Origin of the sequence: Mycobacterium sp. 1245499.0 (assembly GCF_001673615.1) — a bacterium.
In the GTDB taxonomy this organism is placed as follows: domain Bacteria; phylum Actinomycetota; class Actinomycetes; order Mycobacteriales; family Mycobacteriaceae; genus Mycobacterium; species Mycobacterium europaeum_A.
In genome coordinates, this window is sequence record NZ_LZMG01000240.1 from 1 (window position 1) to 45,447 (window position 45,447).

The 45,447-nt window shown below is 68.2% G+C and carries 50 protein-coding genes, 1 tRNA gene and 1 other RNA gene; 29 read left to right on the plus strand and 23 right to left on the minus strand.

Features of this window, described 5'->3' with window-relative positions; translation table 11 throughout:
• The 4 genes from A5646_RS13375 to A5646_RS13390 form a co-directional block, all read right to left on the minus strand.
• A partial coding sequence (locus A5646_RS13375) for a DMT family transporter (RefSeq protein ID WP_197498097.1) occupies nucleotides 1-469 on the minus strand: 469 nt, incomplete at its 3' end.
• A 201-nt stretch (nucleotides 470-670) separates the two neighbouring features.
• Nucleotides 671-1,801, minus strand: coding sequence for a DUF4185 domain-containing protein (locus A5646_RS13380; protein WP_066878796.1), 1,131 nt, complete (start codon nucleotides 1,799-1,801; stop codon nucleotides 671-673).
• 8 nt (nucleotides 1,802-1,809) lie between these two features.
• Entirely contained in the window at nucleotides 1,810-2,844 is a 1,035-nt protein-coding gene (locus A5646_RS13385; RefSeq protein WP_066868333.1) for an aspartate-semialdehyde dehydrogenase, read from the minus strand.
• On the minus strand, nucleotides 2,845-4,110 hold the full coding sequence (locus A5646_RS13390) for an aspartate kinase (RefSeq protein ID WP_066868330.1): 1,266 nt from the start codon (nucleotides 4,108-4,110) through the stop codon (nucleotides 2,845-2,847).
• 291 nt (nucleotides 4,111-4,401) lie between these two features.
• Between A5646_RS13390 and leuA the strand changes: the two genes are divergently transcribed.
• Nucleotides 4,402-6,201, plus strand: coding sequence for a 2-isopropylmalate synthase (leuA, locus tag A5646_RS13395; RefSeq protein WP_066868329.1), 1,800 nt, complete (start codon nucleotides 4,402-4,404; stop codon nucleotides 6,199-6,201).
• 140 nt (nucleotides 6,202-6,341) lie between these two features.
• On the opposite strand, the gene A5646_RS29425 is transcribed toward leuA, so the two are convergent.
• The gene (locus A5646_RS29425) at nucleotides 6,342-6,497 is read right to left on the minus strand and encodes a DUF6131 family protein (RefSeq protein WP_165827896.1); all 156 of its coding nucleotides are present in this window, start codon (nucleotides 6,495-6,497) and stop codon (nucleotides 6,342-6,344) included.
• Nucleotides 6,498-6,616: 119 nt separating this feature from the next.
• Between A5646_RS29425 and A5646_RS13400 the strand changes: the two genes are divergently transcribed.
• Nucleotides 6,617-7,291 carry a response regulator transcription factor gene (locus A5646_RS13400; protein WP_066868327.1) on the plus strand — a complete coding sequence of 225 codons (675 nt, stop codon included), beginning with the start codon at nucleotides 6,617-6,619 and terminating at the stop codon, nucleotides 7,289-7,291.
• Between the two features lie 15 nt (nucleotides 7,292-7,306).
• On the opposite strand, the gene A5646_RS13405 is transcribed toward A5646_RS13400, so the two are convergent.
• Nucleotides 7,307-8,299, minus strand: coding sequence for a DEDDh family exonuclease (locus tag A5646_RS13405; protein WP_066868325.1), 993 nt, complete (start codon nucleotides 8,297-8,299; stop codon nucleotides 7,307-7,309).
• Between the two features lie 78 nt (nucleotides 8,300-8,377).
• Between A5646_RS13405 and A5646_RS13410 the strand changes: the two genes are divergently transcribed.
• Genes A5646_RS13410 through A5646_RS13420 form a run of 3 tightly spaced genes read left to right on the plus strand, consistent with a single transcriptional unit; the run spans nucleotide 8,378 to nucleotide 10,789 of the window.
• Nucleotides 8,378-9,655 (plus strand): Mur ligase family protein, encoded by a 1,278-nt coding sequence (locus A5646_RS13410; protein WP_066868323.1) that lies wholly within the window; start codon nucleotides 8,378-8,380, stop codon nucleotides 9,653-9,655.
• 4 nt (nucleotides 9,656-9,659) lie between these two features.
• Complete coding sequence (locus A5646_RS13415; RefSeq protein WP_156749053.1) at nucleotides 9,660-10,355, plus strand: type 1 glutamine amidotransferase; 696 nt, start codon at nucleotides 9,660-9,662, stop codon at nucleotides 10,353-10,355.
• Between the two features lie 11 nt (nucleotides 10,356-10,366).
• Nucleotides 10,367-10,789: a hypothetical protein gene (locus A5646_RS13420; protein WP_066868319.1), complete on the plus strand. Its 423-nt coding sequence runs from the start codon at nucleotides 10,367-10,369 to the stop codon at nucleotides 10,787-10,789.
• Between the two features lie 6 nt (nucleotides 10,790-10,795).
• Here A5646_RS13420 and recR read toward each other — a convergent pair whose 3' ends face one another.
• Both recR and A5646_RS13430 read right to left on the minus strand, forming a co-directional pair.
• The gene (recR, locus tag A5646_RS13425) at nucleotides 10,796-11,407 is read right to left on the minus strand and encodes a recombination mediator RecR (protein WP_008263246.1); all 612 of its coding nucleotides are present in this window, start codon (nucleotides 11,405-11,407) and stop codon (nucleotides 10,796-10,798) included.
• A 16-nt stretch (nucleotides 11,408-11,423) separates the two neighbouring features.
• The gene (locus A5646_RS13430; RefSeq protein WP_066868317.1) at nucleotides 11,424-11,768 is read right to left on the minus strand and encodes a YbaB/EbfC family nucleoid-associated protein; all 345 of its coding nucleotides are present in this window, start codon (nucleotides 11,766-11,768) and stop codon (nucleotides 11,424-11,426) included.
• Nucleotides 11,769-11,866: 98 nt separating this feature from the next.
• On the opposite strand from A5646_RS13430, the gene A5646_RS13435 reads away from it, so the two are divergent.
• Nucleotides 11,867-12,628, plus strand: coding sequence for an Rv3717 family N-acetylmuramoyl-L-alanine amidase (locus tag A5646_RS13435; RefSeq protein WP_197498099.1), 762 nt, complete (start codon nucleotides 11,867-11,869; stop codon nucleotides 12,626-12,628).
• 57 nt (nucleotides 12,629-12,685) lie between these two features.
• Here the strand turns inward: A5646_RS13435 and A5646_RS13440 are convergent, their stop codons facing one another.
• The gene (locus tag A5646_RS13440) at nucleotides 12,686-13,123 is read right to left on the minus strand and encodes an SRPBCC family protein (protein WP_066868313.1); all 438 of its coding nucleotides are present in this window, start codon (nucleotides 13,121-13,123) and stop codon (nucleotides 12,686-12,688) included.
• Nucleotides 13,124-13,205: 82 nt separating this feature from the next.
• Between A5646_RS13440 and A5646_RS13445 the strand changes: the two genes are divergently transcribed.
• The gene (locus A5646_RS13445; protein WP_066868374.1) at nucleotides 13,206-14,597 is read left to right on the plus strand and encodes an FAD-binding oxidoreductase; all 1,392 of its coding nucleotides are present in this window, start codon (nucleotides 13,206-13,208) and stop codon (nucleotides 14,595-14,597) included.
• Nucleotides 14,594-15,904, plus strand: a complete 1,311-nt coding sequence (locus A5646_RS13450) for a class I SAM-dependent methyltransferase (RefSeq protein ID WP_197505187.1) — start codon at nucleotides 14,594-14,596, stop codon at nucleotides 15,902-15,904. Before A5646_RS13445 ends, A5646_RS13450 begins: the two co-directional genes overlap by 4 nt.
• Nucleotides 15,905-15,918: 14 nt before the next feature.
• Here the strand turns inward: A5646_RS13450 and A5646_RS13455 are convergent, their stop codons facing one another.
• The 3 genes from A5646_RS13455 to ffs all read right to left on the minus strand — a co-directional run bounded on the left by A5646_RS13455 (nucleotide 15,919) and on the right by ffs (nucleotide 19,394).
• Nucleotides 15,919-17,793, minus strand: a complete 1,875-nt coding sequence (locus A5646_RS13455) for a DNA polymerase III subunits gamma/tau (RefSeq protein WP_066868309.1) — start codon at nucleotides 17,791-17,793, stop codon at nucleotides 15,919-15,921.
• 52 nt (nucleotides 17,794-17,845) lie between these two features.
• Nucleotides 17,846-19,138: an aminotransferase class I/II-fold pyridoxal phosphate-dependent enzyme gene (locus A5646_RS13460; RefSeq protein ID WP_156749051.1), complete on the minus strand. Its 1,293-nt coding sequence runs from the start codon at nucleotides 19,136-19,138 to the stop codon at nucleotides 17,846-17,848.
• Nucleotides 19,139-19,297: 159 nt separating this feature from the next.
• An RNA gene (ffs, locus tag A5646_RS13465) (signal recognition particle sRNA small type) lies at nucleotides 19,298-19,394 on the minus strand.
• A gap of 76 nt (nucleotides 19,395-19,470) precedes the next feature.
• On the opposite strand from ffs, the gene A5646_RS13470 reads away from it, so the two are divergent.
• Both A5646_RS13470 and A5646_RS13475 read left to right on the plus strand, forming a co-directional pair.
• Nucleotides 19,471-19,559 (plus strand) — tRNA-Ser (locus A5646_RS13470).
• A gap of 88 nt (nucleotides 19,560-19,647) precedes the next feature.
• Nucleotides 19,648-20,472 carry a hypothetical protein gene (locus A5646_RS13475; RefSeq protein WP_066868307.1) on the plus strand — a complete coding sequence of 275 codons (825 nt, stop codon included), beginning with the start codon at nucleotides 19,648-19,650 and terminating at the stop codon, nucleotides 20,470-20,472.
• Here A5646_RS13475 and A5646_RS13480 read toward each other — a convergent pair whose 3' ends face one another.
• Together A5646_RS13480 and A5646_RS13485 are read right to left on the minus strand one after the other, a co-directional pair.
• Nucleotides 20,473-21,219, minus strand: coding sequence for an enoyl-CoA hydratase/isomerase family protein (locus A5646_RS13480; protein ID WP_066868305.1), 747 nt, complete (start codon nucleotides 21,217-21,219; stop codon nucleotides 20,473-20,475).
• Between the two features lie 8 nt (nucleotides 21,220-21,227).
• Nucleotides 21,228-21,608 carry a hypothetical protein gene (locus tag A5646_RS13485; protein ID WP_066868304.1) on the minus strand — a complete coding sequence of 127 codons (381 nt, stop codon included), beginning with the start codon at nucleotides 21,606-21,608 and terminating at the stop codon, nucleotides 21,228-21,230.
• A gap of 175 nt (nucleotides 21,609-21,783) precedes the next feature.
• Between A5646_RS13485 and A5646_RS13490 the strand changes: the two genes are divergently transcribed.
• From A5646_RS13490 to A5646_RS13500, 3 genes are all read left to right on the plus strand, one after another.
• Nucleotides 21,784-22,242: a lipoprotein LpqH gene (locus tag A5646_RS13490; protein WP_197498105.1), complete on the plus strand. Its 459-nt coding sequence runs from the start codon at nucleotides 21,784-21,786 to the stop codon at nucleotides 22,240-22,242.
• Nucleotides 22,243-22,339: 97 nt separating this feature from the next.
• On the plus strand, nucleotides 22,340-24,073 hold the full coding sequence (locus A5646_RS13495) for a hypothetical protein (RefSeq protein ID WP_067022072.1): 1,734 nt from the start codon (nucleotides 22,340-22,342) through the stop codon (nucleotides 24,071-24,073).
• Nucleotides 24,070-25,455, plus strand: coding sequence for a CHAT domain-containing protein (locus A5646_RS13500; protein ID WP_066868298.1), 1,386 nt, complete (start codon nucleotides 24,070-24,072; stop codon nucleotides 25,453-25,455). Before A5646_RS13495 ends, A5646_RS13500 begins: the two co-directional genes overlap by 4 nt.
• 3 nt (nucleotides 25,456-25,458) lie before the next feature.
• On the opposite strand, the gene A5646_RS13505 is transcribed toward A5646_RS13500, so the two are convergent.
• Entirely contained in the window at nucleotides 25,459-25,797 is a 339-nt protein-coding gene (locus A5646_RS13505) for a hypothetical protein (RefSeq protein WP_066868296.1), read from the minus strand.
• Nucleotides 25,798-25,841: 44 nt separating this feature from the next.
• Here A5646_RS13505 and A5646_RS13510 point away from each other — a divergent pair, with 44 nt between their 5' ends.
• From A5646_RS13510 to A5646_RS13520, 3 genes are read left to right on the plus strand one after another with little or no spacing between them, the layout of a single operon-like run.
• Nucleotides 25,842-27,170 (plus strand): hypothetical protein, encoded by a 1,329-nt coding sequence (locus A5646_RS13510; protein WP_066868294.1) that lies wholly within the window; start codon nucleotides 25,842-25,844, stop codon nucleotides 27,168-27,170.
• On the plus strand, nucleotides 27,167-28,306 hold the full coding sequence (locus tag A5646_RS13515) for a hypothetical protein (RefSeq protein ID WP_066868292.1): 1,140 nt from the start codon (nucleotides 27,167-27,169) through the stop codon (nucleotides 28,304-28,306). Before A5646_RS13510 ends, A5646_RS13515 begins: the two co-directional genes overlap by 4 nt.
• A gap of 38 nt (nucleotides 28,307-28,344) precedes the next feature.
• On the plus strand, nucleotides 28,345-29,400 hold the full coding sequence (locus A5646_RS13520) for a dihydrodipicolinate reductase (protein WP_066868290.1): 1,056 nt from the start codon (nucleotides 28,345-28,347) through the stop codon (nucleotides 29,398-29,400).
• 52 nt (nucleotides 29,401-29,452) lie between these two features.
• Here A5646_RS13520 and A5646_RS13525 read toward each other — a convergent pair whose 3' ends face one another.
• Nucleotides 29,453-30,046 (minus strand): TetR/AcrR family transcriptional regulator, encoded by a 594-nt coding sequence (locus A5646_RS13525; protein WP_066868288.1) that lies wholly within the window; start codon nucleotides 30,044-30,046, stop codon nucleotides 29,453-29,455.
• A gap of 188 nt (nucleotides 30,047-30,234) precedes the next feature.
• Between A5646_RS13525 and A5646_RS13530 the strand changes: the two genes are divergently transcribed.
• Entirely contained in the window at nucleotides 30,235-31,254 is a 1,020-nt protein-coding gene (locus A5646_RS13530) for a phosphotransferase (protein WP_066868370.1), read from the plus strand.
• A gap of 15 nt (nucleotides 31,255-31,269) precedes the next feature.
• Here A5646_RS13530 and A5646_RS29430 read toward each other — a convergent pair whose 3' ends face one another.
• Nucleotides 31,270-31,434, minus strand: coding sequence for a hypothetical protein (locus tag A5646_RS29430; RefSeq protein WP_197498103.1), 165 nt, complete (start codon nucleotides 31,432-31,434; stop codon nucleotides 31,270-31,272).
• Nucleotides 31,435-31,495: 61 nt separating this feature from the next.
• Here A5646_RS29430 and A5646_RS13540 point away from each other — a divergent pair, with 61 nt between their 5' ends.
• Genes A5646_RS13540 through A5646_RS13550 form a run of 3 tightly spaced genes read left to right on the plus strand, consistent with a single transcriptional unit; the run spans nucleotide 31,496 to nucleotide 33,404 of the window.
• The gene (locus A5646_RS13540) at nucleotides 31,496-31,669 is read left to right on the plus strand and encodes a CsbD family protein (RefSeq protein WP_066868284.1); all 174 of its coding nucleotides are present in this window, start codon (nucleotides 31,496-31,498) and stop codon (nucleotides 31,667-31,669) included.
• A 26-nt stretch (nucleotides 31,670-31,695) separates the two neighbouring features.
• Nucleotides 31,696-32,391, plus strand: a complete 696-nt coding sequence (locus tag A5646_RS13545) for a cutinase family protein (RefSeq protein ID WP_066868368.1) — start codon at nucleotides 31,696-31,698, stop codon at nucleotides 32,389-32,391.
• Nucleotides 32,392-32,417: 26 nt separating this feature from the next.
• Nucleotides 32,418-33,404, plus strand: coding sequence for an SDR family NAD(P)-dependent oxidoreductase (locus A5646_RS13550; protein WP_066868282.1), 987 nt, complete (start codon nucleotides 32,418-32,420; stop codon nucleotides 33,402-33,404).
• A 12-nt stretch (nucleotides 33,405-33,416) separates the two neighbouring features.
• Here A5646_RS13550 and A5646_RS13555 read toward each other — a convergent pair whose 3' ends face one another.
• Entirely contained in the window at nucleotides 33,417-33,806 is a 390-nt protein-coding gene (locus tag A5646_RS13555; RefSeq protein WP_066868280.1) for a PPOX class F420-dependent oxidoreductase, read from the minus strand.
• A 143-nt stretch (nucleotides 33,807-33,949) separates the two neighbouring features.
• Nucleotides 33,950-34,654 carry an SDR family NAD(P)-dependent oxidoreductase gene (locus A5646_RS13560; protein ID WP_066868278.1) on the minus strand — a complete coding sequence of 235 codons (705 nt, stop codon included), beginning with the start codon at nucleotides 34,652-34,654 and terminating at the stop codon, nucleotides 33,950-33,952.
• 139 nt (nucleotides 34,655-34,793) lie between these two features.
• Here A5646_RS13560 and A5646_RS13565 point away from each other — a divergent pair, with 139 nt between their 5' ends.
• The 5 genes from A5646_RS13565 (at nucleotide 34,794) to A5646_RS13585 (ending at nucleotide 39,009) form a co-directional block, all read left to right on the plus strand.
• Nucleotides 34,794-35,759, plus strand: a complete 966-nt coding sequence (locus A5646_RS13565) for a TIGR03621 family F420-dependent LLM class oxidoreductase (protein WP_066868275.1) — start codon at nucleotides 34,794-34,796, stop codon at nucleotides 35,757-35,759.
• Between the two features lie 102 nt (nucleotides 35,760-35,861).
• On the plus strand, nucleotides 35,862-36,743 hold the full coding sequence (locus A5646_RS13570) for an enoyl-CoA hydratase/isomerase family protein (protein WP_066868273.1): 882 nt from the start codon (nucleotides 35,862-35,864) through the stop codon (nucleotides 36,741-36,743).
• A complete protein-coding gene (locus A5646_RS13575; RefSeq protein ID WP_066868271.1) occupies nucleotides 36,740-38,056 on the plus strand; it encodes an aromatic ring-hydroxylating dioxygenase subunit alpha in 1,317 nt (438 codons plus the stop codon). The genes A5646_RS13570 and A5646_RS13575 overlap by 4 nt, the downstream gene beginning before the upstream one ends.
• On the plus strand, nucleotides 38,053-38,379 hold the full coding sequence (locus A5646_RS13580; protein WP_066868269.1) for a hypothetical protein: 327 nt from the start codon (nucleotides 38,053-38,055) through the stop codon (nucleotides 38,377-38,379). The genes A5646_RS13575 and A5646_RS13580 overlap by 4 nt, the downstream gene beginning before the upstream one ends.
• A gap of 72 nt (nucleotides 38,380-38,451) precedes the next feature.
• Entirely contained in the window at nucleotides 38,452-39,009 is a 558-nt protein-coding gene (locus A5646_RS13585; RefSeq protein WP_066868267.1) for a TetR/AcrR family transcriptional regulator, read from the plus strand.
• A 26-nt stretch (nucleotides 39,010-39,035) separates the two neighbouring features.
• Here the strand turns inward: A5646_RS13585 and A5646_RS13590 are convergent, their stop codons facing one another.
• The 3 genes from A5646_RS13590 to A5646_RS13600 all read right to left on the minus strand — a co-directional run bounded on the left by A5646_RS13590 (nucleotide 39,036) and on the right by A5646_RS13600 (nucleotide 41,750).
• Nucleotides 39,036-40,238 carry a cytochrome P450 gene (locus tag A5646_RS13590; RefSeq protein ID WP_066868266.1) on the minus strand — a complete coding sequence of 401 codons (1,203 nt, stop codon included), beginning with the start codon at nucleotides 40,236-40,238 and terminating at the stop codon, nucleotides 39,036-39,038.
• A 10-nt stretch (nucleotides 40,239-40,248) separates the two neighbouring features.
• Nucleotides 40,249-41,082 (minus strand): mycofactocin-coupled SDR family oxidoreductase, encoded by an 834-nt coding sequence (locus A5646_RS13595; protein ID WP_066868264.1) that lies wholly within the window; start codon nucleotides 41,080-41,082, stop codon nucleotides 40,249-40,251.
• Between the two features lie 80 nt (nucleotides 41,083-41,162).
• A complete protein-coding gene (locus A5646_RS13600; protein WP_066868262.1) occupies nucleotides 41,163-41,750 on the minus strand; it encodes a TetR/AcrR family transcriptional regulator in 588 nt (195 codons plus the stop codon).
• Between the two features lie 97 nt (nucleotides 41,751-41,847).
• On the opposite strand from A5646_RS13600, the gene A5646_RS13605 reads away from it, so the two are divergent.
• From A5646_RS13605 to A5646_RS13620, 4 genes are all read left to right on the plus strand, one after another.
• Nucleotides 41,848-42,426, plus strand: a complete 579-nt coding sequence (locus A5646_RS13605) for a PaaI family thioesterase (protein WP_067022074.1) — start codon at nucleotides 41,848-41,850, stop codon at nucleotides 42,424-42,426.
• Between the two features lie 15 nt (nucleotides 42,427-42,441).
• Complete coding sequence (locus tag A5646_RS13610) at nucleotides 42,442-43,206, plus strand: SDR family oxidoreductase (protein ID WP_066868258.1); 765 nt, start codon at nucleotides 42,442-42,444, stop codon at nucleotides 43,204-43,206.
• The gene (locus A5646_RS13615; protein ID WP_066868256.1) at nucleotides 43,172-43,831 is read left to right on the plus strand and encodes a cysteine hydrolase family protein; all 660 of its coding nucleotides are present in this window, start codon (nucleotides 43,172-43,174) and stop codon (nucleotides 43,829-43,831) included. The genes A5646_RS13610 and A5646_RS13615 overlap by 35 nt, the downstream gene beginning before the upstream one ends.
• 104 nt (nucleotides 43,832-43,935) lie before the next feature.
• Nucleotides 43,936-44,766: a rhomboid-like protein gene (locus A5646_RS13620; protein ID WP_082984730.1), complete on the plus strand. Its 831-nt coding sequence runs from the start codon at nucleotides 43,936-43,938 to the stop codon at nucleotides 44,764-44,766.
• On the opposite strand, the gene A5646_RS13625 is transcribed toward A5646_RS13620, so the two are convergent.
• A partial coding sequence (locus A5646_RS13625) for a DUF2961 domain-containing protein (RefSeq protein ID WP_156765599.1) occupies nucleotides 44,707-45,447 on the minus strand: 741 nt, incomplete at its 5' end. The genes A5646_RS13620 and A5646_RS13625 overlap by 60 nt on opposite strands.

Here is a 45,447-nt window from a genome sequence, read left to right on the forward strand (position 1 = left end):
TCCGCGCGCCCAAGACACACAACGCCGACAGCGGGGCTATCACCATGACGACGACGGTCCAGCTTGTCAGCGATCCCCGCGATTGGCCCGCCTCCGGCTGACCGATCATGATGAACGCGACCAACGCGACTGCCAGCAGCGCCGCCCAGGCCCATTCCCAGCGGGTTATCCGGTGATGCGTCAGCCGCGCATAGATCGGCAAAGCGAACAGCAGTGCCGTCACCTGCAGCGCCGTCACCAGCATTACCGACCCAATGCCCAACGCCGCGGCCAGCAGGGCGTAATTGGCGACAGCCCCCGCGCTGCCCAACCACCACCGAGTGTCGCCCAACGATTTGCGGAACAGGGCGAGGTGGCCGACTGGTTCGTCGGTGATCTCTTGCGCGGAGCGCTGACGAATCACATTCCCAAACGCCGATGCCAGTGCCGCGCATAGGGCGAGCACCAGCGCGATACCGGCGTTTGACATAGCTGACTCCTTTGCAATGTTCGATCCGATGCACACCGCTGCGGATGTATACGAATGACGGGGTTTCCTACCTGACGACGCACTAACCCAACCCGAGGACGCCCGGCCAACCATCTGGCTTGTCGCGCTCCCGATGGGGTCATCGGGGAGTCGATCGCGACGGCGCCCGCAACTTGTGCGGCTGGGAGCCGTTAAAGGCTGCTATTCGGGCCGCAGCGGATTGACCGCGAACTGGATCACCCGGTACGGCGCGGCCACCCGGGCACGGGTGTCCCACTGACTGACAAAGATTCGGAGCTCGTCGAGCGTCGAGCCGGGTGAGATGTAGCCGCCGTAGGGCTGCGCCAGCCGATTGTCGTAGGGCGGCGGCAGGCTTTCCGCCGGGTCCGGCCACTCGTCGTGCTGCACCACCGTGGTGACCGGCGCGTCGCCGAGCGACGTCGGGTCGTCTGCCACCCGGACCTCCATGTTGCCGGTGACGGCGTTGAAATAGGACAGCACCGCCTTGCCGTCGATCTGCCGGATGCACATCTCACCCACCGCGTCAGGCCACAGCGGCGTCGGCGGCTTGCCCCAGCCCCCTTGCGGACCCGCCGCCCAACCCTGCCACCGGGACCGGTCGGTGAACGTCTGCGGTGTGGCCCGGTAGAGCACCACCGGGTCCCGGCGGGTGAAACTGTCGGCCACGATGTACACCCACCCACTGGGTGACTCCGGGGTGGGGATCGGGTCGTAGTAGCCGCTGATCTGCGTCTGCGAGCCACCCTGATACGAGGCGGGCCGCTTGGACCCGGGGATCGTCTGCCAGCCCGCGCGCGCCGGTTCGGCCGTCACCAGCCGGGAGGTCTGCGGTTCGAGGTTTTTGGTCGTCGTCACCATCAGGTAGTTGCGCCGGTTGATCTGCACCACCCCGGCGGGTAACTGCGAGGCCCCCGGCGGGGCGGGATCGGCCAGCAGCGGATTGCTGATGCCGGTGACCCCGGTGTAGCGCACCCCGCCGGGATCGTCGACGGAGGACGTGTCGACGCGCAACGCGACGGGCGCGTACCAACCGCCGAAGCCGACGCCCTGACCCGCGAAGCTGTCGCCGCACACTTGGAGCAATTCGGCTGGAAACTCGACGAACTCACACAGATCGGTCGCGCCGATGCCGTAATCCCCTGTCGGCGTGCCGGTTCCGGCGGTGGGGCCGATCCGCAGCACCTGACCGGGCGCCAACGGCTGCAGCACCGGCTCGGGCGCCGGAGCGGGCGGGTCGGCATGCGCTATCCAAAAGCATTGCGGCACAAGCAATGACGCCGCAAGAAGCGAGAACCGCGTCGCGGAACTCACCCGCGGATTCACAACTCGGCGGCGAGTAACTCGGCGATCTGGATGGTGTTCAGCGCCGCCCCCTTGCGCAGGTTGTCACCGGAGATGAACAGCGCCAGGCCGCGGCCGTCGGGCACCCCGGGATCGCGCCGGATCCGGCCGACCAGCGACTCGTCGACACCGGCGGCCGCCAACGGGGTCGGCACGTCGACCACCGTGACCCCGGGCGCGCCGTCGAGCAGTTCGCGGGCCCGCTCCGGCGACAGCGGTCGTTCGAATTCGGCGTTGATCGACAGCGAGTGCCCGGTGAACACCGGCACCCGCACGCAGGTGCCGCTGACCGCCAGCTCGGGGATGCCGAGGATCTTGCGGCTCTCGTGGCGCAGCTTCTGGTCCTCGTCGGTCTCACCGGAGCCGTCGTCCACCAGGGAGCCGGCCAACGGGATCACGTTGAAGGCGATCGGCGCGACGTAGGTTTCGGGCGCCGGAAACGCTACGGCGTTGCCGTCGTGCACCAGCTGCTCGGCGCCGTCGATGACCGCGCGTGCCTGGGTCGCCAGCTCCTCGACCCCGGCGATGCCGCTGCCCGATACCGCCTGATAGCTCGACACCACCAGGCGTTGCAGCCCCGCTTCCTCGTGCAGCACCTTGAGCACCGGCATCGCGGCCATGGTGGTGCAGTTCGGGTTGGCGATGATGCCCTTGGGTCGGTTGCCGGCATCGCGGGAGAAGTTCACCTCGGACACCACCAGGGGCACGTCCGGGTCCTTGCGCCAGGCCGACGAGTTGTCGATCACCGTTACCCCGGCCGCGGCGAACCGCGGCGCCTGCACCAGTGACATCGTCTTGCCGGCGGAGAACAACGCGATGTCCAGCCCGCTCGGGTCCGCCGTCGCGGCGTCTTCGACCTCGATCTCCTGGCCGCGGAATTCCAGCTTGCGGCCCTGCGAGCGCGCCGAGGCGAAGAACCGCACCGTCGTCGCGGGGAAGTCCCGCTCGTCGAGCAACCGGCGCATCACCTGGCCGACCTGGCCGGTGGCGCCAACAACTCCGATAGCAACCATTTATCTACCCGTCCCCGCATACACCGTCGCCGACTCCTCGCCGCCGAGCTCGAACGCCTCGTGCAACGCCACGACGGCCTTGTCTAGTTCGGTGTCGCGGCACAGCACCGAGATCCGGATCTCCGAGGTGGAGATCAGCTCGATGTTGACACCCACCTCGGCCAGGGCCTCACAGAAGGTGGCGGTGACGCCCGGGTGGCTGCGCATGCCCGCCCCGATCAGCGACACCTTGCCGACGTGGTCGTCGTAGAGCAGTTGGCTGAACCCGATCTCGTCCTTGAGCGCATCGAGTTTGGCCACCGCGGTGGGCCCGCTGTCCCGTGAGCAGGTGAAGGTGATGTCGGTCTTGCCGTCCTCGACCTTGGAGACGTTCTGCAACACCATGTCGATGTTCACGTCGGCATCGGCGAGCGCCCGGAAGACGCGGGCGGCATATCCGGGGATGTCGGGAATGCCGACGACGGTCACCTTGGCCTCGCTGCGGTCGTGCGCGACTCCGGTCAGGATGGGGTCTTCCATGGCTATGTCCTTGATCGATCCGACGACGGTGGTGCCCGGGTCTTCCGAATAAGAGGATCGGACGTGCACCGGAATGTTGTAGCGGCGCGCGTATTCGACGCAGCGCAGCATCAAGACCTTGGCGCCGCACGCCGCCATCTCGAGCATCTCCTCGAAGGTGACGGTGTCCAGCTTGCGGGCGTTGTGCACGATCCTGGGGTCGGCGCTGAAGATGCCGTCGACGTCGGTGTAGATCTCGCACACGTCGGCGCGCAGCGCCGCGGCCAGCGCCACCGCGGTGGTGTCCGACCCGCCGCGGCCCAGCGTGGTCACGTCCCGGGTGTCCTGGCTGACGCCCTGGAAACCGGCCACCAGCACGATGCGCCCCTCGTCGAGCGCGGCCTGCAGGCGTCCCGGCGTGACGTCGATGATCTTGGCGTTGCCGTGGGTGCCCGTGGTGATCACGCCCGCCTGCGAGCCGGTGAACGAGCGCGCCTGCGCGCCCAGCGATTCGATCGCCATCGCGACCAGGGCATTGGAGATGCGCTCACCGGCGGTCAGCAGCATGTCCAGTTCGCGCGGCGGCGGCGCCGGACACACCTGCTGGGCCAGGTCCATCAGGTCGTCGGTGGTGTCGCCCATGGCGGAGACGACGACGACCACGTCGTTGCCCTGTTTCTTGGTCGCGACGATGCGCTCGGCCACGCGGCGGATCCGATCGGCGTTCGCCACTGAGGATCCGCCGTACTTCTGCACGACGAGCGCCACGGTTTTCCCGCCTCTCCGGCCCTGGACATCGAAAATTCGCGTATAAGTCCACAACAGAATACGTGCCACCGCATGGTGATTTACGTCGCGATACCTGGTTCCCCGGCCCGCGCATTCGCTACCGTCTCGGCGGCATTTTTAACAAGGCGCCATAAGCGGTAAAGTGCAGGACGTGCAGCGGGTGCTCCTCCTCGGACGCCGCGACGGGGTCTGATCCAGACCGGCTTCCCGTCGCGGGTGTTCGCGATGCGCCGGTCTGAAGTTCCCTTCTGATACCCCGGAGCAATCACCGTGACTTCCAATCCCGACGCATTCAGTTCGACACGCACCATCGTCTCGCCCGCGGGCCCACCAGCGCCCGGGCAGCCCACCTGGAACCCGCAGCGCGGCTCGTCCATGCCGGTTAACCGGTACCGGCCCTTCGCCGAAGAGGTCGAGCCCATCCGGCTGCCCGACCGGACCTGGCCGGACCGGGTCATCGCTCATGCGCCGCTGTGGTGCGCGGTGGACCTGCGTGACGGCAATCAGGCGCTGATCGACCCGATGAGCCCGGCACGCAAGCGCCGCATGTTCGATCTGTTGGTTCGCATGGGCTACAAGGAAATCGAAGTCGGATTCCCGTCGGCCAGCCAGACCGACTACGACTTCGTCCGCGAAATCATCAGCGACGGCGCCATCCCCGACGACGTCACCATCCAGGTGCTGACCCAGTGCCGGCCGGAGCTGATCGAGCGCACCTTCGAGGCGTGCGACGGCGCGCCGCAGGCCATCGTGCACTTCTACAACTCGACGTCGATCCTGCAACGCCGCGTCGTGTTCCGCGCCGACCGCGCCGCGGTGCAGGCCATCGCGACTGAAGGCGCCCGCAAGTGCGTCGAGGAAGCCGCCAAATACCCCGGCACCCGGTGGCGGTTCGAGTACTCGCCGGAGTCCTACACCGGCACCGAGCTGGAATACGCGAAACAGGTATGCGACGCCGTCGGCGAGATCATCGCACCGACCCCGGACAACCCGATCATCTTCAACCTGCCCGCCACCGTCGAGATGGCCACGCCCAACGTCTACGCCGATTCGATCGAGTGGATGAGCCGCAACCTGGCCAACCGCGAATCGGTCATCCTGAGCCTGCACCCGCACAACGACCGCGGAACCGCCGTCGCCGCAGCCGAATTGGGCTATCAGGCCGGGGCCGACCGCATCGAGGGTTGCCTGTTCGGCAACGGCGAGCGCACCGGCAACGTGTGCCTGGTGACACTGGGGCTGAACCTGTTCTCCCGCGGCGTGGACCCGCAGATCGACTTCTCGAACATCGACGAGATCCGCCGCACCGTGGAGTACTGCAACCAGCTGCCGGTGCACGAACGGCACCCGTACGGCGGCGACCTGGTCTACACCGCGTTCTCCGGCAGCCACCAGGACGCGATCAACAAGGGCCTGGACCAGATGAAGGTCGACGCTGATGAGGCCGGCGCGGACGTCGAGGACATGCTCTGGCAGGTGCCGTACCTGCCGATCGACCCCAAGGACGTCGGGCGCACCTACGAGGCGGTGATCCGGGTCAACTCGCAGTCGGGCAAGGGCGGGGTGGCCTACATCATGAAGGCCGATCACGGCCTGGCCCTGCCGCGCCGGCTGCAGATCGAGTTCTCCCAGGTGGTGCAGAAGATCAGCGAGGGGGAAGGCGGCGAGGTCAGCCCCAAGGAGATGTGGGATGCCTTCTCCGAGGAGTATCTGGCCCCGGTCCTGCCGCTGGAGCGGATCAAGCAGCGCGTCGACGCGGCGGAGGACGACAGCGGGGTCACCCGCATCACCGCGACGGTCAAGATCAACGGGGTGGAGACCGAGATCAGCGGGCAGGGCAACGGCCCGCTGGCCGCGTTCGTGCACGCGCTCGGCGGTGTCGGCTTCGACGTGGCCGTCCTGGACTACTCCGAACACGCCATGAGCGCCGGTGACGACGCGCAGGCCGCGGCCTACGTGGAGGCGTCGGTCGGCGGTCAGACGGTGTGGGGCGTCGGCATCGCGCCGTCCATCACCTCGGCGTCGCTGCGCGCGGTCGTGTCGGCGGTCAACCGCGCCGCTCGCGGGTGATCAAACAGCGCTAAAGCGGGGGACTCGCCGCCACGGCGCCGTGGCGGCGAGTCCCCCGCTGATGGGCCCTGAACGCTAAACGGCGAGCAGCCACTCGAGAACTCGCGGCAGTGCGTCCCAGGCGATGCGCGGCGGCCGTCTCAGAAGTAATGCCGTCGGCCGCCGACCGCCCGGCCGGTGCTTCCCAGGACCGCCAGGATTGCTCCGATCACAACGAGGATGATCCCGAGGGTCCACAAGATGGACATCTTGAGCAGAAATCCCGCGATCAGCAGGACGATACCGAGAATGATCATGGTGCGCCTTCCCCTTGAAATGCCTGACTGCTTGGTTCGGCCGGTTGCCCGACGCTGAGCTCAGTCGACCACCCTTAAGGGGGGTACCAATACACCCTTAGGTAGGTAATCTCGTCGGCATGCCACCCGAGTCGCGATCCCGAACGCCGATCACCATCGCGCTCGTCGACGACTACGACGTTGTCGTCAAGGGCGTAGCCAACATGTTGGACCCGTACCGAGACCGCGTCGTCATCGCAGAACTCGACTCCACCATGCCCGTCGATGACGCGGTCGATATCGTGCTGTACGACTCATTCGCCCAACCCGAATCCGATCACGAAGAGATCGGAATTCTGGTTGCCAACCCGCGAGCGCGCCGAGTCGTCGTATATACGTGGAACTTTCACCCCGATCTCATCGCCAGCGCACGGCAGCGCGGCGCGCGAGGCTATCTCTCCAAGACTCTTCCGGCGCGCGAGCTGGTTGCCGCTTTAGAGGCCGTGCATTCCGGTGAAGTGGTCATCAGTCCGGTGGCCGGCCGGGCGCGCAGCGCGCCCGGGCTGGACTGGCCGGGTCGCGGTGAAGGACTCAGCGATCGCGAAGCGGAGATCCTTGCGCTGATCACCCAGGGCAAGAGCAACGCGGACGTGGCGCGGTTGACCTACCTGAGTCCTAACACCGTGAAGTCCTACATTCGGACGATCTATCGCAAGCTCGGCCTCGGCAGTCGCACCCAGGCAGTGTTGTGGGGCGTCGAGCACGGATTCGCTCCCGACCATCACCGCATCGAACACTGGCACGGCGGCCCCTGACGGGCAAAGCAGCTGTCAGAACAGCGCGAGCTGCTGATCCAGCGCCCGGACGTCGGTGAATTCGTCCATGCTGGTGCCGCCGATCACCGCGCCGATGCCGGCTATGAACTCCGCGTCGGAGAGCACCGGCACCCCCAGCTGCCGCGCGAGGTAGCCCTTGCCCTGCTCGGGGGCGGGGTCGTTACAGACCACCAGCGAGGTCTCCCGGTCGACCGCGTCGCTGTAGGCCAGCCCGGCATGCAGGATCCGTTCCACGAGTTCCTCGTGGGTGCGGCCGACCTCGGCGGCCAGCGCCACACGCATGCCCTGCACCAGCGGTCGGCCGCCGACGTAGGGACCCGGGTTCAGATACGGGCAGGGCATCCGGGAGGCCAGCACCTTCAGCGGGCGCAGCTCGTCGTGGGTGACGCGGCCGTTCGGCCAGCGGCGCCGGGTCACCGGGTGGATCGGCAACCAGATGTCGCCCTCGCGGGCGAGCTTGAGCGCCGAAGCCAGCACGCCGGTCAGCACCATCGCGTCGTCGAAGGCGTCGTGCGGCCGCTCCTGGGTGACGCCCCAGTGCGCCGCGAGCGTCTCCAGCCGCAAGTTGTCGATGCCGAGGTCCAGCCGCCGGGCCAGCTCCACAGTGCACATGACGCTGTCGACGGGCAGTTCGGTCTCGGCCAGTTCGGCTTCGGCAGCGAGAAACGCGTAATCGAACGCCACGTTGTGGGCGACCAGGGTGCGCCCACGCAGCACCTCGGCCACGTCGCCGACGATGTCGGCGAATTGCGGCTGGTCTTCCAGCATGGCGGCGGTCAGGCCGTGCACATGGGTGGGGCCCGGGTCCACGCCGGGGTTGAGCAGGCTCACCACCGAGTGCTCGACGTTGCCGTCGGCGTCCAGACCGAGCGCGGCCACGCTGATGATCCGCGCCTGGCCCGGCCGGAAGCCCGAGGTCTCGACGTCAACGACGGCCCAGCCCGCGTCCGGCTCGCTGGCCGGCCGACCCCAGGGCACCCCGCTCATGCACTGAGGATGGCACGGCCGACCGACATCACCCGGTCGAAAGACGCCGTGTCGGGGTGGCACATTTAAACTTCCGGGGTGGTTACCACCCGTGCCCGTCTGGCCCTCGCCGCCGGGGCGAGCGCGCGCTGGGCGTCGCGGGTGACCGGCCGCGGCGCCGGGGCGATGATCGGCGGCCTGATCGCGATGACGCTGGACCGCTCGGTGCTCCGGCAACTCGCCGCGGGACGGCGCACCGTCATCGTCACCGGCACCAACGGCAAATCCACCACCACCCGCATGACGTCGGCCGCGCTGGCGACGCTCGGTTCGGTGGCCACCAACGCCGAGGGCGCCAACATGGACGCCGGCCTGATCGCCGCGCTCGCCGCCAACCGGGGTGCGCCGCTGGCGGCCCTGGAAGTCGACGAAATGCACGTCCCGCACGTGTCCGACGCCGTCGACCCCGGCGTCGTCGTGCTGCTCAACCTGTCGCGCGACCAGCTGGACCGGGTCGGCGAGATCAACGTCATCGAACGGACCCTGCGCGCGGGCCTGGCCCGGCACCCGGGGGCGGTCGTCGTGGCCAACTGCGACGACGTGTTGATGACCTCGGCCGCCTACGACAGCCCGAACGTGGTGTGGGTGGCCGCGGGTGGGTCGTGGTCGAACGACTCGGTCAGCTGCCCGCGCAGCGGCGAGGTCATCGTCCGCGACCGGGGCCACTGGTATTCCACGGGCGCGGACTTCAAACGCCCTAGCCCGCAGTGGTGGTTCGACGACGAGAGCCTCTACGGGCCGGACGGCCTCTCGCTGCCGATGCGGCTGGCGTTGCCCGGCGCGGTCAACCGGGGCAACGCCGCCCAGGCCGTCGCGGCCGCCGTGGCGTTGGGCGCCGATCCCGGCAAGGCGGTGGCGGCCGTCTCGACCGTCGACGAGGTCGCCGGGCGCTATCGGACGGTCCGGGTCGGCGCGCACGAGGTGCGCATCCTCCTGGCGAAGAACCCGGCCGGCTGGCAGGAGGCGCTGTCGATGGTGGACAAGCACGCGGCCGGGGTGGTCATCTCGGTCAACGGCCAGGTGCCCGACGGGGAGGACCTGTCGTGGCTCTGGGACGTGCGGTTCGAGCTTCTCGCCGGTGAGCCTCGTGCACGAGGTGAATCCGGCGAGCTTCAGCAGCGCGAGGAGACCGCGGTGGTGGCCGCCGGGGAGCGCGGCACCGACCTGGCGGTGCGGCTCGGCTATGCGGGCGTCGAGCACACCCTGGTGCACGACACCGTCGCCGCGATCGCGTCGTGCCCGCCCGGACGGGTGGAGGTCGTCGCCAACTACACGGCGTTCCTGCAGCTGCAACGGGCATTGGCGCGCCATGGCTGACTCGGTGGTACGGATCGGGCTGGTGCTGCCCGACGTGATGGGCACCTACGGCGACGGCGGCAACGCGCTGGTGCTGCGGCAACGGCTCCGGCTGCGCGGCATCGCCGCCGAGATCGTCGAGATCACGCTGGCCGACCCGGTTCCCGAGTCGCTGGATCTCTACACGCTGGGCGGCGCGGAGGACTACGCGCAGCGCCTGGCCACCCGGCACCTGATCAAATACCCGGGCCTGCAGCGCGCCGCGGACCGGGGCGCTCCGGTGCTGGCGATCTGCGCGGCCGTTCAGGTGCTCGGGCACTGGTATGAAACGTCGGCCGGGGAACGCGTCGACGGCGTGGGCATGCTGGACGCGACGACGTCGCCGCAACAGGTGCGCACCATCGGCGAGCTGGCGACCAAGCCGCTGCTGGCGGGCCTGACCGAGCGCCTCACCGGATTCGAGAACCACCGCGGCGGCACCGTGCTGGGGCCGGCGGCGTCGCCGCTGGGCGCGGTGGTCAAGGGCGCGGGCAACCGGTCCGGTGACGGCTTCGACGGCGCAGTGCAGGGCAGCGTGATCGCGACCTACATGCACGGCCCATGCCTGGCCCGCAACCCGCAGCTGGCCGACCTGCTGCTCGGCACGGTGGTCGGCGAGCTGGCGCCGCTGCCGATGCCGGAGGTCGACTTGCTGCGCCGCGAGCGGCTGGCGGCCCGCTAGGACGAAACGAGATGACGAAGATCAGCCACAGACTTGCCGCCGGCGCCGCGTTGACCGCCGCGTTTCTCGCGTCGTCGGCACCGGCGCACGCCAACCCCGAAGTGCTGAACGGCCGGTACAACGTGCTCTACACGGACAACGACAAACCGACCGCCTGGCTTTTCGTCCCGTGCGGATCGGACTGCACCCGGGCGACCTCCCAAGATGGCGGGACGTTGGTCACCAGCTGGGAGTTCCACCTCGCCAACGGGCGATGGACGCACAGCGGCACGGCCCAGGCGCAGTGCCCGAACGGCGTAATCGCTCCGGTGACCGTCGACTACAGCTTCGATGCCGTGTCGCTCGCCGGCGAAGGCCAGCAGACGACGACGGACGCGTGTGGCGGAGAGCCTGGGCGGACCGTCACCCGGTCGTTCCAGCTGAGCAAGGCGTGAGGCTCGTCAGACCATCGCCCGGCGGCCGGCCAGCGCACGGCCGAGCGTCAACTCGTCGGCGAATTCCAGGTCCCCGCCCATCGGCAGCCCCGACGCGATCCGGGTCACGGTCAGGCCGGGGATGTCGCGCAGCATCCGCACCAGGTAGGTGGCCGTCGCCTCGCCCTCGGTGTTCGGGTCGGTGGCGATGATCACCTCGGTGATGTCGACGTCGTCGACCCGCTCGCCGATCCGGCTCAACAGCTCGCGGATCCGCAGCTGATCGGGCCCCACCCCGGACAGCGGATCGAGCGCACCGCCCAAAACGTGGTAGCGGCCGCGGAACTCGCGGGTGCGCTCGACGGCCTGGACGTCCTTGGGCTCTTCGACCACGCACACCTGCGAGCCGTCCCGGCGGGGATCCGCGCAGATCCGGCACCGCTCGTTGTCGGAGACGTTGCCGCACACCGCACAGAACCGCACGCCGTCGCGAACCTTGGCCAGCACCGCGGTCAGCCGGTCGATGTCCGGCGGTTCCACCGACAACAGGTGGAACGCGATGCGCTGGGCGCTCTTGGGCCCGATGCCCGGCAGCTTGCCGAGCTCGTCGATCAAATCCTGGACGGGTCCTTCGAACATGACGGTGGCGGAGAGCCTAGAGCCCCTGCGCCGGCGCGGGCGGCTGCCCCGGCGGGGGACCGAAGCCGCCGGCCAGCGACCCCAACCGCTCCTGGGCCATCCGGGTGACCTGCTTGGACGCGTCCCCCATCGCGCCGACGATCAAATCCTGCAGGGTCTCGATGTCCGATGGGTCGACGACGGACGGGTCGATTTTCACCGCGATCACCTCGCCGCTGCCCTTGACGACGACCTGCACCAAACCCCCGCCGGCCTGACCATGCACCTCGGCGTTCGCCAGTTGTTGCTGGGCTTCCATGAGCTTTTGCTGCATCTGCTGCGCCTGGGCGAGCAGCGCCGACATGTCGCCTCCGGGTTGCATGACAATCCCCTCGCATCTTGGTCTCGAGTTGGTTTCGCTCGTGAGTCTCCGGCGATTCGAAACCCCCAGCGTAGACCGCTCGGCGTTAGCTTTGCGCCGTGGACCTACGACTGAGCAGACGTGTCGGGATCAAATTGGCGGTCGGTGTGCTCGTCGCCGCTTCGACGGCGATCATGCCGACCGCGGGGGCGGTCCCGTCCAACATCGCCGGCATGGTGGTTTTCATCGACCCGGGCCATAACGGCTCCAACGACGGCTCCATCAACCGTCAGGTGCCCACCGGCCGTGGCGGCACGAAGGACTGTCAGACCAGCGGAACCGCGACCAACACCGGCTACATGGAGCACAGCTTCACCTGGGACACCGCGCTGCGGGTGCGCGCCGAACTGAGCGCCCTCGGCGTGCGGACCGCGCTGTCCCGCGCCAACGACACCGGCCTGGGGCCGTGCGTCGACGAACGCGCGAACGCGGCCAACGCGCTGCATCCCAACGCGGTCCTGTCCATTCACGCCGACGGCGGTCCGCCGTCCGGGCGGGGATTCCACGTCAACTACTCGGCGCCGCCGCTCAACCAGGTGCAGGCGGGCCCGTCGGTGCAGTACGCGCGGATCATGCGCGACCAGATGCAGGGCTCGGGGATCCCGCCGGCCAATTACATCGGCCAGAACGGTCTTTACGGCCGCTCGGATCTGACCGGCCTGAACCTGGCGCAGTACCCGTCGATCCTCGTCGAGTGCGGCAACATGAAGAACCCCGCAGACTCGGCGCTGATGGAATCCGCCGAGGGCCGGCAGAAGTACGCCGACGCACTGGTCCGCGGCGTCGCGGGGTTTTTGGCCTCGCAGGGCCAGGCGCGCTGAGCTTGATTGCGGGGCTCCTCAACCGGCCGTTCCGGCCGCCATCGTCGCCCCGCTAGGTCAGCTCTCCAGTTCCTTCTTCAGGTTGGCCAGCACCTCGCCCTGAATCCTCTTCAGCCCCAACGGCGCAAAGGTCTTTTCGAAGAAGCCCTTCACGCCGCCAGCGCCGGTCCAGGTGGTCTTCACGGTGACGCTGGAGCCGGGCCCGGCGGGGGCCACCGTCCAGTTGATGATCATGGACGAGTTCGCGTCCTTTTCGATGACGGTGTGCCCGGCCACGTCGACGTCGGCCTGCACGTCGCGCACGCGTGACTTGGTGGCCTGCAGCTTCCACTTGGCGATCGTGCCCGCGCCCTGACCGCCCTGCACCACCTGGTAGTCGCTGTACTGCGGCGACAGAATCTTCGGGCGGACGTTCTGGTAGTCCGCGACGGCGGCAAGGGTTGCCGCGGGCTCCGCGTTGATCAAGATGGTGCTCTCTGCGCTCACCTGTCCCAAGGCGACCCCTCCTCATGCTGATTTCCCCGGTACCGCCCGCTCGCGACGGGTGCACGGGCTGTTGTCGAAGACTAGGGTATATCTGGTGCCTGTCCTTGGATCTGCACTCTCGGCCCACAAGTCCGGCGTCGACCGGATGATGGCAAGTTATCGATCCATCCCGGCAACGTCTGCCGTCCGGCTGGCCAAGCCGACGTCAAATCTGTTCCGCGCCCGCACCAAACGCGATGCGCCCGGCCTGGACACGTCGGGACTGACCGGGGTTTTGAGCGTGGATCCCGAAACCCGCACCGCCGACGTGGCCGGCATGTGCACGTACGCGGACCTGGTCGCCGCCACGCTGCCGTACGGCCTTGCGCCACTGGTCGTCCCCCAGCTCAAGACCATCACCCTCGGCGGCGCGGTGAGCGGACTGGGCATCGAGTCGTCGTCGTTTCGTAACGGCCTCCCGCATGAATCCGTGCTGGAGATGGACATCCTCACCGGCGCTGGCGATTTGCTCACCGCGTCGCGCACCCAGCACGCCGACCTCTTCCGTGCCTTCCCGAATTCCTATGGGACGCTTGGTTATTCGACACGGCTTCGGATCGAGCTGGAACCGGTCGCGCCGTTCGTGGCGCTGCGTCACGTCCGATTCCGCTCGCTGCCGGATCTGGTCGCGGCGATGGAACGCATCATCGACACCGGCGGGCAGGGCGGGACGCCGGTGGACTACCTCGACGGCGTGGTCTTCAGCGCCGACGAAAGCTACCTGTGTGTGGGCCGGCGGACCACCACTCCCGGCCCGGTCAGCGACTATACCGGCCGCGACATCTACTACCAGTCCATCCGGCACGACTCCGCGGGCGTCGAAGCCACCAAGGATGACCGGCTGACCATCAACGACTACTTCTGGCGCTGGGACACCGATTGGTTCTGGTGCTCGCGCGCGTTCGGCGTCCAGGACCCGCGGCTGCGCCGCTGGTGGCCGCGCCGCTACCGGCGCAGCAGCTTCTACTGGAAGCTCATCGCGCTGGATCAGCGGTTCGGCATCGCCGACCGGATCGAGAAGCGCAACGGCCGACCACCGCGCGAACGGGTGGTGCAAGACGTCGAGGTGCCGGTCGAACGGACCTGCGAGTTTTTGGAGTGGTTCCTCGATACCGTCCCCATCACGCCAATCTGGTTGTGCCCCTTGCGTCTGCGCGACCACCAGGGCTGGCCGCTGTACCCGATGCGGCCGGATCACACGTACGTCAATGTCGGCTTTTGGTCCTCGGTGCCGGCCGGCGCCACCGAGGGCGCCACCAATCGGATGATCGAAGCGAAGGTGGGCGAGCTCGGCGGCCACAAGTCGCTGTACTCCGAGTCCTTCTACTCCCGTGAGGACTTCGACGAGTTGTACGGCGGCGAGGCCTACAACACCGTCAAGAAAACCTATGACCCCGATTCTCGTTTACTCGACCTCTACGCAAAGGCGGTGCAACGGCGATGACGACGACAAAAGAACCGCACCGCTCGTCGACGGGCAAACTCAGCATGGCCGAGATCCTGGAGGTCTTCGCCGCGACCGGCCGACATCCGCTGAAGTTCACCGCCTACGACGGCAGTACCGCCGGAAGCGAGGACGCCGAACTGGGCCTGGACCTTCGGACCCCCCGCGGCGCCACCTACCTGGCCACCGCGCCCGGCGAGCTCGGCCTGGCCCGCGCCTATGTGGCGGGCGACCTGCAGGCATACGGCGTGCATCCGGGTGATCCTTACCAACTGCTCAAGACGCTGACCGATCGGGTCGAATTCAAGCGGCCACCGGCACGGGTGCTGGCCAATGTCGTCCGTTCGATGGGCTTCGAGCGGTTGCTGCCGGTGTCACCGCCACCCCAGGAAACCCGGCCGCGGTGGCGCCGGGTCACCGAAGGGTTGATGCACAGCAAGACCCGCGACGCCGAGGCCATCCACCACCACTACGACGTCTCCAACACCTTCTACGAACTGGTGCTGGGCCCATCGATGACCTATACCTGCGCGGTGTATCCCGACGCCGAGGCGACGCTGGAAGACGCCCAGCAGAACAAGTACCGGCTGATCTTCGAGAAGTTGCGGCTGCAGCCGGGCGACCGGCTGCTCGACGTCGGCTGCGGTTGGGGCGGGATGGTGCGCTACGCCGCGCGCCGCGGCGTGCGGGCCATCGGCGCCACCCTGTCGGCCGAGCAGGCGAAGTGGGCGCAGCGGGCGATCGCCGACGAAGGCCTCACCGAGCTGGCCGAGGTGCGGCACACCGACTACCGCGACGTCGGCGAGACCCGGTTCGACGCCGTGTCCTCGATCGGGCTGACCGAGCACATCGGCGTCAAGAACTACCCCGCCTACTTCGGCTTCCTGAAGTCGAAGCTGCGCACCGGCGGGCTGCTGCTCAACCACTGCATCACCCGCCACGACAACACCTCGACCTCGTTCGCCGGCGGGTTCACCGATCGCTACGTCTTCCCGGACGGGGAGCTGACCGGCTCGGGCCGCATCACCAGCGACATCCAGGATGCGGGCTTCGAGGTGTTGCACGCGGAGAACTTCCGCCATCACTACGCGATGACGCTGCGCGACTGGTGCCGCAATCTGGTCGAGCACTGGGACGCGGCCGTCGCCGAGGTCGGCTTGCCGACCGCCAAGGTGTGGGGTCTGTACATGGCGGCATCGCGGGTGGCGTTCGAACAGAACAACCTTCAGCTGCATCACGTGCTGGCCGCCAAGGTCGACCCGCGCGGCGACGACGACCTGCCGCTGCGGCCGTGGTGGACGCCCTGACCCGCCCGCCTCGGCTAGCCGTTGTCGATGCGGCGGGCGCCCAACTCGTTCTGTAGCAATTCCAGCGCGACCTCTTCGGGGTCGCGGCGCGGCGCCGACGGCTCGTCGCGGACCGCTTCGGCGAGCATGTGTTCCTCTTCTTCGTCGCGCCGCGCGGAATCCGGGTCGGGTGCGGGCTCCGGCGCGCTGGGCACGGCCGGGCCGCTTCCGCCGCCGGCGGGCGGGGCCGTCGGCGCGGCGGCCGGCGCGCCCGCCTCACACCGCACCCGCCAGTTGACGCCGAGCGCGTCTTTGAGCGCTTCGGCGATGACGTCGGCGTTGCGCTGTTCGCAGAGCCTCTTGGCCAGCGGCGCCGACTCATGGCTCAGCACCAGCGTGTTGCCCTCGAGGGCCCGGACGGTCGCACCGGCCAGCATCACCTCGGTGGTGCGGCTGCGCTGACGGACCTTTTCGCGCACCGTCGGCCACATGCTGCGCACCGCGGCGGTGTTGAGTTCGCCTGGCGCAGAGGCTGATTCGGCCGCCGGCGGCGGGGCCGCGGCCGGTTCGGGCGCGGGCGCCGGGGGCGGCTCGGGGGTCGGTTCGGCGACCGGGACCGGCTTGGCCTCGGGTTTCGGCTCGGGCTTGGCGGCGCCCGCCGCGGACCGCCGGGTGAACCGGGCGGGTGCCTCCGGTTCGGCCGCCGCCGGCGCGCTGCGCGGCGCAGCGGCGGTGGCCTCGGAGCCGGGAATGGACATGTCCAGCCGGGTCTCGATGCGCTCGACGCGTTGCAGCAGGGCGGATTCGGTGTCACTGGCCGAGGGCAGCAGCAGTCGCGCGCACACGACCTCGAGCAGCAGGCGCGGCGCGGTGGCTCCGCGCATCTCCCCCAGCCCGGCCTGCACCACCTCGGCGTAGCGGGTCAGCGTTGCCGGCCCGATCCGGGTGGCCTGCTCACGCATGCGCTCCAGCACATCCTCCGGCGCGTCCACCACGCCGCGGCTCGCCGCGTCCGGGACGGCCTGCAGCAGGATCAGGTCGCGGAACCGCTCCAGCAGATCGGTGGCGAAACGCCGTGGGTCGTGGCCGGCATCGATCACCGACTCCACCGCACCGAACAGCGCCGCGGCGTCGGCGGCGGCGAGCGCGTCCACGGCGTCGTCGATCAGGGCCATGTCGGTGGCGCCGAGGAGGCCCAGCGCCCGCTGATAGGTCACGTGGGCGCCTTCGGCGCCGGCCACCAGCTGATCCAGCACCGAAAGGGTGTCGCGGGGCGAGCCGCCGCCGGCGCGGATCACCAGCGGGTAGACGGCGTCGTCGACGGCGACGCCCTCCTGTTCGCAGATCCGAGCGATCAACGCGCGCATGGTCTTCGGCGGCAGCAGCCGGAACGGGTAGTGATGGGTGCGCGACCGGATGGTCGGCAGCACCTTCTCCGGTTCGGTGGTGGCGAAGATGAAGATCAGGTGCTCGGGGGGCTCCTCGACGATCTTGAGCAGCGCGTTGAATCCCGCCGTGGTCACCATGTGCGCCTCGTCGACGATGAACACGCGGTAGCGCGACTGGGCCGGCGCGTAGAACGCGCGGTCGCGCAGCTCGCGGGTGTCGTCCACACCGCCGTGGCTGGCGGCGTCGAGTTCGACCACGTCGATGCTGCCGGGGGCGTTGGGCGCCAGCGCCTGGCAGGAATCGCAGACCCCGCAGGGGGTGGCCGTCGGCCCCTGCGCGCAGTTCAGCGAGCGGGCCAGAATGCGCGCCGAGGAGGTCTTCCCGCAGCCGCGTGGCCCGGAGAACAGATACGCGTGGTTGATCCGGCCGGCTTCCAGGGCGATCGACAGCGGTTCGGTGACGTGCTCCTGACCCACCACTTCGGCGAAGGTTGCCGGTCGGTATTTGCGGTAGAGGGCCACGGTCAGCAGGTTACCGGCGTCCGCCGACGACGATGCGGCCCGGCGGGGTCGGCTAGTTCACACTCGAGGCGGACGACGCCAGCAGCGACTCCGACGCCGCGAGCAAGGCGCAGGTGGCCAGGCCGTCGACGGCCTCGCGCAGGTCCGGCAGCGACGGGAAGGTCGGCGCGATCCGAATGTTGGTGTCCTTCGGATCTTTCCGATAGGGGAACGACGCACCGGCCTCGGTCACCGCGATACCGGCGTCCTTGGCCAGCGCGACGGTCCGCTTGGCCGTGCCGGGCAGCACGTCGAGGCTGATGAAGTAGCCGCCCTTCGGGTCGGTCCAGGACGCGATTTTGGAGTCGCTGAGCCGCTGATCCAGGATCTCGGCGGCCAGGGCGAACTTGGGCGCCAGGATCTGCTGGTGCCGCAGCATGTGCAGGCGCACGCCGTCGGCGTCGCGGAAGAAGCGCAGGTGCCGCAGCTGGTTGACCTTGTCGGGTCCGATCGATTTCTTCGACGCGTACTGCAGGTACCACGCGATGTTGCCCAGCGATCCGCCCAAGAAGCTCACGCCGGCGCCGGCGAAGGTGATCTTGGAGGTGGATGCGAACACGTACGGGCGATGGGGGTTGCCGGCGGCGGCCGCCAGCCCGAGCACGTCGACCTGCCGGATGAAGTCGTGCGTCAGAGTGTGCACCGCATAGGCGTTGTCCCAGAACAGCCGGAAGTCCGGCGCCGCCGTCCGCATCTGGACCAGCCGCAGGACGGTGTCCCAGGAGTAGGTGACCCCGGTCGGGTTGCCGAACACCGGCACCGTCCACATGCCCTTGATGGCCGGGTCGGCGGCGACCAGCTCTTCGATCAGGTCGACGTCGGGCCCGTCGGACAGCACCGGGACGGGGATCATCTCGATGCCCATCGTCTCGGTGATGGCGAAGTGCCGGTCGTAGCCGGGGACGGGGCACAGGAACTTGACGGTCGGTTCGTCCTTCCAGGGCCGCTGCGAGTCCACGCCGCCGTACAGCATCGAGAAGGCGACGAGGTCGTGCATCAGTTCCAGGCTGGAGTTGTTGCCCGCGATCAGGTTCTGCACCGGGATGCCGAGCAGCTCGCCGAAGATGGCCCGCAGTTCGGGCAGGCCGTGCAGGCCGCCGTAGTTGCGGGTGTCGGTCCCCTCGCTGTCGCGGTAGTCGTCGCCGGGCAGGCTCAGCAGCTGGTTGGACAGGTCCAGCTGGGCGGGGGCCGGTTTCCCGCGGGTCAGGTCCAGAGAAAGCTTCTTGGCCTGCAGGGCCGCGTAATCCTGCTGGTGGCGGGCGTTTGCGGCCGCGAGCTCGGCCGGGGTGAGGGACTCCAGCGACACCGTGAACCCTTTCGCTGTCGGCATTGGTGGCGGCCGCAAGCGCGGCGCCGGGGGTACCTCCCGCTTGCGGGGGACCGGGCGCGGCGGGTCGTCACTGATGATGCACAGCGGCGATCGCAAGCGCGGCAGCCCCGCGCGCAGCGGGTCGGCACCCATTTGACCTAGGGGACCCCGCGCACCCGACAGAGCCCATTGACCCTTGCTGCCTTCCGGCCCTGGGGGAGTTCACAGGATAGACGCCGCGCGGGGTCCAGCGATGAGTCTAATACCTGCCCCGGGGTGGACGACGAGCAACTGGCGGCGGCCGTTGGGCCCTCGGTTACCATGGCCACGGAGGATTCGCCTAGTGGCCTATGGCGCTCGCCTGGAACGCGGGTTGGGTTAACAGCCCTCGCGGGTTCAAATCCCGCATCCTCCGCCATTTGTCCGCCTAGCGGACAGGTACGAATTGATATGGATTCGGGTCGGCCGCCTTAGGCTGGCGTGAATTCACCAGCACGAGGAGGGGTATGGGGCGCAAGATCGCCGTGCCATGGCACCTGGTGTTCGCCCTCGCTGCCGGCGCCCTCTACTTCTTCTTCGTGTTGCCCCGCTGGCCGGAGCTGATGGGCGACACCTCACGCACGCTGGGGATGGCGCTGCGCATTGTGACGGGCGCCCTCATTGCGCTCGCGGCGCTGCCGGTGGTGTTTACCCAGCTGCGCACCCGCAAGCCCGAGCTGGGGACGCCGCAGCTGGCCTTGTCCATCAGGATCTGGTCGATCGTGGCCCACGTGCTGGCCGGTGTGCTGATCATCGGGACGGCGATCAGCGAGATCTGGCTGAGCCTGGACGCCGCCGGGCGGTGGCTGTTCGGCATCTACGGCGCCGCCGCCGCGATCGCGTTGCTCGGCTTTTTCGCCTTCTACCTCTCCTTCGTCGCCGAGCTGCCCCCGCCGCCGCCCAAACCGATCAAGGCGAAGAAGCCCAAGAAGCGTCGCGTGCGGCGCAAGAAGGGCGAGGAGGCCGACACCGAGACGGCCGCCGACGAGGCCGAGGCGGACGAAGCCGACGAGGCGGACGAGGAGGAGACCGCCGCCGGGGAAGTCGAAGAGACCGCGGACGCCGACCAGGCTGAGCCGGCCGCGGAACCCGCCGTGGCCACCGAGCCCAAGCCGGAGCCGGCAACCGAGGCAACACCGATCGAGGACGCCGAAGCGGCCGAGGGCGACGAGCCCGACGAGTCGCGGGCCAAGTTGCGTAACCGGCGCCCGACCGGCAAGGGGTCGCACCGAATGCGGCGCAGGCGCACGCCGACCGGTGTCGCCCTGGACGAAACCGTCGACGAGAACTAGTCAGCGGCGCCGCAGCCGCTCCACATAGGCGGCGATCCGTCCCAGCGTCTCGTCCGTGCCCCACATCCGGCGGACCTCGTCATCCACACCGCGGGCCTCCTGGATCCGCGCCGTCGTCGGGGCATGCAACTGGGTCTTGGTCTGCCGGTAGGCGTCGGGCGGGATGCTGCCCAGGTCCGACGCCTCCGCCAGCGCCGCCTCGAGGAGCTCGTCGTCGACGACGCGGTGGGCCAGTCCGCGGGCCACCGCCTCCGCGCCCCGATAGTTGCGGCCGCCCAGCAGCACCTCGTCGGCGTGCACCCCGCACGCGTAACGCATGACCTCCAGCGCGGCGACGGGGAACGGGACCCCGACGCGCACCTCGGCCGCGCCGATCTGCGCCTGCGGGCTGATCAGGCGGCGGTCGCAGGCGCACGCGAGGACGCAGCCGCCCGCGATGGCGGCGCCGTTGATCGCGGCGACGGTGGGTCCCGGATAGCCGAACATCGCCTCGAAGGCCGCGGACAGCGCGGGGACCAGCCGATCGGTGTAGCCGGCGCCGCCCTGCACCACTCGGTTGAGGTCGACGCCGGCGCTGAAGGCGCGGCCGGCACCGGTGACGACCAGCGCACCGGCGTCCGAACGCGCCAGCTCGTTCACCGCCGAAGCCAGCTCTTCGAGCAGCTCGACATCCTGGGCGTTGACCGGACCCGACGACAGGGTCAGCACCTGCACGGATCCCACGGTGTCGATGTCGATCACGATCATCCCTTCGTTCAGCCGCCGATGGCCGCGAGGACCACGGGAATGTCCGTGTTCTCGTCGGTGTGATAACTCGCACAGACGCGGTGGTACCCGTCGGCGATCTGCACCGGAACCCCGGTGCGGAAGTCACCGCGCACCAGCAGGATGGGTGACAGCGGCAGGCCCTTCTCGATCTTGGTCAGGTCCGCGGCGACGTGCGGATTGTCCACCGGCAGCAGGCCCAGCCGCGCCGCCCGCAGAATGTCCTTGGCCTTGCGGTGTGTCACCGTCCCGGACTTGAGCTTTTTGATCGCCTTTTTCACGGTTTGTGCGCCCGCAAGCATGCTGAGGTAGTCCGCTGCGGCCGGAAAGTCATGGGCCTCAGGCTTTTCCAGCCATTTCACGCTGAGCATTGCGGTACTCCCTTCGCCGGCTCCGACACCGACGCAGCCTACCGCCGGGCCGGCCGAAATTTGGGATCGGTAGCGGCTGTCGCGGTCTGTACTGACGCCAGGACGACGCCATCGGGGCGGCGCACGAAGGAAGGAACCACAAGTGAAACGTCTTCTCGCAGCTGCGATTGGGACCCTGGGCTGCGCCGCGGCTTCAGTGGCCCTGGTGGGGTGCTCGAGCGGCGGCCACTCGGCCGCACCGGCGTCGAGCACGGCGCCCAGCGCCTCCACGGGCACCAGCGCGCAGGTCAAGGTGGGCGGTACCGACCTCGCGGGCGTGAACCCCGCGTCGGTGACCTGCGTGCGGACCGGCGGCAAGATCAACATCGGCAGCGGCTCCACTGGCGGCGCCCAGCAGGCGCTGGCCGTGGTGCTCACCGACGAGGCCAACCCGAAGGTGCAGTCGCTGGCCCTGGTTGTCGACGGCAACGCCCTGGCGGTCAGCGACAACATGGGCGCGAAGGTGGGTTCGGCCAACGTCGCGGTGGACGGCAAGACCTACACCATCACCGGTCAGGCGCAGGGCGCCGACATGAAGAACCCGATGGCGGGAATGATCACCAAGGACTTCAACATCAAGGTGTCCTGCGGCTGATCGGTTGCGGCCCTCGAGCGGCGGACGTGCCTCACTCACGCGTCCGCCGCTCGCGGTTTGGCCAACCAGGCAGCACTCGCGGACTTATGATGCAGCCGTGTCGATCCCGGACGAATTGGACAAGGCGCGTCGTTTGGCGTTCGCCGCCGATGAGTCCGGTGCCCGCGAACTGCTGCTGTCGCTGATTCCGCGGATCGAACGCGACGACCGGGATGACCTCATGCTGGAAGCCCTTGGGCAGCTTGGCGAGATCTACCTGGCGCGCGGGGCGTACGACGGGGTCCGCGAATCCGTCCGGCGCATCGAAGACTGCCTGGCGATCTACGCCGCTATCGCCGCGGGCACGATGCCGGATGCGGCCGAGCGGGTGCGACTGTCCGACGGTGAGATCGCGCGGATGACCCGCCGGTACTCGCGACGGGCGCAGTTCCTGCGCACCGGGTTGGCCGCCGCGCTGGGCGATCACGAGGCCGCGGCGGCCGGGCTGGAGTCGTTGTGCGCCAACGACTCCGGAGAAGACCACCCCGACCTCGCCGGCGAACACCGGTACCTGTGCACCCACGCGCGGATCCGGTGTGCCACCGCGTTGTGCGACGACGACCTGCATGTGCGGTCAGTTCCGTTGTGGGAACAGGTTCTTGACAACATCGGTCAAGCCGGCGATGGTGGTGAGCGCGCCGACCACCTGTGGATCACCGGCGCCACCGGGTACGGCAGGTTCTGCGTGGAGACGGGGCGGTTGAAGGAGGCCGAGCCGTGGCTGCGCCGCGCCGAAGCGCGGGCGGCGGCCAAGGGTTGGGAACTGGCCACAGCCGGAGCGCAATTGGAGCGCGCGGCGGCGCGCTGGGCGGCCAACGACCATGCCGGCACCGAGGAACTTGTCGGTCAGGCCTACCCCGTCATCGCCCGCCACGACCGGGCCAACGACGTCGCCCGGTGCTGGCTGTACCTGGGACTCACCCGGCTGGGATCCGGTGCCCTGGAAGCCGCCGACGAATGCTGGGGACATGCCGAACGGCACTGGCGCGAACTGGGAAAGCCGCTGCCCCTGCATCGGATCCTGTTGCAGCGCAGCTGGATCGCCATCTTCTGGAGCCGCTTTTCCGACGCCGTCGAGCTCATCGCGCAGGCCCGCGAATTGCTGGACTCCTCGCCACGCAGCAGCTGGCTGCAGTACGCCCAGCTGGACAATCATCTCGGAACGGTCTGGCGCGCCGACGCTTTGGCCGACCTGGGTTTTGACAGCTCGGGCGACCCCGACGAGATGCTGCAGGAAACCGAGGCGCGCCAGGCCGAGGGGCTCGGCATCCTGCGCGGCGAGGTCGGCACGCCGGAGTACTGGCGCGGAATGTCCAAGCTCGAACAGGCAGCCGAGCTCAAGGTGCCGGCCGCCCTGGCGGTCGACTCGGTGCGTTATTCGATCGCCGACGCCGATGCGCGGGCACGCTGGGCCACCGGCATCTCGGCGCCCATCCTGGCCGGTGCCTTCGCGGTCGCCTGGGAGTGGGAGAACACCGCGCTGATCAGCGAGCTGGTCGAATATCACAGCGCGCGAGGCGCTTTCGAGGGGCTGCAGCGACCGCGGATCGGCGAATGGGCTTCGACGGCCGTCGCATCGGTTCCCGTCGAGGCGGAAACGGAGCCCGCCGCGCTGGCCGCCGCGGGCCCGCCGATTGCGGGTGGCGCGTCGCTGACCAGGCTGGGCCCGTTGCCGCCGTTGCAAATGCAACCGGGGGCGGCGCCGATCCTGAGTCACTATCGGGCGCTGGCTTTGCAGCGCTACGGGCGCGAGGTCACCGCGGCCGAGCCCGCCTGGTCGACGTTCCCATGAGTGAGCCCGACCGGCTGACCCTGGTGCTGCGCTACGCCGACCTCGGCATCGCCACCTACGCCAGTCTGCGGATCGTCGGCCAGCCGTCCAGAACCGTCACCTGGGTGCTGGAAGAACCGCTGCTGCTGGCCGCGCTGCAGGAACTCACCGCTGCCCTGCCCGAGCCGCACGGCGCCGAAAGCCGCCGCGACGCCATCGGGCGCGCGCTGACCACGGGACCGTTCGCCACGCCGGACACCGAACTCACAGTCGCCTACATCCTCGGGGTGTTGCTCATCGGCACGGCGGGGTGGCAGCTGCTGGCCGAATGCGCGGCCTCGCCGCGGGCGGTGCTGTTCGTCTCGCCCAGCGCACGGCTGGCCCGGGTGCCGTGGGGGCTGCTGGCGATCCCGAAATCGGGTCCGAGCAAGGAAGAACTGGTGCGTGCGCGCCAGGATGCGATCACCTCCAGCGGCCGCACCGCGGCCCAAATCCCCTGGCGGCTAGCCGAAATCGCGGAATTGACCGACGGCCATCGGTTGATGGAACTGGTCGACGTGCTGATGGCGGTGCCACCCAACATCGTGCACTCGCCGCGCACGCCGGGCGACTGGGAGGCCCGGCGTGATGGGCCACCGCTGCTGATTCTGGATCCTCGGGTGCCTGGTCAACGGCCCGATTCCGCCCTCGGATCGGTGTTGGGTCGGCCCGCGCCGGACACGCCGGTGGCGCAGCACTTCGCCGCCGTCATGCGGCGCCGGCCCGTGCTGCCACACGCCGACACCAGCGTCGACCTGTTCCGCCGCCAGGACGCCGACCGCGGGTGGCTCGCCGACCTGCTCGGTCAGCACCCGTGCCGACTGCTCTACGTCGGGCATGCGAGTTCGGCGGACGACCAGCACGATCACCCGACCCGGGCGGACCGGGCGGCCCTGCATTTGGCCGATACGGCGGACATCCCCGGCGATGCCGACGCGATCGGCGACCATCGCCCACTGACCGCCTCGGACCTGATGACCCTGCGGTTGCCGATGCCGCCCCGGGTAGCGCTGCTGGCCTGCGGATCGGGCGGTGACTATCAGTTCGACGAGGCCACCGGGCTGGTGGCGGCGATGATCCTGAACGGCGCGCAGCTGGTGACCGCGACGTTGTGGTCGCTGCCGACGACCGCCGCCCACCGGCAATTCACCGGGTCGACCGACACTGTCGGCGACCAGCCGGGCGATCCGATGGCCGATCTGGTGGCTGCCGTGGACACCGCCCACGACACCGCCGAGGAGGCGGGATGCGCGGTGAATCGGTGGCAGCGGGAGCGGATGCGGCGCTGGCGCGACGGTGATGTCGAGGCCAGCCCGCTGTATTGGGCGGCCTTGGTCACGTTCGCCGTGGACGGCGCGCGGTAGCGCTCACAGCGAGGCCACCCAGGCCGCGTGTACGGCCAGCACGTCGTCGGGCAGCGAAAGCTCCTCGCGGGCCGTCGGATCGAAGGCCACCAGCACGACCAGGCCCGGCCGCAGCACGGACAGGTCCGGGCCACCGTCGCATCGCGCCAGCTTGCCGATGAACGTCTCGCCCGAAACGGCGACCACCTCGATGAAGACCTGGCGCTTGACCTTGCGCACGGTGCCGACCCCCACGGTGCGATTTCCGGCGTCGCGACGGCGGCGCGACCGGAGCCAGTCGGCCAGCGGCAACAGTGTGTTCATGCGATCAGCGTCCCGCCGCGCACCGGCTACCGAACCCAACTTTATGGCTGCCGCAAAGTTTGCGATGGCCCTATTCTGTGCAGATGAGCGCCGACCCGCAGGTAGCGCCCGCCGCGGCGGGCGAGGCGGCGGGCCATCCGCGGCGCTCGGTGATCGAGGCGGCGTGGCGGGCCATCGGCCCCGGCGTGGAGGTGCTCAGCGGTGATGACGGCGGCCCGTTGAGCCGGACCGTCAAACGCATCCTCGACCCGTTGGTGCTGCGGCTGCGATCCAATCCCGGCTATTCGGCCCCGGTCGTCACGCCCGAGACGGCGGCGGCCATGCACGATCTCATCGTCGGCTGCGGCTCCGAATTGCGTTCGGCCGCAGCCTGGTTCGAGGCGCTCAAGCTCGAGCGCCGCAGGCAGCGGATTCGCACCGGGAACGCCCAGGAACTGTATTTCCCGGTCTGCTTCGAACTCGCCGTGACGAAAGGCCCACCGACGCCGCAGGATTACGAGACCGCGGCGGCAGTGCTCGGCGAGATCCACCGGGATCGCGATCGCACCGCGATCGAGGTCCTGCATCGATACGTGGCCGATGCCGATGTCGTTGCCACGCTGGCCGAACAGTTGGAACGTAGTTGGCGCGACGTCCGGGCGGGAGAAGCCGTCATCGAGCCGTTGCGGGCCGAGCTCGGCACGGTGTTGGGTGCGGTCGCCGGCCATGGCGCCGCGGCGGCCCGTCAGCGCGCCTGGTCGGCGATGATCACCGACCCCACCCCGTACAACCTGGGCGCGCTGGCCCGCACCGATACCGGCCAATTGCCCTGGTCGATCGTCGAGCTGGGACTGAGTTCCGTTGCCCCGCAACGCCCTCCGGCGATTTCACCGGGTGCCGACGGTGACCGCCCGCTGGATCGCAGTGTGGTGGACCGGGTGCGGGCGACCCTGCGACGCGCCCTGGATCGTGACGCGTTACCCGAAATCCCCATGTTGTGCGAGGAAGAGGTCGACCGGGCCTGCGCGCCATGGGGGTTGCTGGCCGAGGACAACCAAGCCACGCTGGTGGCCGGCATCGAGGTCGCGGTCGAGCTGGCTCCGCTGGACCCGTCCGCATCGTGCCGCTATGACCTGGCCACGCAGATACAGGCGCGGCTGCGCAAGGAAGCGTACGTGTTGCACGCCCGGCGGTATCTGGCCGAGAACGGCCCGATTCATCCACGGCAACGGCAAGTGGTCGACGATCTCGCGGCCTTCGCGCAGCCCTACCTGAGCCGGCTGTGGGCGCGGCTGCACGGACGTGACGTCTGGCAGGAACGCTGTGACGACGTCGACGACGTGCGCGCGCTGCTGGACGGGGTGGCCCGGTCGGTGAGTCTGGATCACCGGCAGCGAATCAAAGCGATGCTGGAATTGCAGGTGGCCGGATGAGACTGGTTGCCGATTCCGGGCTTTGGAGCACAGGGCCGGTAAACCCCGCTGCCGCAACGCCTCTGATCGCCCTGCTGGAGGTCAGCGGTGCGGTGCTGTCGTGGACGGTGGACGACCCCGACGGCGCGGCGCCGCACCTCACGTTCACCGACGTGTCGCGCGCGGACTGGTTGTGGCGCGTCCTCGGTGAAGCCGGACACGTCGCGCTGGTGTCGGCCGTGGGCGGCGAGACGGGTCCACCGCGCACGATCGAGCTCGTGGGCGTCGACCCAGCGCCGGGCTCGGTCGCCCCCCTGCGCAGGCTCGCCACCGGCCATTGGCTGCGCCGGTGGTGGCCCGCCAGCAGGCAAGACGGACTCGCCGGCCTGGACCGCGCGCTGCTTGACGTCGAGGTTGCGCTGCTGACCGCCGGCGCGCAGGGCTTCTTCGCCGACGACACGCTGGATTCGGATGTGACACAGCTGCTTGCGCCGCACGCCGCCGCGCTGATGAGCCAGTTGCGCAGCGCTGATTCACGCGTCGTAGACCTGGTCCGGGCCGGCGCCGGCCTCGCCGAAGAGGTCGGCGTCGGTGGCGACGAATGGTCTGAACTCACTGCGGCGCTTGATGATTCGAGTTTCGTTCTGGCATTGCCCACCGATCGATGCGATGACTACGCGCTGGCCGCCGGCGCGGGCGCGGGTCCGCGCGGCGCGGGCGCGATAGCCCGTGGTGTCGCCACCATCGCCTGGAGCGGGGTTGCGCCCGCGGTCTTCGATGCCGGCGAAAACACCGTCGACTGGAGCATCGAGGCCCGCGGCTCGACGGTCGTCGCCGTGGTGCAGGCCGCCGTCATCGGGTCGGACCCGGCCACCGGCATCGCGGTGCGGCTGCGTTCCGCAGCCATCGAGGGCCGCGGCACCCTGGACGCCACCGGCCGCGCAACCGTCCAGCTCGCCGACGGCCAGGGGCGCCCCCTGACGGAGTCGGCGGCCTGGGACCACGACTGGTCGGCGACCTCGGTTCTGGTGGGCGCAGAAACCACGGAATCCCCGCAGATCCGGGAGCGGGTGCGGCGCTGGGCTCGGTCGCGGCTGGATCGGCCGCCGCGCGACGCCTTCCTCGCCGAAATATTGGCCTCGGAATCTGCCTATTAGGCCTACTAAGAACCCCGGTCATTCCCTATGCTGAGCGAGTGCCAAACACCTATCGAGTGGTTCAGTGGAACACCGGAAACGTCGGCAAGAGCTCGCTGAAATCGATCGTCACCAACCCCACCCTCGAACTGGTGGGCTGCTACGCCTGGTCGCCGGAGAAGGCGGGCCGTGACGCCGGGGAACTCGTCGGGATCGAGCCGCTCGGGATCGCGGCCACCAACGACATCGATGAGCTGCTGGCGCTGAAGCCGGACTGCGTGGTCTACAACCCGATGTGGATCAACGTGGACGAACTGGTCCGCATTCTGTCCGCGGGCGTCAACGTGGTGACCACGGCGTCGTTCATCACCGGCCACAATCTTGGCGAGGGTCGCGACCGCATCTTGGAGGCCTGCGAGAAGGGCGGCTCCACCATCTTCGGGTCCGGCGTCAGCCCCGGCTTCGCCGAACTGTTGGCCATCGTTTCGGCCATGGTCTGCAACCGGATCGACAAGGTCACCGTCAACGAGGCCGCCGACACCACCTTCTATGACTCGCCGGAGACCGAGAAGCCCGTCGGCTTCGGCCAGCCGATCGACCATCCCGACCTGCCGGCGATGGCGGCGAAGGGCACCGCCATTTTCGGTGAGGCCGTCCGGTTGGTGGGTGACGCGCTGGGCGTCGAGCTCGACGAGGTGCGCTGCGTCGCCGAGTTCGCCCAGACCACCGAGGATCTCGTGATGGCGTCCTGGACCATCCCGGCCGGACACGTCGCGGGCACCTACATCAGCTGGCAGGGCGTCGTCAACGACAAGACGCTGATCGACCTCAACGTCCGGTGGAAAAAGGGCCAGACCCTGGAACCCGACTGGAAGATCGAGCAGGATGGCTGGGTCATCCAGATCGACGGCCAGCCCACGGTCACCACCAAGGTCGGCTTCCTGCCGCCGCCGTACTTCGAGGCCACGACGCTCGAGGAATTCATGGACCTCGGCCACATCATGACGGCCGTGCCGGCCATCAACGGGATCGCCGCAGTCGTCGCCGCGGCGCCGGGCATCGCCACCTACGCCGATCTTCCGCTGACACTGCCGCGCGGCAACGCAAAGATCTAGTTCCCAAGCGCCGTCCGTCGCCGACCTGGCTTGAGATAGCTGCCTTCGCGGATCAGCGCGCGGCGCCGTCGAGAAGCGCGTCGAGGAGTCCGTCGAACTCGGTCGCGGGCGGGCCGCCGGCCGGTATGCCGGTCAGCACGCGCAGCAGCAGGGTGCCGATCAGCGCGTTCGCGACCGAATCGAGATCCGCGTCGGCCTGCAAGTGGCCGTCGCCGGCGGCGCGGCGCAGGCGGGCCAACAGCCCGGCGTGCTGGGGGATGCTGAGCTGTTGGTAGAGCGCCTCGTTATCCGCCGCGCTTGCGGCCGCGGCGGCAATCAGCGCCCGTATGAGCGCTGCGCTCGCCGGGTCGGCGATGAATTCCGCGTGCTCGACGAGCCAGGAGCGCAGATCGGCTCGTAGGTCGCCGGTGTCGGGGACCTCGAACGAGCCGCCTCGACCGTAGGCGTCCAGGACGGCATCTGCGACGAGTGGGGCTTTCGACGGCCAGCGGCGGTACAACGTCTTCTTGCCCACTTTGGCGTGGGCGGCCACCTTCTCCATCGACAACTCGGCGTAACTGCCCACCGCCAACAGATCCCGGGTGGCCACCAGGATCGCATCGTCAAGCTGCATGTCGCGCGGTCTGCCGCCCCTCATCTGAGGCATGAGGGCGAGCTTAGATCAGCCCGAGCCCTTCCAAAGGGTGCGCCACATGCGGTAACTTCCCCTCCTAGCCAGTAACGACACGGTCCGTGTCGTTACTGGCACACCACGGCCGCCACGACGAGAGGATCCTGGTGCGCACGCTGCCGCTGTCGGTGCCGCAGAGCTGGGACGACATCACCCCGGCCTGGATGTCGGCGGCCCTCGCGGAGAGTCACCCCGATGCCGTCGTCGACGAGGTGGCCGTCGAGCTCCGCGACGACGGCACCAACCGGCGCGCCCGACTAGCGCTGAGCTACTCGGCCGGCGACGGTCCGGCCACCGTATTCGTCAAGGCCGCCGATCCGGCTCACAAAGAGCTGATCCGGATGACCAGCGGGATGTTCCACGAGCCGCGGTTATTCATGTCCGGTGTTCCCCTGCCGCTCGAACACCCGGCGGTGTACACCGCTGTGATCGATGAAGACGCCTACGACTTCATCATGGTCATGGAGGATCTGAACGCACGCGCGGCGGATCCGCGTGACTCGCTCCGCCCGCTGACCGTCGAGGAGGCCGCCTCCGGAGTGCGCGCCCTGGGCCGACTGCACGGCCGATACTGGGGCGAGCGCGTACTGCGACATCCGGGTCTCGTCTGGCTCGAACCGTTCCTGCCCTTCGACGGCCTGCAATACGCCCCGCTGCCGTCGGCCCTGGAACTCCTCGATCACGACACTCCCGCCGAGGTGCTGAATCTGACCATCGACCATCTCGTCGAGTCAGTGTGGAAGCCGTACATCCGGACCCTGACCTCATCGCCCCAGACGTTGCTGCACGGCGATCCACACATCGGCAACACCTACGTCACGCCACACGGCGCAGTAGGGTTCCTGGACTGGCAGATGACGCGCCGGGGAAACTGGTCACTTGACCTCGGCTACTTCCTGCAGGGCGCTCTGACGGTTGATGATCGCCGCAGGCACGAACGCAGCCTCCTCGACGAATACCGCGATGCGCTCGCGCTGTCCGCCAACGAGATTCCGTCCCCGGCAGAGGTTTGGTTGCGCTATCGCGCGTCGGTCGCACACGGGTTGGCTTTGTGGCTGTGCACGGCCAGCGCCGGCGGGGGACTCTGGCAACGCGTCGAAGTCGCCGCGGCCCTGGCTCAGCGATACGCGGTCGCCTTCGGCGACTTGGAGAGCGCGGCCGCGATCGCCGCGATTGCGAGCTGAACCCGCGGCACCCCGTCAGGGGGTCGGTGGGTCCGGAGGCGGGTCAGCATCCGTACCGGGGGGTTGCACGGTGGGCGAGTCCCCCAAATAGCGCCTCAGGCGCAGCAGCTGATTGATCACCATGCCGATGCCGAGCAGCATCAACCCCGCCACTACCGCCACCACGATTGCGGTGCTCACGAATCCATGATGACAGCAGCGCGGGTTTTGGCAGCCGCCATTGCTGGGTAGCCACAGCGGCATGAGCAACGAAGACAAGCTGAAGAACAAGATCGAGGACCTCGGCGGCCGGGCCAAGGAGGCAGTCGGCAAGGCGACCGGCGATCACGACACCAAAAACGAGGGCAGGGCGGACCAGGCGAAGTCCAGCCTGAAGGACGCCGGTGAAAAGGTGAAGGACGCCTTCAAGAAGTAATGAACTGCCGCGATGGGTCGGCCGCCATGTTGGCGCGCCGACTGTCGATTAGTCTGCTTTCCGCGGCGGCGGTGTGCGGTGCGCTGATGGCTGGCGCGCCGGCACCGTCCGCGGTGGCCGAGCCGTGTCCGGACGTCGAGGTCGTTTTCGCCCGGGGATCGGGCGAGGCGCCCGGCGTCGGCGGGATCGGCCAGCCCTTCGTAGACGCGTTGCGCTCACAGGTCGGCGGCAGGTCACTGACCGTGTATCCGGTGAATTACCCTGCCAGCACTGACTTTTCGAGCCCGGACTTTCCGTTGACCGTCATCGACGGTATCCGCGACGCCAGTTCGCACATCGAGTCGATGGCCGCGAACTGTCCCAACACCAAAGAGGTGCTCGGCGGCTACTCGCAGGGCGCTGCCGTCGCGGGATACACCACCTCGGCCGCCGTGCCCCCGGGGGTGCCCGCGTCCGCGGTACCCCCGCCGATGCCGCCCGACGTCGCCAAGCACGTCGCCGCCGTGACGCTGTTCGGAACGCCGTCGGGTCAGTTCCTGCAGAAGTACAACGCACCGCCGCTGACCATCGGCCCGTTGTATCAGCCCAAGACCCTGGAGTTGTGCGCGCAGGGTGACCCGGTCTGCGGCAAGGGCGACGGCAGCGATTTCGCCGCGCACACGTCATATCCGATCAACGGCATGACGAACCAAGCGGCGAACTTCGCCTCGAGCCACCTGTAGATTCGGCGGTCTTGCAGAATGAGGCCATGCGGGTTCTGATCACGGGCGGTACCGGATTCGTCGGCGGCTGGACCGCCAAGGCCATCTCCGATGCCGGGCACTCCGTCAGGTTCCTGGTGCGAAACCCCGACAAGTTGCAGACCACCGTCGCCAAGCTGGGCGTGGACGTCTCGGACTTCGCCGTCGCCGACATCACCGACCGGGTCGCCGTGCGGGAGGCGTTGCAGGGCTGCGACGCCGTCGTGCACAGCGCCGCACTGGTGGCCACCGACCCCCGTCAGACCGCCGAGATGCTCGCCACCAATATGCAAGGCGCGCAGAACGTCCTGGGGCAGTCGGTCGAGCTGGGCCTGGACCCCATCGTCCACGTGTCCAGCTTCACCGCGCTGTTCCATCCCGACCTGGAGACGTTGACGGCGGACCTGCCGGTGGTGGGCGGCGCGGATGGATACGGAACCTCCAAGGCACAGGTCGAGATCTACGCCCGGGGCCTGCAGGATGCCGGCGCGCCGGTCAACATCACCTATCCGGGCATGGTGCTCGGCCCGCCGGTCGGCGACCAGTTCGGCGAGGCCGGCGAGGGTGTGCGATCCGCGCTGCAGATGCACGCGATCCCGGGCCGCAGCGCGGCGTGGCTGATCGTCGACGTACGGGACCTGGCCGCGCTGCACGCGGCCCTACTCGAACCCGGGCACGGACCCCGCCGCTACACCGCCGGCGGTCATCGGGTGCCCGCGGCGGACCTGGCCAACCTGCTCGGCGAGGTCGCGGGGACGCCGATGGTCGCCGTCCCCATCCCGGACACGGCGCTGCGCGTGGCGGGCGCGGTGCTGGATCGAGCGAACCGCTTCCTGCCCTTCGAAACGCCGTTCACGTGGGCCGGAATGCAGTACTACACGCAAATGCCGGCCTCCGACGATTCCCCGAGCGAACGAGAACTCGGCATCACCTACCGGGATCCGCAGGAGACGGTCGCAGATACTTTTGAGGCCATTCGCTCCGAGGGCTCCTAGCCGCGCGGGCTGTCAGGCCGCGGGCTTGATCTCCAGGCCGACGTGCACCTTGTCGATGCCGCCGCGGACGATCGTGTGCGCATAGAACCACCACGCGTGATACCAATACCGCTTGAGGACGGCGTTGTAGACCCGCCGCGTCTCGGATTTCGGTAACACCCGGGCGACGGCTTCGACCTCGTCGCTCTTGGGTTTGCCCAGCGCCGCGCTCTTGGCGATTGTCACCCTGGGAGTGTTGTTGATTCGCTTGGTTTTCCACGAGCCGTCGTCGGTGATCACCAACAATTTGTCGTCACCGTCGGGCACGCCCCAGATCGGCGTCGGTTTCGGACGCCCGTCCTTGGTGAATGTCGTCAACAGCAGGTATTTGGATTGAATGACGTCCTTGAAGCTGGTGGCCACCGGGATTCCTTGTCTGTGGATGGATGCCCCACCCATTCCCCGATCTCGAACTTCCCAATCATGGGATGGTCAGCCCGGCGCCGCCGACCAGCGGAGCATCCCGCTCGCGCATCAATCCCGTTGGGAATCCAAGTGTTTGGTGTTCAGGTGTTGCGCCCGCCGTTGACGCCCAGTATCTGGCCGGTGATGTAGCCGGCCTCCTCGGAGACAAAGAAGGCGCAGGCCGCGGCGATGTCCTCCGGCTTGCCCACGCGACGCACCGGGGTGCGTTGGATGTGGTCCTCCACGGTCCCACCGAGCAGGTGGCGGCGCTCGGCGCTGCGCAGCATCGGGGTATCGACGAAGCCCGGCGGCACCGCATTGACGGTGATGCCCACTGGTCCGTATTCGAGGGCCAGCGATTTGGTCAGCCCGTTCACCGCGGACTTCGCGGCGACGTAGTGAGCCATGAACGGCTGCCCGGAGTGCGTGCTGGACGACGAGATGTTGACGATGCGCCCCCATTTCGCCTCGACCATGTCGGGCAGCACGGCCTGGACGGTGTGGAAAACGCCGTGCAGGTTGACGTCGATCACCTTCGACCATTGCTCGAAGGACATGTCCGAGAACTTCGCGAACCCTTCCACGCCTGCCGCATTGACCAACACCAGAATCGGGCCAAACGCCTTGCGGATGGCCGCTATCGCGGCATCGACCTGAGCGCGGTCCGTGACATCGGCGCCATAACCGAACCCGTCATCGGTGACAGCCAGATCGAGCACGGCCACCTGAAACCCGTCGCTGCGCAACCGCTCGGCGACGGCACGGCCGATCCCCGAGGCGCCGCCGGTAACGACCGCCGTCTTCACGCGCGCATCACCTCGGCTTTCCTGAGCGACCGCCCAAACATGGGCTCCACATGCCTATCACCCGGCCGCCGCGACGGTCAAGACGCGACATCTCGGATTCGCCTTGATTCGGTTCCGCCGCCCCGCTTAGGGTCCGTTGATGGGCAGACCCCCGTTTCGGTTCGGAGTGCAGGCGACCAATGCCGCCGACGCGCGCGCGTGGCGCGACACCGTTCGCCGCGTCGAAGACCTCGGCTACACAACGCTTTTCCTCGCCGACCACTACCTGGGGCCGGGGCCCGCGCAGCGCCAGGCGCGCACCCCGCGCCAGGACCTGGCACCGGTCGCGGCGATGGCTGCGGCGGCGGCCTGGACCGACACCTTGCGCATCGGTTGCCGCGTCTTCTGCATCGATTACCACGTGCCCGCGGTGCTGGCCAAGGAGGCGGCGACGCTCGACCTGCTCTCCGAGGGCCGGCTCGAATTCGGTATCGGCGCCGGCTGGAGCGGCGTCGAGTACGCCGCGATGGGCCTCGAATTCGACCGGCCGGGCCGGCGGATCGCCAAGCTGGCCGAGGTGGTCTCGCTGATCAAGGCCCATTGGCGGGGCGAGGAACTCGACTGCTCGGGCGAGTTCGTCGGGGTACGCGGCTATGCGGGCCGGCCGCGACCGGTGCAACAACCGCATCCGCCGGTCATGATCGGCGGCGGCGGACAGCGCGTCCTCACGCTGGCCGGGCGCGAAGCCGACATCGTCAGCATCTCCAGCGTGCCCTTTGTGGCGCGCGACGCCGACGGGCTGGACCCACAGGCGGTGGCCGAGCGCCGAATCGGGTTCGTGCGGGCCGCCGCCGGGGAGCGCTACGGCCGCCTCGACGTCGAAAGCTCGCCGTACTTCACCGAGATCACCGACGACCCCGAGGCGGTACTGGCCGGGCTGGCGGCGTCGACGGGCATCACCGCCGAGTTGTTACGGGACCATCCGAATGTCCTGATCGGCTCGGCGGAATACGTTGTGGAGAAGCTGCATTCGCGCCGGGAAAGCCTGGGCGTCAACTACGTCACCGTGCAGCAGTCACAGATCGAATCCTTCGCACCGGTGGTGGCCCGCCTGCACGGACGGTGAACCTTGACCCCCGCGACTTCAGGTGCAAGCATGGCAGCTATCGGAGTTTGGGCGATCGCTCAAACGAGCTGGCTGACAATTTGTCGGGAATGAGACGGCCCAATGGCGAAGCGCACCAGATACAGCGAATACCACGATCGCTACGCGAATTATCGGCTCGAGCTCTCCGAGGACGGCATCCTGTTGATGCAGTGCCACACCAACGGCGGCAGCCTGGTGTGGGACTGGCGGGCACACGACGAGATGTCGGATGTGTTCGCCGATATCGCGGGCGACCGCGAGATCAAGGTGCTCATCCACACCGGAACCGGCGAGAACTACAACGCCAACTGGGGACGCATGCCCAACGGCGACCCAGTCGACAAACCCGACTATCTTTTGATGCCGGGCACCCGCGGCCTGCTGAAGCTCGACGAAAAAGCCTGGTACGCGCGTCATTTGATCACCAATGTGCTCGATGTCGACGTGCCGATGATCAGCGCGGTGAACGGGCCGTGCAATATGCACTCCGAGGTGCCGCTGCTCGGCGACATCGTGCTGGCCGCCGAAGACGCCTACTTTCAGGACGCCTCGCACTTTCCGCGCGGCCAGGTGCCCGGCGACGGCCAGCATGTCATCTGGAGCTTTCTGGCCGGCCACACCCGGGCCCGCTATTTCCTGCTGACCGGCATGAAGCTCGGCGCCCAGGAGGCCAAGGAGTGGGGGGTGGTCAACGAGGTGCTGCCCAAGGACCAATTGCTGGACAGGGCTTGGGAACTCGCCCGCGAACTGGTCAAGCGCCCACCACTGACGCTGCGTTACTCGCGGCAGCTGTTCACCAATCCGCTCAAGCGTGCCTTCATCGACGAGCTCGGCCACGGGTTGGCCCGGGAGACCTACGCGCAGCGCGCCTTCTTCCCGTTCGGCGGCGAGATGGCGCCGCTGGACCGGGCCTGGGACGCGGAGCCATGGTCGACACCGAGCAATGGCGGAGCCCCGTCATGACCGGCATCCAGCAGCGCCTGTCGACCGGGCGGGGCAAGTTCACCACCGACTATCCCGAGCTGGGGACTGCGCCGGTCAGCTACGAGGACTCGATCTCCGAGGAGTTCTTCACCGCCGAACGCAAGGCCGTCTTCGAGCGAAACTGGTTGTGCGTTGGACGCATCGAACGGCTGCCCCGTAAGGGCTCCTACTTCACTCGCGATCTGCCCGGGCGCCTCGCCTCGATCGTGATCGCCCGAGACCGCGACGACACCGTGCACGCCTTCCACAACGTGTGCGCGCACCGCGGCAACAAGGTGGTCTGGCAGGAGCACCCGGGCCGCGAAACGTCGGGCACCTGTAGGGCATTCGCGTGCAAGTACCACGGGTGGCGCTACGGCCTGGACGGCAAGGTCAACCACATCACCAACGAGGGCGAGTTCTTCGACCTCGACAGGAGCACACTGCGCATGCCCCCGGTGCACTGCGAGGTCTGGGCGGGTTTCATCTTCGTCAACCTCGCCTCCGAACAAGAAGGGGCACCGGTGCCGTTGCGTGACTTCCTCGGCGACGGATTGCTGGGCATCGAGGCCTATCCCTTCGAGAGGATGACGCAGCACTACGGGTTTTCCACCCGCATCAACGGGAACTGGAAGCTGGCCGTCGATTCGGTCTGCGAGTGGTATCACCCGCCGTATGTGCACGGCCGCTTCATCGATCCCGACGTCGCCAAGGCCGAGAAGATGGTGCCGCCCGTCGACTCTTACCACTACGAACTGTTCCGGCCCCACATGCTCACCTCGGTGCCCGGGCCGCCACCGCTGCCACCGCGCGAGCCCGGCACCGCGGGACCGGCCCGCCAGGACCAGCGCTGGGTGTACAAGCTGTTCCGCGCCGGGCTGTTCGGGCCCGACGACGTTCCCGACCTGGGCTTCGGAGCGCCGCAACCGAATTTCCTCAACCGCGGCGACATCGCCTCGTGGGGCAACGACCAGTTCTGGGTGTTCCCGAACATCTCGATCCAGATCTGGGCCCGCGGCTACTACATCACCTACACCTATTGGCCCGAGACGGTCGACTCGCACATTTACGAGATCGACATGTATTTCCTGCCACCGGCCAACGCCGCCGAACGCCTGGCCCAGGAACTGGTGGTCGACAGCACGATCGAGTTCGCGATGCAGGACGTGAACACGATCGAGGCGACCCATTCTGCCCTGAAAACCCGCGCGCAGAACAGCTTTCACCTCAGCGACCAGGAACTGCTCATCCGCCAGTTCCACACCGTCATTCGCGACACGGTGGATGCCTATCGATCCGGAGAGTCGTCATGACGCTGCCTGCCGGTTTCACCGACCTCGAACCGTTCGTCGACGATTGGGCGTTGCCGACCCGCGCGCAGCGCTACGAGGCGCGACTGGCCAAGCCCTACGACGACCTCGTCACCTTCTACGACGCCATCGCCCCACGAGCGGAGGAGGCGATCGCCTACCTGAACGGGCTCGACATCAACGCGTTACCGGACGAGGCGACCAGGCTGCTGCACCTGCTGTATTCGATGATCCTGGTCTCCTACGCCGTCAACGTGTTCAAACAGAACCGCATCCCGGACTCCGGTGCCGCGTTCTTCGACATGGTCGCCGAGCCGGTTCCCTGACCGGACCTGTGATAAGACCACACAGTGACCGCATCCCATCGACCGAAGCCGCGTGACTCGACCACGCGCGACATGCTGGTGGCCGCCACGAGTCAGATCATGCTCGAGGAGGGCTACGCCGCGGCCACGTCACGGCGGGTAGCGGCGAAGGCCGGCGTCAAACCGGCCCTGGTGCACTACTACTTCCCCACCATGGACGAGCTGTACCTGGCCGTCTTTCGCCGCGGTGCCGCGATCTACCTGGAGCGCCAGCAGAAGGCGTTGTCCTCCGACCGGCCGCTGCACGCCTTCTGGGCAACGCTCATCGAACCCAAGGACACCCGGCTGCTGCTGGAGTTCATGGGACTTGCCAACCACCGCAAGGAGATTCGGGCCGAAATCTCGGCATGGTCGGAGCGCTGGCGCGAACAGCAGATCACCGCGCTGAACTTCATCGTTCGCGAACACGAGCTCGACACGGACGAATTCCCGCCCGCGGCCCTGGCGGTCGTCATCGCCTCCATCGGGCGCACACTGATCCTCGAGCAGGGCCTCGGTACCCACGGCGGCCATGACGAGGCCATCGCGTTGGTCAATCGCTTCCTGGACCGATTCGAGATGCCCACGCCGAAGAAACGCCGCGGCAGCTGACACGGCCGGTTAAGCGCCAGCCGTTCTCAGGGCAGCACGACCCGCAGTCGCTCCCAGCCGCGGACGGTCGACGTCGACGCCAATTGCGCCGTGTCGTAATCGATGTCCCATTCGGGCCACCGGTTGAGGATCTCGTCCAGCGCGACGCGGCCCTCGAGGCGGGCCAGGTTGGCACCCAGACAGTAGTGCACGCCCTTACCGAAGGTGATGTGCGAGATGTTGTCGCGGCGGATGTCGTAGGTGTCGGGATCGGTGTAGCGGCGGTGATCGCGATTGGCGGCGCCGAACAGCAACAGCATCGCGCTGCCGGCCGGCACCGTCGTGCCGTAACACTCGAAATCCCTTGCCATCCAACGGGCGACGTGCGGACCGGTGGGTTCGAATCGCAGCGTCTCGTCGACGGTGCGGGTCAACAGTGACCGGTCCCGGTAGACCTCGCGGCGCTGGTCGGGGTGCTCGGCGAGCACTTTGGCCAGCCAGCCGATCAGCCGGCCGGTGGTCTCGTTTCCGGCCCCGGCGACCACCTGCGTGTAGTGCAGCACCTCCTTGCGGGTCAGCTTGCGGTGCACCCCGTTCTCGTCGTCGAATTCGACGTTGAGCAGCGTTGTCATCAAATCGTCCGAGGGGTTCTTGGAACGCCATTCGACGTAGTCGGCGTAGATGCGGCCGTCGGCGATGGAGTCGGCGTCGGCGACCTTCAACGGCGCACCCGGCTTGGTGCGCAGGTTGGCGTCGTTGGCGTCGCGCACTGAGATCTGTTCGGACTCCGGGATCCCCAACAGCATTCCGATCACGCGCATCGGCATCATGGATGCCAGCTCGGCGATGATGTCGAAACCCCCGGAGCCGACCAGCGGGTCCAGGCAGCGCACGCAGTATTGCCGGATCTGGTCCTCGAGCGCGGCCATCCGGCGGGGGGTGAACACCCGCGACATCAGGCCGCGCAGCCTCGAGTGTTCGGGCGGGTCCTGGAACATCATGACGCCGCCGGGCATGTCGAATTTCGACTGGACGAGCTCGAGGATGTCGCTTCGTCTGTTGGAGAAGGTCTCCCAGTTGGCCAGGCCGCGTTCGACGTCGGAATGCCTTGACAGCGCCCAGAAGTCGTAGCGCTCGTTGTAGTAGATCGGCGCTTCCTCGCGCAGCCGCGCGTAGATCGGGTACGGGTTGGCATTGATGTCGACGTCGTAGGGGTCGTAGTAGACGTCGGTGTCGTTGGTGACCGTCATCGATGCTTCCTTACTTCAGGCAGCTGCCCGCGTCCACCGGGAGCGCGACCCCGGTGATGTAGCGGGCCTCGTCGGAGGCCAGGAACAGCACGGCATTGCTGATGTCCTGGGCGGTGACCCACGGGATCGGCAGCGTGTGGAAGGTCTGGCAGATCGGCGCGAGATCGTCGGGTCCAGGGTTGTCCAGATCGGGGCGAAACGCGTGGAAGGTGCCCTCGTTGATCAGCAGCGGCGTGTTCACATGGGTCGGCAACACGGCATTGACCCGAATCATCTTGTGTCCCAATTCGACTGCGAACGCGCGCATCAGCCCTATCACGCCGTGCTTGGCCGACGTGTAGTGCCCGGTGTGCAGGTAGGCCTTCTTGCCGGCGACCGACGAGGTCAGGATGATCGAACCGCCGCGGTCGCCCTCCAGCAGGTGCGGGACACCGGCCTTGACCGTCTTCCACACACCGCTGAGGTTGACGTCGATCATCTCCTGCCACAGCGCCTCGTCGGTCTTGTGCAGCTTGCCGGTCATCGTGCCGATGCCGGCGTTCGCGACGATGACGTCGAGGCGCCCCAGCTGTTCGACACCGCCGTCGACCGCCGCCCGCAACGCGTCGTACTCGCGGACGTCGACCTCGGCGGTCACCACGCGAGCTCCGGCGTCCTTGACCATGCCCGCCGTGACGTCGAGGTCTTCCGGTGTCGCGGCGGGAGCCGGCGATCCCTCAAATCCCCGGCAGATGTCGACCGCGATGATGTCGGCACCCTCCTGCGCGAGCCGGACGGCGTGACTCCTGCCCTGCCCCCGTGCCGCACCGGTCACGAAGGCGACCTTGCCGTCCATCCGACCCATGGCATCCTCCACCCATCGACTTTGGGCGATCGCCCAAAAGTGTGGCGCAGGCCATGTCTAGCAGCATCGTGACGAGTCCGTCAAGACCGCAGCGCGGCCTCGATCAGCGTTGCCGCGGCGGCGCGCGCATGCACAACGGGCGCGGTGTCATTCAGTGACGTCGCCATCGCGGTGGCACCCTCGAACAGCACGGCCAGCTGCTGGCCGAGCAGATGAGGATCGGCGGCACCGGCCTCGCGCGCGACCGCGATGAGACGGTCACTGAAGTTGCGCTTGTGGGTTCGCACGATGTCGTCCGTCGTCGCCAGCGATCCGGCCGATTCCACCGCGGCGTTGTGAAAAGGGCAGCCGCGCACGATGTCCGATTGACGTACGTCGAAGATGGCCAGCAGGCGCTCGCGGGCGGGCAGGTCACCCTCGTCAAGGCGGCGTTCGGTGGGCGAGCCGCCGCGGGCGTCGATGTTGCGCAGATAGGTGTCGATGAGCTCGTTCTTGCTGGCGAAATGTTGGTAAAGCGTTCGCTTGGAGACGCCGGCCTCTTGCGCGATCAGTTCGACTCCGGTCGCGTGAATGCCGTTGCGGTAGAAGAGCCGGGCCGCGGCGCGCTCGATGCGTTCGCGTGCGCCGCGCCCGGCCACCCGGGGCGACTGTGCTGCGGCTGCGCTCACGGCACCGATGGTACACCGTCCGGTTTACAAATAGCCGGTGCATCGCTAGCTTGGTGCTAACGAAGTAAACCGATCAGTTTTATGCCGGAGGGGTCGCATGGTGCATTCAGACGCTCGAGAGGCCGAGGTCACGGGATGGGGCGAGCCCCGGTCGCGCCTGATCAGCTGGCACGACCCGATCGCCACCCAGGCCGCCGCCGCGTCGATGTCCGGCCTGTCCTACTGGCGGGCGGTGTCCGACGGGCAGTTGCCGCCGCCACCGATCGGTGAGCTCATCCAGATGCGCATCGCCGAGGTGGAAAACGGCCGCATCGCCTTCAGCTGCACACCCGACGGGTCCATGTACAACCCGCTGGGAACGGTGCACGGCGGCACCGTGTGCACGCTGTTGGACACCGTCACCGGCTGCGCATTGCACACCACACTCGCCGCGGGCTTCGGGTACACGTCGGTCGAAATCAAGGTCAACTACCTCAAAGCCGTCACCGTGGCCAGCGGACCACTGACCGCGGTCGGCACGGTGGTCAAGGCGGGCGCGCGCATCGGGTTCACCGAAGCGAAGGCCACCGATGCCTCCGGAGCGCTCGTCGCGACGGCGAGCAGCACCCTGTTGATCTTCGAATTACCCAGTCGCACAACTCAATACAACGGCAACGGCAACGGCAAGCATCGCTGAAAGGACCGGACCGCCATGACCTCCGTTTTGATCACCGGCGCCAACCGCGGCATCGGCCGCGCCGTCGCCACCGAGTTCGCCGGCCGCGGCCACCGCGTGGTCGCCACCGCCCGTGACCCCCGCACCCTGGCGGAGCTCGACGTCGCCCTGCGGCTGTCCCTCGACGTCACCGACGATGCCAGCGTCACCGCGGCCGTCGACGCCGCCGGCGAAATCGACATCGTCGTCGCCAACGCCGGGGTGATCTTCTACGCCGCCGTGGAAGCCACGCCGCTGGCCGAGCTGCAGCGGCTGCTCAACCTCAACACCGTCGGCGCGATCCGCGTGGCCCAGGCGGTCCTGCCGCAGATGAGGTCCCGACGTGACGGGAAACTGCTGTTCATGTCCAGCGTCCTCGGACGCGTCGTGCTGCCGCCCGGGGCGGCGTATGCGGCAACGAAGTGGGCGCTGGAAGCCCTCGTCGAGGCGTTGGCGATCGAGGTCGCGCCGTTGGGGATTCAGGCCGCCCTGTTGGAGCCCGGAGCCGTGAGCTCCGGGGCGCTCGACGACGTGACCACCTACAGGCTCCCCGACGATCCCTACGCGGCGATCCTGCGGGGTGGCGGGGCCCGCGCCGGAATGATCACCCCCGAACAGGTCGCGGCCGAGGTGGTCGATGCCGCCGAGAAACCGCAACTGCCGCTGCGCATTCCGATCGGCGGAGCGGCCAGGGCGTTGTTGACCGCCCGCCATGCGGCTCCCGACGATGTCCCGTTCATCATGGGCGCGGCCGAGAGATGATGGTCGGGTGGCGAATGACAAGGCGGCGACCGGGCTTCTGGTGATCGATCCCTACAACGATTTCATTTCTCCGGGCGGGAAAGTGTGGGATCGGTTGCAAGGCGTCATCGAAAGCAATGACTGCGTCACCCATATGCAGCAGGTGCTCGATGCCGCCCGCGGTGCGGGTTTGCGCGTGTTTTACGCGCTGCATCGTCGCTACCGCCCGGGCGATTACGAGACGTGGAAGTACATCGCGCCGGTGCAACGAGCAGCCTGGTCGCGCAAGACCTTTGAATACGGCACCTGGGGCGGCGAGATCCGTCCCGGGTTCGAGCCGCAACCGGGCGACATCGTCGCTCACGAACACTGGTGTTCCAGCGGCTTCGCCAACACCGACCTCGACCTGCAGCTCAAGCGCCATGGCATCGAGCGGGTCATCGTGATGGGCTTGATCGCACATACCTGCGTCGAGGCAACGGTTCGGTTCGCCGCCGAGCTCGGGTATGACGTCACGGTGGTTCGAGACGCGACGGCCGATTACTCGGCTGGCGAGATGCACGCCGCCCTCGAGGTGAACATGCCCAACTACGCCTCGGCGCTCGTGACGGCCGACGAGGCCGTTGCCGCGATCGCCGCTCTTTAAGCCGACGTCACGGGGCCGCGGCGATCCGTGAAGATTTGCGGCGCGCGTGTGAAGGCTTCGTTAAGAACGAGGCACGCCGCCCGGCGAACCCGCACGGTAGAGGCATGACGCTCGCCGCTACCCGCGACGGCGCCCTGCGTTGCGCTCAGGCGCCGCTGCGCGCCATACCCGGAGCGGCGTCGGTTCGAGTGACGGTGAGCTACGCGGTCGTCTTGCTCGCCATCTATCTCATCCTCGCCGCGCTGGGCCCGCACGCGCACGAGGTCGCCGTGAGCCGAATGAGCACGAACATTCACAACCTCGGGCGCGGTCACCTGGGCACCTTGATCGGCAGCGCATTCGTCAACGACGGCGGCGATCTGTTCTTCTGGCTGCCCGGGCTGGTCTGCCTGCTGGCCCTGGGCGAACTCATGTGGTGTGGCAGGGGCTTGCTCGTCACCTTCGCGGTCGGGCACATCGGCGCCACGGTGATCGTCGCGGTCGGCCTGGTCGCCGCCATCGAAACCGGCATGCTGCCGGTTTCGGTCGCCCGCGCCAGCGACGTGGGAATCAGCTACGGCGCGATGTGCGTGCTCGGCGCGTTCACCGCCGCGATCCCGGCCCGCTGGCGCGGGACCTGGGCGGGTTGGTGGCTGGGAACCGCGGTGGTGGCGGCCGCGGGTGCGGACTTCACCGCCGTCGGCCACGTGGTGGCGCTGCTGCTCGGCATCGGCTTGTCGTTCCGGTTGCGGTCGGCGGCCTCGTGGGCACCCCTGCACCAGGCGTTGCTCTTGGTCGCCGTCACGTTCGGCTATCTGTTGCTCGCCGGGCCTTCGCTGATGGCGCCCGCCGGCGGGCTGGCCGGTGCCCTCATCGGACTGGCCACCAACCGCTCGTTAGTCGGCGGGCCCCGCCAGCGTGTCGACGTGATAGCGGCTGGCGGTCCACGGCGGTGAGTCGGCGGTGGGCGTCAGGGTGATCGTCACCTGCGCCTTACCCGCCGTCACCGAGCGCGGCAGCAGGTAGGTATCGTCCAGCCAGCGGTGGAAGCTGTTGCTGCGCGGCTGCAACCAGTTTCCCGTGGGTGTGCCGTCAACCGCAACGTCGGCCGACTGAAAACCGATGGCCTGATCCGATGTCCGCCGCAGCAGGATGCCGTGGTTGTCCGGATCGATCTGGACATGAAAAGTGATCGCGCCCTTGCCGATACGGACCGAACCGACGACCGGCAGGGTGTCCTGGGTGCCTTCGTACTCGCTGACCAGTAGCTGGTCGGTCGCGTCGAAGTCGGCGTAGCCGTGCAGGACTCGATTGACGGGATCAGTCGGGCTGACGTCGTCGCCACCGGTGACGCCGGCGACCGGCTGTGTGTAGAGGAATGCCGTTGAGCCGTAGTCGGGTTGGACCATGTTCCGTTTGCCGTGCTCGATGCCGAATCGGATCGCGGAGTGATAGCCGATGGCGTCGGCCAGCATGATCCGGTAGACGGCGACGCAATAGTCGGCGCAACCACCGGCGGCGGTGCGTTGATCGGGCTGGCCGTTGAGGGGGTCGCTGAAGTGGGTGCCGCCCTTGAAGTACCAGCCGCCCTCATACAGGTCCTCGGTGCCGGTGCCGTACCACTGCGGGGACGCGGC

Coding starts and splice junctions, on each gene's coding strand:
- A5646_RS13430 (WP_066868317.1), bottom strand. CDS start 11,768: ATGCAACCCGGAGGCGACATGTCGGCGCTGCTCGCCCAGGCGCAGCAG.
- A5646_RS13500 (WP_066868298.1), top strand. CDS start 24,070: ATGAGTGAGCCCGACCGGCTGACCCTGGTGCTGCGCTACGCCGACCTC.
- A5646_RS13530 (WP_066868370.1), top strand. CDS start 30,235: ATGTCGGCGGCCCTCGCGGAGAGTCACCCCGATGCCGTCGTCGACGAG.
- A5646_RS13565 (WP_066868275.1), top strand. CDS start 34,794: ATGGGCAGACCCCCGTTTCGGTTCGGAGTGCAGGCGACCAATGCCGCC.
- A5646_RS13540 (WP_066868284.1), top strand. CDS start 31,496: ATGAGCAACGAAGACAAGCTGAAGAACAAGATCGAGGACCTCGGCGGC.
- A5646_RS13420 (WP_066868319.1), top strand. CDS start 10,367: ATGACGAAGATCAGCCACAGACTTGCCGCCGGCGCCGCGTTGACCGCC.
- A5646_RS13605 (WP_067022074.1), top strand. CDS start 41,848: ATGGTGCATTCAGACGCTCGAGAGGCCGAGGTCACGGGATGGGGCGAG.
- A5646_RS13405 (WP_066868325.1), bottom strand. CDS start 8,299: ATGAGCGGGGTGCCCTGGGGTCGGCCGGCCAGCGAGCCGGACGCGGGC.
- A5646_RS13620 (WP_082984730.1), top strand. CDS start 43,936: ATGACGCTCGCCGCTACCCGCGACGGCGCCCTGCGTTGCGCTCAGGCG.
- A5646_RS13475 (WP_066868307.1), top strand. CDS start 19,648: ATGGGGCGCAAGATCGCCGTGCCATGGCACCTGGTGTTCGCCCTCGCT.
- A5646_RS13385 (WP_066868333.1), bottom strand. CDS start 2,844: ATGGTTGCTATCGGAGTTGTTGGCGCCACCGGCCAGGTCGGCCAGGTG.
- A5646_RS29425 (WP_165827896.1), bottom strand. CDS start 6,497: ATGATCATTCTCGGTATCGTCCTGCTGATCGCGGGATTTCTGCTCAAG.
- A5646_RS13580 (WP_066868269.1), top strand. CDS start 38,053: ATGACGCTGCCTGCCGGTTTCACCGACCTCGAACCGTTCGTCGACGAT.
- A5646_RS13615 (WP_066868256.1), top strand. CDS start 43,172: ATGTCCCGTTCATCATGGGCGCGGCCGAGAGATGATGGTCGGGTGGCG.
- A5646_RS13590 (WP_066868266.1), bottom strand. CDS start 40,238: ATGACGGTCACCAACGACACCGACGTCTACTACGACCCCTACGACGTC.
- recR (WP_008263246.1), bottom strand. CDS start 11,407: ATGTTCGAAGGACCCGTCCAGGATTTGATCGACGAGCTCGGCAAGCTG.
- A5646_RS13550 (WP_066868282.1), top strand. CDS start 32,418: ATGCGGGTTCTGATCACGGGCGGTACCGGATTCGTCGGCGGCTGGACC.
- A5646_RS13575 (WP_066868271.1), top strand. CDS start 36,740: ATGACCGGCATCCAGCAGCGCCTGTCGACCGGGCGGGGCAAGTTCACC.
- A5646_RS13585 (WP_066868267.1), top strand. CDS start 38,452: ATGCTGGTGGCCGCCACGAGTCAGATCATGCTCGAGGAGGGCTACGCC.
- A5646_RS13480 (WP_066868305.1), bottom strand. CDS start 21,219: ATGATCGTGATCGACATCGACACCGTGGGATCCGTGCAGGTGCTGACC.
- A5646_RS13485 (WP_066868304.1), bottom strand. CDS start 21,608: ATGCTCAGCGTGAAATGGCTGGAAAAGCCTGAGGCCCATGACTTTCCG.
- A5646_RS13570 (WP_066868273.1), top strand. CDS start 35,862: ATGGCGAAGCGCACCAGATACAGCGAATACCACGATCGCTACGCGAAT.
- A5646_RS13515 (WP_066868292.1), top strand. CDS start 27,167: ATGAGACTGGTTGCCGATTCCGGGCTTTGGAGCACAGGGCCGGTAAAC.
- A5646_RS13510 (WP_066868294.1), top strand. CDS start 25,842: ATGAGCGCCGACCCGCAGGTAGCGCCCGCCGCGGCGGGCGAGGCGGCG.
- A5646_RS13450 (WP_197505187.1), top strand. CDS start 14,594: ATGACGACGACAAAAGAACCGCACCGCTCGTCGACGGGCAAACTCAGC.
- A5646_RS13525 (WP_066868288.1), bottom strand. CDS start 30,046: ATGCCTCAGATGAGGGGCGGCAGACCGCGCGACATGCAGCTTGACGAT.
- A5646_RS13545 (WP_066868368.1), top strand. CDS start 31,696: ATGTTGGCGCGCCGACTGTCGATTAGTCTGCTTTCCGCGGCGGCGGTG.
- A5646_RS13400 (WP_066868327.1), top strand. CDS start 6,617: ATGCCACCCGAGTCGCGATCCCGAACGCCGATCACCATCGCGCTCGTC.
- A5646_RS13595 (WP_066868264.1), bottom strand. CDS start 41,082: ATGGGTCGGATGGACGGCAAGGTCGCCTTCGTGACCGGTGCGGCACGG.
- A5646_RS13610 (WP_066868258.1), top strand. CDS start 42,442: ATGACCTCCGTTTTGATCACCGGCGCCAACCGCGGCATCGGCCGCGCC.